At 73.8% G+C, this 57,671-nt stretch carries 50 protein-coding genes (1 of these 50 running past the window's edge); 8 read left to right on the forward strand and 42 right to left on the reverse strand.

From position 1 onward, the window contains the following. The 3 genes from JQT67_RS12410 to nusA all read right to left on the reverse strand — a co-directional run. On the reverse strand, nt 1-334 hold a 334-nt coding region (locus tag JQT67_RS12410), incomplete at its 3' end, for a translation initiation factor IF-2 N-terminal domain-containing protein (protein WP_208065078.1). A 110-nt stretch (nt 335-444) separates the two neighbouring features. Then, entirely contained in the window at nt 445-702 is a 258-nt protein-coding gene (locus JQT67_RS12415) for a YlxR family protein (RefSeq protein ID WP_031224055.1), read from the reverse strand. Between the two features lie 20 nt (nt 703-722). Next, a complete protein-coding gene (nusA, locus tag JQT67_RS12420) occupies nt 723-1,718 on the reverse strand; it encodes a transcription termination factor NusA (protein WP_021011196.1) in 996 nt (331 codons plus the stop codon). 99 nt (nt 1,719-1,817) lie between these two features. Between nusA and JQT67_RS12425 the strand changes: the two genes are divergently transcribed. Beyond that, a complete protein-coding gene (locus JQT67_RS12425; RefSeq protein WP_208065080.1) occupies nt 1,818-3,299 on the forward strand; it encodes a sodium:alanine symporter family protein in 1,482 nt (493 codons plus the stop codon). 22 nt (nt 3,300-3,321) lie between these two features. On the opposite strand, the gene JQT67_RS12430 is transcribed toward JQT67_RS12425, so the two are convergent. After that, nucleotides 3,322-4,407 (reverse strand): helix-turn-helix transcriptional regulator, encoded by a 1,086-nt coding sequence (locus JQT67_RS12430; protein ID WP_208065082.1) that lies wholly within the window; start codon nt 4,405-4,407, stop codon nt 3,322-3,324. Between the two features lie 168 nt (nt 4,408-4,575). On the opposite strand from JQT67_RS12430, the gene JQT67_RS12435 reads away from it, so the two are divergent. Next, complete coding sequence (locus JQT67_RS12435) at nt 4,576-4,983, forward strand: hypothetical protein (protein WP_208065084.1); 408 nt, start codon at nt 4,576-4,578, stop codon at nt 4,981-4,983. Here JQT67_RS12435 and JQT67_RS12440 read toward each other — a convergent pair. The 9 genes from JQT67_RS12440 to ispG form a co-directional block, all read right to left on the reverse strand. Continuing rightward, on the reverse strand, nt 4,980-6,743 hold the full coding sequence (locus JQT67_RS12440; protein WP_208065085.1) for a proline--tRNA ligase: 1,764 nt from the start codon (nt 6,741-6,743) through the stop codon (nt 4,980-4,982). The genes JQT67_RS12435 and JQT67_RS12440 overlap by 4 nt on opposite strands. Nucleotides 6,744-6,778: 35 nt before the next feature. Further along, entirely contained in the window at nt 6,779-7,555 is a 777-nt protein-coding gene (locus JQT67_RS12445) for a hypothetical protein (protein WP_208065086.1), read from the reverse strand. Next, complete coding sequence (locus JQT67_RS12450; protein WP_208065087.1) at nt 7,552-8,553, reverse strand: VWA domain-containing protein; 1,002 nt, start codon at nt 8,551-8,553, stop codon at nt 7,552-7,554. The genes JQT67_RS12445 and JQT67_RS12450 overlap by 4 nt, the downstream gene beginning before the upstream one ends. Further along, nucleotides 8,535-9,524, reverse strand: coding sequence for a VWA domain-containing protein (locus JQT67_RS12455; RefSeq protein WP_208065088.1), 990 nt, complete (start codon nt 9,522-9,524; stop codon nt 8,535-8,537). Before JQT67_RS12455 ends, JQT67_RS12450 begins: the two co-directional genes overlap by 19 nt. Beyond that, nucleotides 9,515-10,003 (reverse strand): hypothetical protein, encoded by a 489-nt coding sequence (locus JQT67_RS12460; protein WP_208065089.1) that lies wholly within the window; start codon nt 10,001-10,003, stop codon nt 9,515-9,517. The genes JQT67_RS12455 and JQT67_RS12460 overlap by 10 nt, the downstream gene beginning before the upstream one ends. Continuing rightward, nucleotides 9,990-10,877: a DUF58 domain-containing protein gene (locus tag JQT67_RS12465; protein ID WP_208065090.1), complete on the reverse strand. Its 888-nt coding sequence runs from the start codon at nt 10,875-10,877 to the stop codon at nt 9,990-9,992. Before JQT67_RS12465 ends, JQT67_RS12460 begins: the two co-directional genes overlap by 14 nt. An 8-nt stretch (nt 10,878-10,885) precedes the next feature. After that, nucleotides 10,886-11,893, reverse strand: a complete 1,008-nt coding sequence (locus JQT67_RS12470) for a MoxR family ATPase (RefSeq protein ID WP_208065091.1) — start codon at nt 11,891-11,893, stop codon at nt 10,886-10,888. 123 nt (nt 11,894-12,016) lie between these two features. Next, a complete protein-coding gene (locus tag JQT67_RS13805; RefSeq protein ID WP_307864333.1) occupies nt 12,017-13,261 on the reverse strand; it encodes an MFS transporter in 1,245 nt (414 codons plus the stop codon). A 1-nt stretch (nt 13,262) separates the two neighbouring features. Continuing rightward, the gene (ispG, locus tag JQT67_RS12480) at nt 13,263-14,405 is read right to left on the reverse strand and encodes a flavodoxin-dependent (E)-4-hydroxy-3-methylbut-2-enyl-diphosphate synthase (protein WP_021011186.1); all 1,143 of its coding nucleotides are present in this window, start codon (nt 14,403-14,405) and stop codon (nt 13,263-13,265) included. Between the two features lie 77 nt (nt 14,406-14,482). Here ispG and JQT67_RS12485 point away from each other — a divergent pair, with 77 nt between their 5' ends. Then, entirely contained in the window at nt 14,483-15,430 is a 948-nt protein-coding gene (locus JQT67_RS12485; protein ID WP_208065092.1) for a ribonuclease HI family protein, read from the forward strand. Between the two features lies 1 nt (nt 15,431). On the opposite strand, the gene JQT67_RS12490 is transcribed toward JQT67_RS12485, so the two are convergent. Next, entirely contained in the window at nt 15,432-16,760 is a 1,329-nt protein-coding gene (locus tag JQT67_RS12490) for an RIP metalloprotease (protein ID WP_208065093.1), read from the reverse strand. 86 nt (nt 16,761-16,846) lie between these two features. Between JQT67_RS12490 and JQT67_RS12495 the strand changes: the two genes are divergently transcribed. Beyond that, nucleotides 16,847-17,452, forward strand: coding sequence for a hypothetical protein (locus JQT67_RS12495; protein WP_208065094.1), 606 nt, complete (start codon nt 16,847-16,849; stop codon nt 17,450-17,452). 153 nt (nt 17,453-17,605) lie between these two features. Here JQT67_RS12495 and JQT67_RS12500 read toward each other — a convergent pair whose 3' ends face one another. From JQT67_RS12500 to JQT67_RS12510, 3 genes are read right to left on the reverse strand one after another with little or no spacing between them, the layout of a single operon-like run. After that, a complete protein-coding gene (locus tag JQT67_RS12500; RefSeq protein WP_307864334.1) occupies nt 17,606-18,070 on the reverse strand; it encodes a GNAT family N-acetyltransferase in 465 nt (154 codons plus the stop codon). Beyond that, entirely contained in the window at nt 18,067-19,149 is a 1,083-nt protein-coding gene (gene dxr / locus JQT67_RS12505) for a 1-deoxy-D-xylulose-5-phosphate reductoisomerase (RefSeq protein WP_208065095.1), read from the reverse strand. The genes JQT67_RS12500 and dxr overlap by 4 nt, the downstream gene beginning before the upstream one ends. Then, nucleotides 19,149-19,667 carry an OsmC family protein gene (locus tag JQT67_RS12510; RefSeq protein WP_208065096.1) on the reverse strand — a complete coding sequence of 173 codons (519 nt, stop codon included), beginning with the start codon at nt 19,665-19,667 and terminating at the stop codon, nt 19,149-19,151. The genes dxr and JQT67_RS12510 overlap by 1 nt, the downstream gene beginning before the upstream one ends. A gap of 67 nt (nt 19,668-19,734) precedes the next feature. Here JQT67_RS12510 and JQT67_RS12515 point away from each other — a divergent pair, with 67 nt between their 5' ends. Then, entirely contained in the window at nt 19,735-21,066 is a 1,332-nt protein-coding gene (locus tag JQT67_RS12515) for an aminotransferase class III-fold pyridoxal phosphate-dependent enzyme (protein WP_021011179.1), read from the forward strand. Further along, nucleotides 21,066-22,178: an alanine dehydrogenase gene (gene ald / locus JQT67_RS12520; RefSeq protein WP_021011178.1), complete on the forward strand. Its 1,113-nt coding sequence runs from the start codon at nt 21,066-21,068 to the stop codon at nt 22,176-22,178. Before JQT67_RS12515 ends, ald begins: the two co-directional genes overlap by 1 nt. Here the strand turns inward: ald and JQT67_RS12525 are convergent. The 9 genes from JQT67_RS12525 to JQT67_RS12565 all read right to left on the reverse strand — a co-directional run bounded on the left by JQT67_RS12525 (nt 22,145) and on the right by JQT67_RS12565 (nt 39,518). Further along, nucleotides 22,145-24,850, reverse strand: coding sequence for an FtsK/SpoIIIE domain-containing protein (locus tag JQT67_RS12525; RefSeq protein ID WP_208065097.1), 2,706 nt, complete (start codon nt 24,848-24,850; stop codon nt 22,145-22,147). The two genes, ald and JQT67_RS12525, sit on opposite strands and share 34 nt — an antisense overlap. A 70-nt stretch (nt 24,851-24,920) precedes the next feature. Then, on the reverse strand, nt 24,921-27,074 hold the full coding sequence (locus JQT67_RS12530; protein WP_208065098.1) for a transglutaminase family protein: 2,154 nt from the start codon (nt 27,072-27,074) through the stop codon (nt 24,921-24,923). Further along, nucleotides 27,071-28,249 (reverse strand): DUF58 domain-containing protein, encoded by a 1,179-nt coding sequence (locus JQT67_RS12535; protein ID WP_208065099.1) that lies wholly within the window; start codon nt 28,247-28,249, stop codon nt 27,071-27,073. Before JQT67_RS12535 ends, JQT67_RS12530 begins: the two co-directional genes overlap by 4 nt. A gap of 2 nt (nt 28,250-28,251) precedes the next feature. Beyond that, a complete protein-coding gene (locus JQT67_RS12540) occupies nt 28,252-29,238 on the reverse strand; it encodes an AAA family ATPase (RefSeq protein WP_374222137.1) in 987 nt (328 codons plus the stop codon). A 20-nt stretch (nt 29,239-29,258) separates the two neighbouring features. Next, nucleotides 29,259-34,952 (reverse strand): Ig-like domain-containing protein, encoded by a 5,694-nt coding sequence (locus tag JQT67_RS12545; protein ID WP_208065101.1) that lies wholly within the window; start codon nt 34,950-34,952, stop codon nt 29,259-29,261. A gap of 24 nt (nt 34,953-34,976) precedes the next feature. Further along, nucleotides 34,977-36,335, reverse strand: a complete 1,359-nt coding sequence (locus JQT67_RS12550) for a serine/threonine-protein kinase (RefSeq protein ID WP_208065102.1) — start codon at nt 36,333-36,335, stop codon at nt 34,977-34,979. Next, a complete protein-coding gene (locus JQT67_RS12555; RefSeq protein ID WP_021011171.1) occupies nt 36,335-37,177 on the reverse strand; it encodes a PP2C family serine/threonine-protein phosphatase in 843 nt (280 codons plus the stop codon). The genes JQT67_RS12550 and JQT67_RS12555 overlap by 1 nt, the downstream gene beginning before the upstream one ends. A 70-nt stretch (nt 37,178-37,247) precedes the next feature. Next, nucleotides 37,248-38,438, reverse strand: coding sequence for an FAD/NAD(P)-binding oxidoreductase (locus JQT67_RS12560; protein ID WP_208065103.1), 1,191 nt, complete (start codon nt 38,436-38,438; stop codon nt 37,248-37,250). Nucleotides 38,439-38,447: 9 nt separating this feature from the next. Beyond that, a complete protein-coding gene (locus JQT67_RS12565; RefSeq protein ID WP_208065104.1) occupies nt 38,448-39,518 on the reverse strand; it encodes a DUF4192 family protein in 1,071 nt (356 codons plus the stop codon). 112 nt (nt 39,519-39,630) lie between these two features. On the opposite strand from JQT67_RS12565, the gene JQT67_RS12570 reads away from it, so the two are divergent. Further along, nucleotides 39,631-41,838, forward strand: coding sequence for a heavy metal translocating P-type ATPase (locus JQT67_RS12570; RefSeq protein WP_208065105.1), 2,208 nt, complete (start codon nt 39,631-39,633; stop codon nt 41,836-41,838). Further along, nucleotides 41,835-43,565 (forward strand): gamma-glutamyltransferase family protein, encoded by a 1,731-nt coding sequence (locus tag JQT67_RS12575; protein ID WP_208065106.1) that lies wholly within the window; start codon nt 41,835-41,837, stop codon nt 43,563-43,565. Before JQT67_RS12570 ends, JQT67_RS12575 begins: the two co-directional genes overlap by 4 nt. Nucleotides 43,566-43,568: 3 nt before the next feature. Here the strand turns inward: JQT67_RS12575 and JQT67_RS12580 are convergent, their stop codons facing one another. From JQT67_RS12580 to JQT67_RS12655, 16 genes are all read right to left on the reverse strand, one after another. After that, nucleotides 43,569-44,522 carry an aldo/keto reductase gene (locus JQT67_RS12580; protein ID WP_208065107.1) on the reverse strand — a complete coding sequence of 318 codons (954 nt, stop codon included), beginning with the start codon at nt 44,520-44,522 and terminating at the stop codon, nt 43,569-43,571. Nucleotides 44,523-44,563: 41 nt separating this feature from the next. Further along, nucleotides 44,564-44,911 (reverse strand): TfoX/Sxy family protein, encoded by a 348-nt coding sequence (locus JQT67_RS12585; protein WP_208065108.1) that lies wholly within the window; start codon nt 44,909-44,911, stop codon nt 44,564-44,566. A 32-nt stretch (nt 44,912-44,943) separates the two neighbouring features. Beyond that, entirely contained in the window at nt 44,944-46,635 is a 1,692-nt protein-coding gene (locus JQT67_RS12590; RefSeq protein WP_208065109.1) for an ATP-dependent DNA helicase RecQ, read from the reverse strand. A gap of 41 nt (nt 46,636-46,676) precedes the next feature. After that, nucleotides 46,677-48,296 (reverse strand): HNH endonuclease signature motif containing protein, encoded by a 1,620-nt coding sequence (locus JQT67_RS12595; protein WP_208065110.1) that lies wholly within the window; start codon nt 48,294-48,296, stop codon nt 46,677-46,679. Nucleotides 48,297-48,355: 59 nt separating this feature from the next. After that, complete coding sequence (yaaA, locus tag JQT67_RS12600; RefSeq protein ID WP_208065111.1) at nt 48,356-49,075, reverse strand: peroxide stress protein YaaA; 720 nt, start codon at nt 49,073-49,075, stop codon at nt 48,356-48,358. Further along, nucleotides 49,072-49,329, reverse strand: coding sequence for a F0F1 ATP synthase subunit epsilon (locus tag JQT67_RS12605; RefSeq protein ID WP_021011161.1), 258 nt, complete (start codon nt 49,327-49,329; stop codon nt 49,072-49,074). The genes yaaA and JQT67_RS12605 overlap by 4 nt, the downstream gene beginning before the upstream one ends. Further along, the gene (atpD, locus tag JQT67_RS12610; RefSeq protein WP_021011160.1) at nt 49,329-50,789 is read right to left on the reverse strand and encodes a F0F1 ATP synthase subunit beta; all 1,461 of its coding nucleotides are present in this window, start codon (nt 50,787-50,789) and stop codon (nt 49,329-49,331) included. Before atpD ends, JQT67_RS12605 begins: the two co-directional genes overlap by 1 nt. A gap of 18 nt (nt 50,790-50,807) precedes the next feature. After that, the gene (locus JQT67_RS12615; RefSeq protein WP_021011159.1) at nt 50,808-51,692 is read right to left on the reverse strand and encodes a F0F1 ATP synthase subunit gamma; all 885 of its coding nucleotides are present in this window, start codon (nt 51,690-51,692) and stop codon (nt 50,808-50,810) included. A gap of 23 nt (nt 51,693-51,715) precedes the next feature. Beyond that, entirely contained in the window at nt 51,716-53,350 is a 1,635-nt protein-coding gene (gene atpA, locus JQT67_RS12620) for a F0F1 ATP synthase subunit alpha (protein ID WP_021011158.1), read from the reverse strand. Nucleotides 53,351-53,377: 27 nt separating this feature from the next. Then, nucleotides 53,378-54,160: a F0F1 ATP synthase subunit delta gene (locus tag JQT67_RS12625; protein WP_208065112.1), complete on the reverse strand. Its 783-nt coding sequence runs from the start codon at nt 54,158-54,160 to the stop codon at nt 53,378-53,380. Further along, on the reverse strand, nt 54,160-54,711 hold the full coding sequence (locus JQT67_RS12630; protein WP_208065113.1) for a F0F1 ATP synthase subunit B: 552 nt from the start codon (nt 54,709-54,711) through the stop codon (nt 54,160-54,162). The genes JQT67_RS12625 and JQT67_RS12630 overlap by 1 nt, the downstream gene beginning before the upstream one ends. A 7-nt stretch (nt 54,712-54,718) precedes the next feature. Then, the gene (gene atpE / locus JQT67_RS12635) at nt 54,719-54,955 is read right to left on the reverse strand and encodes an ATP synthase F0 subunit C (protein WP_092667153.1); all 237 of its coding nucleotides are present in this window, start codon (nt 54,953-54,955) and stop codon (nt 54,719-54,721) included. 34 nt (nt 54,956-54,989) lie between these two features. Beyond that, nucleotides 54,990-55,811, reverse strand: coding sequence for a F0F1 ATP synthase subunit A (gene atpB, locus JQT67_RS12640; RefSeq protein ID WP_200860973.1), 822 nt, complete (start codon nt 55,809-55,811; stop codon nt 54,990-54,992). 166 nt (nt 55,812-55,977) lie between these two features. Then, a complete protein-coding gene (locus JQT67_RS12645; protein WP_021011153.1) occupies nt 55,978-56,439 on the reverse strand; it encodes a hypothetical protein in 462 nt (153 codons plus the stop codon). After that, entirely contained in the window at nt 56,436-57,623 is a 1,188-nt protein-coding gene (locus tag JQT67_RS12650; protein ID WP_208065114.1) for an MraY family glycosyltransferase, read from the reverse strand. Before JQT67_RS12650 ends, JQT67_RS12645 begins: the two co-directional genes overlap by 4 nt. A 4-nt stretch (nt 57,624-57,627) precedes the next feature. Then, nucleotides 57,628-57,671, reverse strand: the end of a protein-coding gene (locus tag JQT67_RS12655; protein ID WP_208065115.1) for an L-threonylcarbamoyladenylate synthase. It continues 625 nt past the right edge of the window; the window shows 44 of its 669 coding nt (coding positions 626-669); its start codon lies off the right edge, out of view; the stop codon is at nt 57,628-57,630.

Here is a 57,671-nt window from a genome sequence, read left to right on the forward strand (position 1 = left end):
CGGCTGCCGGCGCGGCGGCGGGCGCAGCGGGGGTCGCCGACGGTGCGGCGGGTGCCGCGGGTGCCGCGGGGGTCGCCTTCGCGGCGGCCGGCTTCGCGGCGCCGGGCTTGGCGGCCGACTTCGCCGGGGCCTTCGCCGCCGGCTTCTCCTGCGCGGCCGCGGGTGCGGCGACGCCGTCCGCCTCGAGGGCGGCCTTGAGCTTGCGGGCGACCGGCGGTGCGATCGCCGAGGCGGGTCCCTTGACGAACTCGCCCATCTCCTTGAGCTTGGCCAGAGCGACCTTGCTCTCGACGCCGATCTCGGCGGCGATCTCGTGAACGCGTGGGTTTGCCACTTCTCTCCTGTCCTGGTCCGCCCAGGACAGGGCGGACGTCAATCGCTGACGGGTCTCATTTCGAGCCGCTCATCAGTTGTCCATGTGCCGTTCATTCCTTCGTTCAGGGCTCAGGCGAGCCCGTCCGCCCACCGTGCGATGGGCGAGGTATCGAGGTGCCGCTGGCGCAGTGCCCGCGGGAGCGAGCGGATCGCGCGCTCCGCGCACTGCTGCGTCGGATGCACCCACGCGCCCCGGCCCGGAAGCCGTCGACCCTCGTCGACGACCGCGGTGCCGCCCGGCGCAGCGATCCGCACGAGTTGTGCGGGTTCGGTGCGCGCGCGACAGCCGAGGCACGTTCGGATGGGTTCTACTCTACAGGACGACACGCCCGGGCGCTGGAGCGATCTCAGTCCTCGTCCATCACGGAATCGGGCTGGATGTCGATCTTCGCCCCGGTGAGCTTCGCGGCGAGCCGGGCGTTCTGCCCCTCGCGGCCGATCGCGAGCGAGAGCTGGAAGTCGGGCACGAGCGCCCGCACGGCCTTCGTCTTCGCGTCGAGCATGAACGCATCCGACACGCGTGCCGGGCTCAGCGCGCTCGCGACGAACGCCGGCAGGTCGTCGGAGTAGTCGACGATGTCGATCTTCTCGTCGCCGAGCTCGGCCTGGACGGCCCGCACGCGCGCGCCGAGCTCGCCGATGCACGCGCCCTTCGCGTTGATGCCCGGCTGCGTCGCGCGCACGGCGATCTTCGTGCGGTGGCCCGCCTCGCGCGCGATCGCGACGATCTCGACGGCGCCCGAGGCGATCTCGGGCACCTCGAGCGCGAACAGCCGGCGCACGAGCGACGGGTGGGTGCGGCTCACGGTCACCTGCGGGCCGCGCGGGCCGCGCTCGACCTTCGTGATGAACACGCGCAGGCGCTGGCCGTGCTTGTACTCGGCGCCCGGCACCTGCTCCTCGGGCGGCAGCAGCGCCTCCATGTCGTCGCCGAGCTTGACGTGCACCATGCGCGGGTTCGTGCCCTGCTGCACGACGCCGGCGATGATGTCGCCCTCGCGGTCCTTGTAGGCGCCGAGCACCGACTCGTCGCTCTTGTCGCGCAGGGCCTGGAAGATGACTTGCTTCGCGGCGGTCGCGGCGATGCGGCTGAAGTCGTCGGTCGTCGCGACCGACTCGCCGATGCGGTTGCCGTCCTCGTCGAGCTCCGGCTCGAAGAGCGTCACCTCGCCCGTGCGGCGGTCGACCTCGACGCGCGGCTGCGGCGCGCTCGGGTCGGGCTTGTGCTCACCCGAGCGGACGTGCGCCTGCAGGATGGCCTGCTCGATGATGCGGATCAGCTCGTCCGAGGAGATCTCCCGCTCGCGCTCGACGGTCTTCAGCACGGTCAGATCGATCTTCACTTGTGGGCTCCTTGGGTCACGACTCATCCGGCATGCGATGCCGACCCAGCAGTCTACCGCCCGGCCGGCTCGCAGGGCGGCCCTCCTATGCTCGGCGGCATGGCAGCTCTCGACGAGGCGATCCTCACGGCCGGCGACTTCTGGTGGACGTGGATCGTCCTGCCGGTGCTCGCCCTGCTCGGCGTCTACTTCACGATCCGCTCGGGCGTCGTGCAGCTGCGGCTCTTCCCGGCCATGCTCCGGGTGCTGACCGACCGGACGCCGCTCGCGCGGGACGGCAGCACCCAGTCCGTCTCGTCGTTCCAGGCGTTCACGATCTCGGCCGCGAGCCGCGTGGGCGTCGGCAACATCGCGGGCGTCGCGACCGCGATCGCGATCGGCGGCCCGGGCGCGGTGTTCTGGATGTGGACGATGGCCTTCGTCGGCGGCGCCTCCTCGTTCATCGAGTCGACGCTCGCCCAGCTCTACAAGCACCGCGACGCCGACGGGTTCCGCGGCGGGCCGGCGTACTACATGCAGCGCGGCCTCGGCGCGCGCTGGATGGGCATCCTCTTCGCGATCATCCTCATCGTCTGCTTCCCCTTCGCGTTCTCGTCGCTGCAGGCGAACACGATCGTCGCGACGGTCACCTCGACCGTCGGCACGGATGCGGCGTGGCTGCCCTGGGCGATCGGCGCGGTCGTCGCGGTGCTCACGGGCCTCATCGTCTTCGGCGGCGTGCGCCGCATCGCGAAGGTGACGCAGTCGCTCGTGCCGGCGATGGCGTTGCTCTACCTCGTGCTCGGGCTCGTCATCGTCGCGATGAACATCACCGAGGTGCCGCGCGTGCTCGGCGAGATCTACGCGGGAGCGTTCGGCTTCCAGCAGGTCGCGGGCGGCGCGATCGGCACGATCATCATGCAGGGCGTCAAGCGCGGCATGTTCTCGAACGAGGCGGGCCTCGGCTCGGCGCCGAACGCCGGCGCGTCCGCCGCCGTCACCCACCCCGCGAAGCAGGGCCTCGTGCAGACGCTCGGCGTCTACTTCGACACGTTCCTCGTCTGCTCCATCACCGCGTTCATCATCCTCGTCTCGACCCCCGACCTCGCGGGCGCTGAGGGCGGCATCGACCTGACGTTCCAAGCGGTCACGGGCGAGCTCGGCGCGTGGGCCGGCATCGCCCTCTCGGTCATCGTGTTCCTGCTCGCGTTCTCGTCGATCATCGGCAACTACTACTACGGCGAGTCGAACATCGAGTTCATCACCGAGAGCCGCGCCGTGCTCACGACCTACCGCGTGCTCGCGGTCGTCGCGGTGCTCGCGGGCTCGGTCGTCGCGACCGCGACGGTGTGGAACACCGCCGACCTGCTCATGGGCATCATGGCGATCGTCAACCTCGTCGCGATCGGCCTGCTCTCGGGCGTCGCCTTCAAGCTGCTCAAGAACTTCGACGAGCAGCGCCGCGCGGGCAAGGACCCCGTGTTCACGCGCGACATGCTGCCCGAGCTCCGCGGCGTCGAGGAGTGGCAGGACGTCGAGTCGGTCACGGGCCAGTGGACGACCGTCGCGCCGCCGCAGGAGGAGCGCCGCACCGGCCGCTGAGGAGGTGGCATCGAGGCGCCCATCAGCCGCCGGCGGCGCGATGCCACGCCGCCGCCGCAGCGACCCGCCGGTGCACGTCCGGCGACGGCTCGATGGCGAGCTTCGCGAACACCGCGCTCGTGTGCTTCTCGACCGCCGAGACCGACAGGTGCAGGTCGCGAGCGATCGAGGCGTTGGAGCGGCCCTGGGCGATGCGCTCGAGCACGTCGCGCTCCCGCTGGGTGAGTGAGTCCAATCCGGGGACGGCGGCGGCGGCCGTCGGCGCCGCCCGCTCGAGGCGGCCGCCGATGGCGGCGACGCGGGCGGCGATCTCCGCGAGCTCCCGGTGCATGCGCTCGGCATCCGGCTCGGTGCGGACGATTGCGCCCGCGACGAGCGCGACCGGCAGCAGCGGCGCAGTGACGAGGAAGAGGGCATCCGTGACGATGCGCGACTCCTCCGGGGTGACCGCCCCGAGGGCGACGACCGCGGCGAGGACGGCGAGCGCCGCGAGCGGCCAGCGCAGCCGCGAGCGCAGCTCCGCGTCACCTGCGAGCAGGCGGGCGAGGCCGACGGCGACCGCCGCGATCGGCAGCGCGAAGACGGCGGCGGCCCAGTCGGCGATCGCGGCGGGGAGGGTCTCCGCGAGCGGCTCGAGCGGGCGACCGCCGAGCACCGCGGGAGTGGGGCCGGAGAGCGCCGCGACGAGCGGCAGCACGAGGGGCGCGGCGGCGAGCCACGACCACCGCGGCGCGCGGGGGCCCGGGTAGCCGGCTGCGAGCGGCACGAGCGCCGCGAAGCTCGCGATGAAGAGCAGCTGGGAGAGCAGGTGCAGCACCGTCCCCGGCATCCCTGGCTGCAGCACGATCGCGCCCGCCGAGAGAGCGACCGCCGTGAGCTGCCCGACCCCGATCGCGATGAGCAGGGAGCACACGAACCCGGTGGCGCGCCAGCGGCTGCCGAGCGCGCCCGCGAGCAGGAGCATCCACGGCACGAGCATCACCGGAAGCGCCTCCATCGCCGGCACGGCGGGCAGCCCGAGGGTGGCGGCGCTCGCGACGATGGCGACGGCGAGCGCGCCGACGAGCACGCCGGTCACCGCCGGCCGCGCTGGAGGCGTCGCTGCCATGTCGGCATCCTGCCACCGCGCCGCCCGCGCGGCGAGCCCGCGCGAGACCGGGACGTCGATCGTGCGGCTGCCCGCAACGAGCTTGAGGGCAGCCGCATGCCGTTCGCCCGCGCGAGGCGCCTACCGTCGCGTCGAGCGGCCGAGGGTCGGCCGCGGAACGGATCCATCATGAGCGTGAACACCCGCGACCGCAGCACCGCGAGCGACGTCCGCCGCACTCGCCTCGTGCGAACCGGTCAGGGCACCCTCATCGTCCTGTGCGCCATGTGCGCCGTCATCGGGCTGAGCACGATCTTCGTCGACGATCCCTTCGCACCGGAGGCGACGATCATGACCGCGTCGTTCGCGTGCCTGGCCGCCGCGCTGGGCGTCGGCGCCGTGCTGGCCGCACCAACATCCCTCGCCGCTCGACTGTCGCTCGTGGCGATGCCGCTCTTCTTCGCGTGGCACGTCGCGGCGCTCGGCACGTGGATCCCGGACGCGGTGCTCGCCGCCGTGAGCGTCGCTGCGGTGCTCATGGTCATCCTCGGCGCGCGCCGGCACCGCGGCGCCGAGGGCGCGGCGCTCGACGCCTAGCGCCCGAGCGCCGCCTCGAGCTCATCGATGCGCGCCTGCTGCCGCTCCCCGGTCGCGCGGTCCCACACCTCGACGAGGCCCTCGGGCGCGTCGCGGCCGACGACCACGATCTGCGGCACGCCGATGATCTCGGCGTCGCCGAACTTCACACCGGGCGAGACCTTCGGCCGGTCGTCGTAGAGCACCTCGAGGCCGCGCGACTCGAGGCTCGCGACGACGCCCTCCGCGATCTCGAACACGCCCGCGTCCTTGCCGGTCGCGACGACGTGCACGTCGAACGGCGCGACCTCGCGCGGCCAGATGATGCCGCGCTCGTCGCGCGACTTCTCGACGATCGCGGCGAGGTTGCGCGTGACGCCGATGCCGTACGAGCCCATCGTGACGGTGACGAGCTTGCCGTTGTGGTCGAGCACCTTGAGGCCGAGCGCCTCGGCGTACTTGCGGCCGAGCTGGAAGACGTGGCCGATCTCCATGCCGCGCTCGAGCGTGACGGGACCCGACCCATCCGGTGCCGGGTCGCCCTCGCGCACGTCAGCCGCCTCGACCCATCCGTCGCCGACGAAGTCGCGCCCGGCGACGAGGCCGAAGACGTGCTTGCCGGGCTCGTTCGCGCCGGTGATCCAGCTCGACCCGTCGACGACGCGCTTGTCGAGGAGGTAGCGGATGCTCGTGGCGCCCTCCTCCCCCAGCACGGCGCCCGACGGCGACCACGGGCCGATGTAGCCCTTCACGAGCCGCGGGTTGGCCGTGAAGTCGTCCTCGTCGGCCGCCGAGACCTCTGCGGGCTGGAAGGCGACCTCGACGCGCTTCTCGTCGACGTCGCGGTCGCCCGGGATGCCGACGACCACGAGCTCCTTCGAGCCGTCGAGGTGCGTCAGGCGCAGCACGACGTTCTTGAGCGTGTCGGCGGCGGTCCACTCGCGACCGTCCTCGCGCGGGAAGCGCGCGTTGGCGTCGGCGACGAGCGTCTCGATCGTCGGGGTGTCGGGGGTGTCGCGCACGACGGCGGCGGGGAGCCCCTCGATCGGCTGCGGCTCGGGCGCGAGCGTCTCGAACGCCTCGACGTTCGCGGCGTAGCCGCCCGCCGAGCGCACGATCGTGTCCTCGCCGACGGGCGTCGGGTGCAGGAACTCCTCCGACTTCGAGCCGCCCATCGCGCCGGCGTCGGCCGAGACGATGACGTACTCGAGCCCGAGGCGCGCGAAGATCCGCTCGTAGGCGGCGCGCTGGCGCTGGTAGCTCTCCTCGAGCCCCGCGTCGTCGATGTCGAACGAGTAGGCGTCCTTCATGGTGAACTCGCGAGCGCGCAGCAGGCCCGCGCGCGGCCGTGCCTCGTCGCGGTACTTGTCCTGGATCTGGAAGATCGTGAGCGGCAGCGACTTGTAGCTCGAGACGAGGTCCTGCACGAGCAGCGTGAAGACCTCCTCGTGCGTCGGCGCGAGCAGGTGGTCGGCGCCCTTGCGATCCTGGAGCCGGAAGATGTTGTCGCCGTACTCGGTCCAGCGTCCGGTGCGCTCGTAGGGCTCGCGCGGCAGGAGCCCGGGGAAGAGCACCTCCTGCGCGCCCGCCGCGGTCATCTCCTCCCGGATGATGCGCTCGATGTTGCGCCGCACCCGCAGGCCGAGCGGCAGCCACGAGTACAGCCCGGCGCCGGCGCGGCGGATGTAGCCCGCGCGCAGCAGCAGTCGGTGGCTCGCGACCTCGGCCTCGGCCGGGTCCTCGCGAAGCGTGGTGAAGAAGAGCTCGGAGAGGCGGATCACCCAGCGATCCTACGCGGGATCGTCGGCGGGCTGACTCACCAGGGCCGCTCGACGCCCGAGCCGCCGCCCTGACCGTCGCCGCCCTGGTCGTACTGGTCCTGCTGCTGCTGCTCGGTCTGGGCGCCCTGGTTCTGCTCCTCGAGCTGCTCCTCGGGCGACTGCGGCTCGTTCCCCTCGCCGTCGCCGTCGCCCTCGCCGTCGCCCTCGCCCTGCTCGGACGACGACTCCTCGAGCTTCTCCTCGATGCGCGGCACGGCGGCCTCGAGCTGCGCGGCAGTGTCGGCCTCGCGCTCGCGCGGCTCGTCGTGGCAGCCCTCCGGGGCGGAGCCGATGAGCGCGAGCGCCTCGGTGTAGAACGCGTTCGCGCCCTCGCGGTCGTCGCCCTCGCGGGCGGCGTCGCCCTGCTTCTCGATCGTCGTCGCGAGCGACGCGACGATGATGCAGTGCTCGTGCACCTGGCCCGCGGTGACGGGCTCGCCATGCAGCCGCAGCGACTCCTCGAGCTTCGCCCTGCCCTCCTCGAGCTCGCCGCTCATCGTGAGCGAGACGCCGAGGTCGAAGGGCGCCTTCCACGGCTCGACCCAGTTCCACAGCTCGAGCCCGCGCGCCGCCTCCGCGGCCTGCCCGTAGGCGCGGCCCTCGAAGCGGTCGATCGCGGTCTCGGAGAGCGCGCTGACGCTGATGAGCTTCGTCGACACGACGAGCACGGCGAGCGCGACCGGGATGAGCCCGAGCATGAGCCACCAGCGCAAGCGGCGGCGCTGCGGGTCGGTGAGCACGCGACGCGGGCGCGGCGGGATGGGGACGGTCACGGTGCCTCCGTCCGAAGGATGCCGCGGGTCGAGCGGAGCGAGCGCGCGAGGCTCAGCCCCTCCCACGCGAGCAGGAGCGCGATCGGCAGGCCCAGCACCCACGCGACCTCGAGCCGCGCCTCCTCGGTGCGGTCGAGGTTCGCGGCGCCGTCGAGCGCGGCCATGGGCCCGAGCGCGTCCGAGAGCGGGAGCCCCGGCTGCCGGTGCAGGTAGCTGACGCCGAGCTCGCTCGCGATCGACCGCAGCTGCCCCTCGTCGATGCGGCTCACCGCGTCGCCGCCGGCGGGATCCTGCAGGTAGCGGTCCTCGTTCGGGTTGAAGCTCGAGATGCGCATGCGCCCGCCCTGCTCCGTGCCGTAGCCGAGCACGAGCCCGCGGTCGACGAGCGCGCCGACGTCGGCGAACGACTGCGGCGGCTCCTCGGCGGTGTGCTCGCCGTCGCCGAGGTAGAAGACGATGGCGGGCGAGCCCGGGTCGGCCGCGGCCGAGCGCTCGAGCTCGGTGCGCAGCAGGTCGCGCCCGGCCGCGACCGACGTGCCCCGGGACTGCTGCGCGATCTCGGGCCGCAGCGCGCGCACCATCTCGATCACGGCGGAGCCGTCGTCCGTGAGGGGCACGCGCAGCAGCGCTTGGGAGTCGAACGAGATGACCGAGATGTCGGCACCGGCGAACGATCGCGCGATCTCGACGACGTCCTCCTGCATGCCGGCGAGCCGCGGCTCGCTCCCCCAGTCCTCGGCCGCGACGGATTGCGAGGTGTCGACGACGACGAAGACGCGGGCGGAGATGGATGCCGTGGGCACCTCGCCGCCGGGCAGCGCCGGGCGGAAGGCCATGGCGACCGCGAGCGCGACGAGCAGGGAGCGGCGCAGCCACGCGATCCTCCGGCCGCGCACCGCGATGAGCTGCCACACGCACAGCGCGAGCGCGAGCGCGCCGACGATCGCGACGACGACGGGCAGCGTGGGGTGGAACGTGATCACAGCCTCGCCCTCCACGCCATCGCCACGACCCCCGCGACGAGCAGCAGCACGACGAGCGGGAGCGCGCCAGGTCGGTCGACGACCTGGATCTGCGGCGGCGTCTCGATGTAGCCGGCCTCGATCGCGTTCACGCGGTCGACGATCTGCGGCACCGTCTGCGCGAAGTCGAGCGAGAAGTAGGCGCCGCCGGTGCCCTCGGCGATCTCGCGCAGCTCTTGCGAGGCCATGTCGCCGCCCCAGTCGAAGGGGTTGATCGCGTACACGCGCACCTCGTTGTCGACCGCGAGCTGGCCCGCTTGCGGCAGCGTGAAGATCTGCTGCCCGTTCACGACGTTGTCGGTCGCGAGGATGATCGAGCGCGGCCGCTCGCTCGCCTCGAGGTCGGCGAAGTCGAGCACGCACGAGGCGAGCCCGTCGCCGACGAGGGAGGCGCCGAGGCCGCTCGCGGTGCCCGCGAGGTAGTTGAACTGCTCGTCGGGGCCGAGGGTGCCGGTGAGCGCGCGCACGTAGCGGCCGAGCTGCTCCTGGATGTAGTCGTAGTCGCTCGTGAGCGGGAACGCCATGACGCTCGAGGCGTCGAAGATGCGCATGCCGATGCGCTCGCCGTCGAGCGATGCGGCGATGTCCTGGTAGACGCCGAGGATCTCGGCGTCGACGTCGACCATCGAGCCGGAGACGTCGAGGCACAGCACGATGTCGCGCTTGTAGTCGTCCTCCTGGTTGGCGTGCACGCCGGAGGGCCGGGCTGCGACGGCGCCCGCGACCGCGACTCCCGCGAGCGCCGCGACGAGCGCCGCACCGATCCAGAGCCGGTAACGGGCGAGCGCGCCGCGGAAGGCGGGCAGCGCCGTCATCCGGTCGACGTGCGCGACCGGCAGGCCGCGGTCGCGGCGGCGCTTCGGCAGCAGCAGCCCCACGATCGCGAGCGCGAGCCCCGCGACCACGACGATCGGCAGCAGCCACGGCCAGAGCAGGCTCACATCCACGTCGCCACCACCTGCCGCGCGGCGCCGATCGCCGCATCCGGGTCGTGCTTCGCCGCCCGCCGGAACGACGACGGGTAGTACTGCGCGACCGCGCCCTCGACCGCCGGCAGGTCGGCGTCCCGCAGGTCGCGGAGCGTCATGACCTCGGCGACGACGCCCGTCGACTCGTGCGCGAAGAAGCGCAGCACGAGGCTCAACCGCTGCGCGAGCTCCCTGGGCCCGATCTCGCCCGCCTCGTGCTCCACGGCGACCTCGTCGATCATCCGCAAGTACTTCTCCTTGACGCTGCGCACGTCGATCGGCACGGCGGGCGGCGGCGGGGGCTCGAGGATGCCGCGCGGGCGGGTCCAGAGCCACGCGAACGCGTAGGCGGCGACGACCGCGGCGAGCGCGAGCGCGCCGAGCAGCCACCACGGCCCGTAGCCGAACGGACCGTAGGTGTCGGGCGCGGGCAGCCCGCCGAGCTCAGCGACGCGCACGCCGGTGCCTCTCGAGCAGGCGGAAGAGCCCACCGATCGCGGTCGCGCTCGAGCCGATGCGCACCGAGGCGATGCCGAGCGAGCGCAGCCCCGCCTCGAGCCGCTCGCGCCGCAGCGCCGACTGCTCGTCGAACGCCCGGCGGAGCCCCTTGTCGCGGCGCAGGAACGACGGCAGCCCGAGGCCCGTGTCGACGCCGACGAGCTCGCGGTGGTCGCCCGCGCGCGCCATGAGGTCAGCGTCGCCGATCGAGACCCACAGCACCTCGTGGCGCGTGTGGAGGCGGCCGAGGTGCACGTCGAGGTCGTGCGTGTAGGCGAGGTCGTCGGCGATCACGACGATGAGCGAGCGGCGGCGCATGCGCCGCACCGCGTGCTCGAGCACCCCCTCGAGCCGCGAGAGCGGCCCGTCGATCGAGACCGCCTCGTCGATGCGCCGCAGCATGCGCTCGAGGTGCGCCTCCGAGCCGCCCTCCGGCATGCTCTCGGTGCGCTCCTCGTCGCCCATGAGCAGCGCGACGCGATCGCCGTGGCGCGTCGCGAGGTAGCCGAGCACGCCCGCGACGAGGATCGCGAGCTCGCGCTTCGACTCCCCCGACTCCGCGATCGCCGCCATGTTGCGGCCCGAGTCGACGACGAGCAGCACGTTGTGCTGGCGGGAGGCGATGTAGCGCTTGATGAGCGGCACGTGGCTGCGCGCCGTCGCCTTCCAGTCGATGTCCTTGACGTCATCGCCCGGCTGGTACTCGCGCAGGTCGTCGAAGTCGTGGCTGCGGCCGTGGTGGATCGACTGGTACTCGCCCTCGAGCAGCTCGAGGGTACGACGGTGCGCGTGGATCGACATGGTCGTCTTCACCTTGCGCAGCCGTCGTTCCATGACCGGTCCTACGGCGTCCGCACGGCGCCGAAGATGGCGTCGATGATCTGCTCGGTCGTCACGCCGTCGGCCTCGGCCTCGTAGCCGAGGATGAGGCGGTGCCGCAGCACGGCGTGCCGCAGGTCCTTGACGTCCTCCGGGATCACCCAGTCGCGACCCTGCACGAGCGCGAGCGCCCGCGCAGCTTGCGAGAACGACAGCGAGCCGCGCGGGCTCGCGCCGTACTCGATGTAGCCGGCGAGCTGCGCGCCGATGTAGTCGGTCGCGTGGCGCGTCACGTACATGAGCTGCACGACGTAGTTCGTGATCGCCTGGTCGACGTAGACGCGCTTCGCGAGCCCCTGCAGGAACCGCACGTCGTCGAGCGTCGCGACCGGCTCGCCGTGCCCCTGCTCGAACACGCCCGACTCGGCGCGCCGCACGATCTCGGCCTCCTCGGTCGGCGAGGGGTAGGTGAGCACCTCCTTGAGCAGGAAGCGGTCGAGCTGCGCCTCGGGCAGCGTGTAGGTGCCCTCCTGCTCGATGGGGTTCTGGGTCGCGAGCACGAGGAACGGCTGCGGCAGCGGGTGCGTCTCGCCGCCGATCGACGTCTGCCGCTCCTGCATCGCCTCGAGCATCGCCGACTGCGTCTTCGCGCTCGAGCGGTTGATCTCGTCCAGCAGCACGAAGTTCGCGTGCACCGGACCGAGCTGGGTGCGGAACTCGCCCGTGTGCTGGTCGTAGATCTGGGTGCCGACGATGTCGCTCGGCAGCAGGTCGGGAGTGCACTGGATGCGGTGGAACGACGCCGAGACCGAGCGCGCGAGGGTCGCGGCCGCGGTCGTCTTCGCGAGCCCGGGCACCGACTCCATCAGCACGTGGCCGCCCGTGAGGAGCGCGACGAGCAGCGAGCGCAGCAGCTGGTGCTGCCCGACGACCGTCGACTGGAACGACTGCTCGACCGAGCGGATGATCGCCTTCGCGCGCTCGAGCTCCTCAGGCGTGATGGGGTCCCGTCCGGGGACTGCTGCGGACACGCGCGCTCCTATCGGTGGCGGTCGGTGGGTGGGCCGTCGTCGGGCGGGCCGTCGGTCGTCGACGGCACCGCCTCGGTCACGCTACCGGCTCGAGCCATGCGCGGCCGGTGACGCCGCCGTGCCTCACGCGGGCTGCGGCTCGCGCCGTCGTGTCGCGGCGATCGCGGCGATCGCGATCGCGGCGATGAGCGGCAGCATCGCGAGGTTGAGGCCCGCGTAGCCGACGAGCCCGAGGATGGGGCCGGCCGTGGCGCCGGCGGCGGCGCCCGCGAGCCCCATCACGAGGTCGGAGCGGCCCTGGAGCGCGGGGCGCAGCGGCGGCTCGACCGCGGCGGCGACGAGCGTCGAGCCGGCGACGGTCGCGGCGCTCCAGCCGAGGCCGAGCAGCGCGAGCCCGACCGGGGCGAGGTCGACGGGCAGCGCGAGGTTCGAGGCGATCGAGAGCAGCAGGATGCCGGCGCCGACGAGCACGGTCGAGCGAGCGCCGACGCGGTCGGTGAGCCAGCCGAAGACGGGCGAGAGCGCGTACATCCCCGCCGTGTGCGCACTCATCGTGAAGCCGATGACGCCGAGGTGCTGCCCGGCGTGGTCGAGGTGCACGGGGGTGAGCGCCATGACCCCGACCATCGTCGCGTGCGCGGCCGCGACCGCGATCACGGCGGCGAGGGCCCGCGGGTGCTCCGCGAGGCGCAAACGCGGCGGCGTCGTCGGCGCGGGCGCCCCGATGCGGCTCTCGAGCAGCGGGTCGGGCCGCAGCAGCGTCCACAGCACGATCGCGACGACCGCCATCGCGACGGCGCTGATGAGGTACGCGCCCACGAGCGGCGGGAGGCCGAGCCCGACGCCGAGCGCATCGCCGGGGCCGATGAGGTTCGGGCCGACGACGACGCCGATCGTCGTCATCCAGACGACGAGCGAGAGGTCGCGGCCGCGATGCCTCGGGGTCGAGAGGTCGGTCGCGGCGAAGCGCGACTGGAGGTTGACCGCCATCGCGCCGCCGAGCACGAGGAAGCCGGGCAGCACTATCGCGGCGGCGCCGATCGTGCCGCCGATCGCGAGCGTGAGAGCACCCGCGAGGGCGAGCAGCGCGCCGCTCGTGAGCGCCACGCGGCGGCCGCGGCGCTGCGCGAGCCGCGCGAGCGGCACCGCGAGCGCAGCGCCGCCGAGCGTCAGGAGCGTCGCGGCGAGTCCCGCGAGCTCATCACGGCCTGTCACCTGCGCGACGAGCAGCGAGCCGACGCCGAGCGCGACGCCGTTCGAGAGCCCGCCGAGCGCTTGCGCGAGCGAGAGGACGGCGAGCGTGCGGCGCTGCGCCGGGTGCTGCCGCACTGGCTGCCCCGGCTCGTCGACCGCTGGGGTCGCGCTCACCTCAGGCGGTGACGACCTGGGCCTCGCCCGCGGGCAGGCCCTGCTCGTCGGCGATGCGGCGAGCCTCCTCGATGAGCGTCGCCACGATCTCCGCCTCGGGCACCGTCTTGACGACCTCGCCCTTGATGAAGATCTGCCCCTTGCCGTTGCCCGACGCGACCCCGAGGTCGGCCTCGCGCGCCTCGCCCGGGCCGTTCACGACGCATCCCATGACCGCGACGCGCAGCGGCACCTGCACGTCCTTGAGGCCCTCGGTCACCGAGTCGGCGAGGGAGTAGACGTCGACCTGGGCGCGGCCGCACGAGGGGCACGAGACGATCTCGAGCTTGCGCTCGCGGAGGTTGAGCGACTGCAGGATCTGCATGCCGACCTTGATCTCCTCGACCGGCGGCGCCGAGAGCGAGACGCGGATCGTGTCGCCGATGCCCTCGGAGAGCAGGATGCCGAACGCGGTCGCCGACTTGATCGTGCCCTGGAACGCGGGGCCGGCCTCGGTGACGCCGAGGTGCAGCGGCCAGTCGCCGCGCTCGGCGAGCAGGCGGTAGGCCTTGACCATCACGACCGGGTCGTTGTGCTTGACCGAGATCTTGAAGTCGTGGAAGTCGTGCTCCTCGAACAGGCTCGCCTCCCACACGGCCGACTCGACGAGCGCCTCGGGCGTCGCCTTGCCGTACTTCTCGAGCAGGCGCGGGTCGAGCGAGCCGGCGTTGACGCCGATGCGGAGGCTCACGCCCGCGGCCTTCGCGCGCTTGGCGATCTCGCCGACCTGGTCGTCGAACTTGCGGATGTTGCCGGGGTTGACGCGCACGGCGGCGCAGCCGGCGTCGATCGCCTGGTAGACGTACTTCGGCTGGAAGTGGATGTCGGCGATGACCGGGATCTGGCTCTTCTTCGCGATGATGTGCAGCACATCGGCGTCGTCCTGGCTCGGCACGGCGACGCGCACGATGTCGCAGCCGGTCGCGGTGAGCTCGGCGATCTGCTGGAGCGTCGCGTTGATGTCGGTCGTCTTCGTCGTGGTCATCGACTGCACCGAGACGGGCGCGTCGCCGCCGACGAGCACCTTGCCGACCTTGATCTGCCGGGTCTTGCGTCGGGGCGCGAGCGTGAGCGGCGCGGGGCTCCCGAGGTTGATGGCTGCCATGGGCGACAGCCTACGCGGCGGTGCTATGACGAAGCCCCGCGGCGTGCGGCCGGCCGGCCGGCTGGCAGGATCGTCGGGTGATCACGGCAGCGGCAGACGGCTCCTCCCTCGGCAACCCCGGCCCGACCGGCTGGGGCTGGTACATCGACGACGCGCGATGGGCGGCGGGCGGGCAGCGCACGGGCACGAACAACATCGGCGAGCTCTCGGCGGTCGTCGACCTGCTGCGGCAGACGCGCGGCGTCGACGAGCTGCTCATCCTGTGCGACAGCCAGTACGTCATCAACTCGGTGACGAAGTGGATGGCCGGCTGGAAGCGGAAGGGCTGGCGGAAGGCCGACGGCAAGCCGGTCATGAACCGCGAGCTGCTCGAGGAGCTCGACCGGCTCATGGCGGAGCGGAAGGCCGAGGGCGGCACGGTGCGCTTCGAGTGGGTCAAGGGCCACGCGGGCCACCCGCTCAACGAGGCGGCCGACCGGCTCGCGAACGGCGCGGCCGCGGCGTACCAGCGCGGGGCCGTGCCGGATGCGGGACCGGGGTTCGGGGGCGTGACCCCGACGGCGGCGCCCACGGCCCCCGCCGCCGAGGCGACTGGCGCGCGGGACGCGGCCGACGCATCCGCCATGACCGCCGCCGAGGCCCCTGCCTCGCCCGACCTCTTCGACGGCTTCGACTTCCTCACCGACACGGCCGTCGAGGCCGAGGTCGTGCGGCTCGAGCGCTCGCTGCTGAGCGACGAGGTGCGCGCCGACCCGGCGAGCGTCGCGGCGCTGCTGCACCCCGAGTGGGAGGAGATCGGCGCCTCCGGCCGCCGCTGGAGCCGCGACGAGCTGCTCGCCGAGATCGCGCCGCTCGCGGAGCCGACCGAGCTCGAGGTGCTCGCGACGCACGAGCTCGGCGACGACGCGCTGCTGCTCGTGTGGCGCTCGGTGAGCGCTCGAGGGAGCGTGCTGCGCAGCTCGCTGTGGGTGCGGGCGGGCGGGCGCTGGCGCCAGCGATTCCACCAGGGCACGCCGGAGGCGTGAGCTACCCCCCGAACAGCGCGATCGGCTTGACGATGTCGGCGTAGACGAGCAGCGCGCTCATGATGCCGAGCAGCCCCGTGACGACGAGCGTCACCGGCACCCACTTCGCGGTGTCGAGGGGCGTCGCGACCGTGCCGCGCAGCCTCGCCCACCCGCGGCGCACCGCGTCGACGAGCGCGCCGAGGATGTGGCCGCCGTCGAGCGGCATGAGCGGGATCAGGTTGAAGACGAACAGCGCGACGTTGAGGCTCGCGAGCAGCTGCACCATCGCGCTGATGCGCTCGAGCACCGGCACCTGGTCGAGCGCCGCGATCTCGCCCGCCATGCGGCCGACGCCGACGACCGACATCGGTCCGTTCGGGTCGCGCTCCCCCGGCCCGAACGCCGCCGCGGCGACGTCGACGAGCCGCTGCGGCAGGTTGACGATGAGCTGGCCGACGCGCCAGACGTTGTCGCCGACCGCCGGCAGCACCGCCGAGGCGGGCTGCTGCGCGATCTCGTACTGCGGGCCGACCCCCGCGAAGCCGACCGTCTCGGTCAGCTGCCGGCCGTCGACCTCGACGGGATCGCCGCGGTCGTCGAAGACGTAGCGCTCGGTCGCGAGCGGCGTGAGCTGCAGCGCCTGCTCGGCGCCGTCGCGCTCGACGACGAGCTCGACGCGCTGCCCCGCGAGCTCGCGGATCGCGGCCTGCACGTCCTCCCAGCCCGCCGCGGGCCGGCCGTCGATCGAGACGATCGTGTCGCCCGGCTGCACGCCGGCCTCGGCGGCGGGCGCGAGCGGATCGCCCGGCTCGCACTCCGCGCGCTCCTCCGAGGCGGCGATGACGCACTCCGAGACGCTCGCGACGGTCGTCGAGGGCACCGCGATGCCGAAGCCGCACAGCACGATCGCGTAGAGCACGACCGCGAGCACGAGGTTCATGAGCGGGCCGCCGAGCATGATCGCGATGCGCTTCCAGGTCGCGAGGCGCCAGAACGCCCGCTCCTCCTCGCCCTCGTGGATCGTCTCGGCGCTCGAGTCGCGGGCATCCTGCACGAGGGTGTCGAAGAAGCCCGTCGACGCATCCCTCGACTCCCCGCCGACCTTGAGCGGCGGGAACATGCCCGACATCGAGATGTAGCCGCCGAGCGGGATCGCCTTCACGCCGTACTCGGTCTCGCCGAAGCGCCGCGAGAAGAGCGTCGGGCCGAAGCCGATCATCCACTGCCCGACGCGCACGCCGAAGAGCTTCGCGGGCACGAGGTGGCCGATCTCGTGCAGGCCGATCGAGACGGCCAGGCCGATCACGACGACGAGCACGCCGACGGCGTAGAGCAGCACGGCTTCCATGTCGCCCGCCAGGCTACTGCCGGCACCTATCAGCCGTGCACGCGGATGCGGTGGCGTCCATAGGCGGCGCGGCTAGCGTCACTCGCATGCCCGCTCCCGCCAGCCGCGCCGTCGCCGAGCGCGTCGCGCCCGGCGGGAGCGCCCTCGGCCTCATCGCGGGGCTCGTCGGCGTCGCGCTCGTCGTGTTGCTCGTCTTCGTCGCGTCGAGGCCTCCCGCCGAGCCCGTGCCGGTGCCGCAGTCGGCGCGCGTCGAGGGCGAGCTGCCCGCGCGGGTCGGCGACTGGCGCGGCGCGCAGCTCGAGCACGCGGCGATCATCATGCGCGCGGGCCGCGACCTGGGCCTCTCGGAGCGCGACGTGCGGCTCGCGGTCATGACGGCGATGGGCGAGTCGAGCCTGCGGGTGCTCGATCGGGGCGACGAGGCGGGGCCCGACTCGCGCGGCCTCTTCCAGCAGCGCCACGGCTGGGGCCCGTACGAGGTGCGCATGGATGCGTACGGCTCGGCCGTGCTCTTCTACCGCGCGCTCGCGAGGGTCGAGGGCCGCGACGCGATGGCGCCGACGCGCGTCGCGCACGCGGTGCAGATCAACCGCGACCCCGACCACTACGCGCGCTGGTGGGACGACGCGGGCGAGGTCGTCGCGGCGATCGACGCCGCCGACGTGCGCGTCGAGCTCGACCGCTCGGGCTGACGCCCGCCTCGTGCGCCGCGCGCAACCCCTCCCGCTCGATCCTCCTTGACTCGACACAGGCGCATACCTGGACCCCATCTCCCGAACGGGACCCGAGATCTCGGGTCCGCATGCCGAGATGGGGTCCGTTGCGCGCGGCGCGGCAGCGCCGCGTCAGCCTCGCAGCCGCTTCCGCATGTGCACGTCCGTCTCCGTCGCGGTGCGGCGCACGCCGTCGCGGTCGACGTACTCGTACGTCGTCGTCGAGCGCTCTCCCGTCTCGGCGTAGCCGAGGCGGCGGTAGAGCGCCGCCGCTCTCGGGTTGTCGACGCCCACGCCGAGCTCGATGAGCGTCGCCCCCATCGCCGCCACCTCCCGCTCGGCAGCGCCGATGAGCGAGGCGCCGATGCCACGGCCGCGCGCGGCCTCGGCGACGAAGAGGTGGCGCAGCTCGGGCACGTCACCCGGCACGAGCACGCCAGAGCCGAGCGGCTCGCCGTCCTCGAGCGCGACGAGGAAGAGCACCTCGCCCGCCTCCTGCCGGCGCAGGTGCGACGCAGCCACAGCGGCGCCGGGAGGCTCCGACGCCGCGAGCCTCCACGCATCCGCCGCCGTCGCTCGTCGGACCTCGACCGTCACCGCCCGACGCCGCAGATCTCGTCGGCGGCGCGACGCGCCCAGCGCTCGGCCTGCAGCACGTGCTCGACCGTGAGCTCGCCCGGCTCGTGCTGCTCGAGCACGCGCTCGACCGCCGGCAGGATGTCGAGGAAGCCGATCTCGCCGAGGTGGAAGGCCTGCACCGCTTGCTCGTTCGCGGCGTTGAAGACCGCGGGGAACGTCGAGCCCGCCCGCCCGACGCGCTTCGCGAGCGCGACCGACGGGAACGCATCCTCGTCGAGCGGCTCGAACGTCCAGGTCGACGCGCGCGTCCAGTCGAGCGGCACGCCGACGCCCGCGACGCGGTGCGGCCAGTCGAGGCCGAGCGAGATCGGCAGCCGCATGTCGGGCGGCGAGGCCTGCGCGATCGTCGAGCCGTCGACGAACTCGACCATCGAGTGCACGATCGACTGCGGGTGCACGGTCACGTCGATGCGGTCGAAGGGCACGTCGAACAGCAAGTGTGCCTCGATGACCTCGAGTCCCTTGTTCACGAGCGTCGCGGAGTTCGTCGTCACCATCGGACCCATGTCCCACGTGGGGTGCGCGAGCGCATCCGCGGGGCTCACGGCCGCCATCCGCTCGCGAGACCAGCCTCGGAACGGACCCCCGGATGCCGTGAGCACGAGCCTGCGGACCTCGCGCGCGTCGCCCGCGAGCAGGCACTGCGCGATCGCCGAGTGCTCGGAGTCGACCGGCACGAGCTGCCCGGGCCGCGCGCGCTGCATGACGAGGTCGCCGCCCGCGATGAGCGACTCCTTGTTGGCGAGCGCGAGCACGCGGCCGGCGTCGAGCGCCGCGAGCGTCGGCGCGAGGCCGACGGAGCCCGTGATGCCGTTGACGACGACGTCGCTCTCGACCGACTCGATCATCGTCACGGCGGCGTCGGCGCCGAGCGCGGCCTCGCCGCCGAACTCGGCCTGCTGCGCCTCGAGGCCCGCGCGGTCGCTGCCGGCGACGAGCCCGGCGACCTCGAAGCGGTCGGGGTTCGCGCGGATGACGTCGAGGGTCTGCGTGCCGATCGAGCCGGTCGAGCCGAGCACGATCACACGGCGGCGCATCAGCGGGCTCCCTCGGCCTCAGCGGGCCGGTCGTGCTGCGCGACGACCTCGCCGTCCGCGACGATCGTCGGCTCGTGCAGCACCGGGAACGCGACGGAGGATGCGATGAAGCAGTCGCGACCGGCCTGCCCGTGCGCGTCGAGCGCATCCGCCGCCTGCGTCGCGTCGGCGATCGTGACGACGGGGTGCAGCACCGCGCGCGTGAAGCGGCCGCCGGTGCCGCTCGTCTCCATCTCGCCCGTCGCCGCGTCGCGGTAGGCGGTCACGACGATGCCGCGGCTCGCGGCCTGGTGGAGGTAGCTGAGCATGTGGCACTGCGCGAGCGCCGCGAGCAGCAGCTGCTCGGGGTTGTGGCGACAGCGGTCGCCGCGGAACGTCGGATCGGCGGAGCCGAGGATGTCGGGGAGGCCCTCGACGCGCACGACGTGCTCGCGCGTGTAGGAGCGGTAGGTCGCGGTGCCCTCGGAGCCCGCTCCCGTCCACTCGACCTCGACGGCATAGGCGTGGCGCATCGGCATGGCTCCAGCGTAGGCGCGGCCCGTCGGGAGCGCCCGCTCGCGCGCGCTCAGGCGTAGGATCGGCGGCATGACTGACACCGTCGCCACCGCGCCCTCCCGCTCGATCGTCACGGAGATCCCCGGCCCGAACAGCCGCGCGCTCCTCGAGCGGAAGGCGGCCGCCGTCCCCCAGGGCATCCCCCACCAGCTGCCCGTGTTCATCGCTGAGGCGCATGACGCGATCATCACCGACGTCGACGGCAACCGCTTCATCGACCTCGGCTGCGGCATCGGCGTGACGACGATCGGCCACACGAACGACGCGGTCGTCGCCGCGGTGCGCGAGCAGGTCGGCAAGCTCACCCACTCGCTCTTCGGCACGACGCCCTACGAGCCCTACGTGCGCGTCGCCGAGTACCTCGCGAAGCACACCCCCGGCGACTTCGCGAAGAAGACCTTCTTCGTCAACTCCGGCTCGGAGGCCGTCGAGAACGGCGTGAAGATCGCGCGCAAGTTCACCGGCCGCCGCGCGGTCGCCGTCGTGGAGCACGGCTATCACGGCCGCACGAACCTCACGATGACGATGAACTTCAAGCCCGCGCCGTACGCGACGGGCATGGGTCCGCTCGCCTCCGACATCTTCCACGCCCCGGGCTCCTACCCGCTGCACGACGGGCTCGACGGCGCCGAGGCGGCCGAGCGCACGCAGTACTACCTCGAGAAGCACGTCGGCGTCTCCGACCTCGCGTGCCTCGTGATCGAGCCCATCCAGGGCGAGGGCGGCTTCATCGTGCCCGCCGACGGCTACCTGCCCGCGATGCAGGAGTGGTGCACCGCGAACGGCGTCGTCATGATCGCCGACGAGGTGCAGTCGGGCATCTCGCGCACCGGCGCGACCTTCGCGTCGTCGCTGTTCGGCTGGGAGCCCGACATGGTGCTCTCCGCCAAGGGCATCGCGGGCGGCATGCCGCTCGCGGGCGTCACCGGCCGCGCCGAGATCATGGACTCCGTGCACACCGGCGGCATCGGCGGCACCTTCGGCGGCAATCCCGTCTCGTGCGCCGCGGCGGTCGCCGTCTTCGAGCAGATCGAGGAGCACGACCTCAACGCGCAGGCCCAGCGGGTCGAGCGCGTGCTGCGCCCGCTGCTCGACGAGCTCGCCGAGCGCCACGAGGAGATCATCGAGGTGCGCGGCCGCGGCGCGATGCTCGCGATCGAGCTCGTCGACCCCGCGACGGGCGCCCCCGTGCCCGCCGCGCCCATCTCGAAGGCGTGCGGCGAGGACGGCGTGCTCGTGCTCACCGCCGGCACCGACTACAACGTGCTGCGGTTCCTGCCGAGCCTCGCGATCACCGACGACCAGCTGCGCGAGGCGGTCGACGTCATCGATCGCGCGATCGCGAGCACGAAGGCCGCCTGATGCTCATCGGCGTCCCGCGCGAGATCAAGACCGACGAGGCGCGGGTCGCGCTCACCGCCACCGGCGCGACGGAGCTCGTCGCGCGCGGCCACGAGGTGCTCGTCGAGTCGGGCGCGGGCGTCGGCAGCGGCATCGCGGACGAGGCGTTCGAGGCGGCCGGCGCGCGCATCGTCGCGACGGCCGAGGAGGCCTGGAGCGCGCAGCTCGTGCTCAAGGTCAAGGAGCCCGTCGGGCCGGAGCTCGACCTCCTGCGCGACGACCTGACGCTCTTCGCCTACCTCCACCTCGCGGCGGCGCCCGAGCTCGCGCAGGCGCTGCTCGATCGCGGCACGACCGCGATCGCCTACGAGACGGTGCGCGGACCCGACGGCTCGCTGCCGATGCTCGCCCCGATGAGCGAGGTCGCCGGCCGGCTCTCGGTCGTGCAGGGCGCCTCGCTGCTCACCGCGCCGCAGGGCGGCGCCGGGCTGCTGCTCGGCGGCGTGCCCGGCACGCGCTCGGGGCACACGGTCGTGCTCGGCGGCGGCGTCGCCGGCACCGCGGCGGTCGAGATGGCCGTCGGGCTCGGCTCGCGCGTCACGGTGCTCGACGTCTCGCTCCCGCGACTGCGCCAGTTCGACGCGATCTACGGCGGGCGCGTGCAGACGCTGCACTCCAACCGCGTGACGGTCGAGCAGGCCGTCGTCGACGCCGACCTCGTGATCGGCTCGGTGCTCATCCCGGGCGCGAAGGCGCCGAAGCTCGTCTCGAGCGAGCTCGTCGAGCGGATGCGTCCCGGCTCGGTGCTCGTCGACATCGCGATCGACCAGGGCGGGTGCTTCGCCGACTCCCGGCCGACGACGCACGGCGACCCGACGTTCGACGTGCACGGCACCGTGTTCGCGTGCGTCGCGAACCTGCCCGGTGCCGTGCCGCGCACGTCGACGGAGGCGCTCACGAACGCGACGCTCGCGGCGACGCTGCGGCTCGCCGACCTCGGCTGGCGCGACGCCCTGCAGGCGGACGCCGGTCTCGCGGCGGGCCTCAACACCACGGGCGGACGGGTGGCGCACGAGGGCGTCGCCTCGGCCCTCGGCCTTCAGGCAGCATCGGTGGCGTCGCTGCTCGGATAGCGCAGCCTCGCGAAGCGCCCGCCCTGGAGCAGCCAGGCGGGCGCTTCGCGCATCGGCGGCGCGGGCGGCGCGTGCCGCAGCACCTGCCGGAGCGCCCGCTCCTCGACGCCGAGCACGACCACGGGACGCTCGGCGCGGAGCCGGTCGAGCTCGCCCCACGCCGCCTCCCACTCGGCGACCGAGCCGACGACCGCGGTCGCGGTCGCGCCGACGGCAGGTCGCGCGGCGCCCGCGAGCGAGGCCGGCAGCGCGGCTCCCGCTCCCAGCACGACGGCGAGCGGCCCCTGCGGCATCGGCACGGTCGCGGGCGCTCGCCGCGGCGCCGGCGCGTCGGGCAGCGCGAGCTGGATGCGCTCGTCGGCGAGCCAGCCCGCGCCGGGCGGCAGCCCGGCGTCGTGCAGCGCGCCGGCGCCGCCCGCGACGACGTGCTCCTGCCGGCTCGCGATCCGCAGCAGCACCAGCCACTCGGCGAGCGCGGCGACCTGGCTCATCGCGCTCGAGACGCGCCGCGCGGTGAGCGCGACGGCGGCGCCCTCGCGCATGCGGCGCAGCAGCAGCTGCACCGCGACCGCTTGCTGCGCCTCGCCGAGCCGAGCGAGCTGCAGGTCGAGGTCGTCGACGACGAGCGCGCTGTGCGCTCCGGGTGCCCCGGCCTCCTCGAGCGCGTCCCACAGCGCGTCCTCCCGATCGATGACCGCGACGCCGAGCTGGCCCGCGATGAGGTCGGCGAGGCTCGAGCGGCCGCTGCCCGCACCCCCGATCGCGAGCAGCGGACCGTCCACCGCCGGCCGCCACCGCACGGGCTCGACCGCCTGCCGCGCCGGCCGGTCGACGAGGCCGAGCCGCACCGTGCGATCGCCGGCGCCCTCGCCGCCGCCGGCCGCGCTCGCGAGCGGCACGTCGGTGAGCCGCACGCGGGCCGGGAGCGGCTCGCGCCACGGCCGCGGCGGCCTCGGCATCGCCGCGGCCGCCGACACGAGCCGCTGCAGGAGCGCGGGCGACGCGAGCGCGGCTTGCGCGAGCCGGGTGGCGCCGCCGCTCACGCGCACGACGCATCGCCCGCGCGCCTCGAGCGGGATCGCCGCCGCCTCCGGACTCCCGGTCACCGCGACGGCGTCGGCCTCGGAGGTGACGCGCAGCGAGATGCGGATGCCGCAGTTCGCGAGCAGCGCGTCGCGCACCGCGTCGGCCGGTCGCTGCGTGCACAGCACGAGGTGCACGCCGAGCGAGCGTCCCCGCGCCGCGAGGTCGACGAAGAGCCGGTGCAGGTCGGGCAGCTCGTCGAGCATCGCGGCGAACTCGTCGACGACGATCACGAGGCGCGGCAGCCCGGTCGCCTCCTCGATCGAGCGCGCGCCCCGCTCGGCGAGCGCGCGCTCGCGCCGCCGCAGCTCGGCGCGGAGGCTCTCGATCGCCCGTCGCGCGCCCGCCTCGTCGAGATCGGTCATGACGCCGACGACGTGCGCGAGCGCCTGCAGCGCCGTGAAGGACGCGCCGCCCTTGAAGTCGACGAGCAGGAACGACACCTCCTCGGTCGAGCGGCCTGCCGCCATCGCCGCGACCCACGCGACGAGCAGCTCGCTCTTGCCTGCGCCGGTCGTGCCGCCGACGACCGCGTGCGGCCCGTCGCGCACGAGGTCGAGCACCACCGGGGCGCCGGCGACGAGGAAGACCGCCTCGAGGCCGCGCTCCCCCGTCGGCAGCGCGTCGAGGTCGACGCGGGCGGGGAGCCCGCCGGCGCGCCGGAGCCCCGCGTGCTCGGCGGCGAGCGCGAGCGAGCGGGCGGCGCTCGCCGCCTCCCGCTCGCTGAGCGCCGTCGGCGCGAGCTCGCGGCCCGCGAGCCGAGCGGCGTCGAGCGCGGCCCGCACCACGACGCGGCACTCGCGCGGCAGGAGCGCCGGCGCGAGCGCGGTCGCGATCGTGACGTCGACGTCGTCGCCGACGACCCGCACGTGCCCGCCCGGCTCCCGGTGCACGGGGTGCGGGAGGGGCGCGAGCCAGTCCCACGCCTCGCCGTCGGGCGCGATGACCTCCGCCTCGTCGGGCGCGACGACGTCGAGCACCTGCACGAGCGCGGCGCGCGCGAGCGCGACCGCGATCGCGGGCGGGCCGACGAAGCCGATCCCGTCGCGCGCGTCGACCGTCACCGGCCCCTCGACGACCGCCGCGGCCGAGCGCAGCCGAGTCACCTCCTCGGCAGCGCCGAGCCGCAGCACCGCGGGGTCGCGCGTGGGGACCGCGCCCTCGACGACGATCCCCGAGGGCAGCGCACCGATGCCGAGCACGACGTCGAGCGGCGCCCCGCGCGAGCGGCGCCAGCGGTGCGGGTCGTGCGGCGGCCGCGCCGCGACCCGTCGCGCGTCGGGGTGCGCGGCCTCGAGCTCGCGCCGCCGCTCCCCGACCGCCCGGTCGATGCGCTCCGCGGCATCCGCGATCTCCGCGCGCCAGCGCGCCTCCTCGCGGCGCGACCGCGCGCGCCGCACGCGCCTGCCGTCGCCGAGGCTCGCGAGCGCGATCACCGGGCCGAGCAGCGCGAGCACGAGCACGGTGGGCGTCTGCAGCAGCAGCCACATGGCCACGGCCCCGAGCACCGGAGCGAGGCTCGCGAGCAGCGGGAACGACGCGGGCTCCGGCTCGGCGGGCGGGCGCGGGAGGTCGATGCGCGACTCCATGGCGGCAGGGTGCCGCGCGGGGCCGCGACCGCGCACCGCCGCGCGGGGCGGCTGTGGAGACCGCTCCGCGCTAGCGCCGCACGAGCGATGCCGGGTTGAGCCGCGCGAGCAGCGGCCGCAGCCGCCCCTCCCCCTCATCGCGGCGCTCGAGCACCGCATCGCTCAGCGCCCACGCGGCGTCGACCTCGGGCTCGCTCGGCGGCCTCGGTGCGAACACCGCGCGGTCCACGCGGTGCGCGAGCTCGCGCATCCGGTCGTCGTCCCCCGCTTGCTCGAGCCGTGTGCCGCCCTCGGGCGCCGCATCGCCGCGATCGCGGAGTCCGTCGACGACCTCCGCCCACGCGCCCTCGGCGCGATCGCGCGGCTCGTCGGCGCGGCGGCGGCGCCGTCGGCGCACGACCTTCGCGACCACGAGCCCGACGGGCAGCGCGGCGACGAGCGCGAGGAGCCCGAGCACGGCGGCCGCGGCGCCGAGCGCGGCGAGCAGCCGCGAGGCGCCGTCCTCGCTCCGCTCGGGCGCGTTCGGCGCGGCGGGGTCGGCGCCCTGCCGCTGCCCGCCCGGCGCGGGCGCGGGCGCCTGCTGGGCGGGCGGCTGCTCGACGATCGCCGGCGCGCCCTGCTCCTGCTCGGGGATCGGCCGCGGGGCGGGCGAGACGTCGATGGCGACCCAGCCGGCCGGCGTGCGCACCTCCATCCACGCATCCGCGTCGGCGCCGACGACGGGCGTCGGCTGCCCGGGCTGCACGGCATCGGGCGTGAAGCCCACGACGACGCGCGCGTCGAAGCCGAGCTGGCGCGCGAGGAGCATCGCCGCGGTCGAGTACTGCTCGGCATCGCCGATCATCGGCTCGGTGAAGAGCTCCGCGAGCCGCTCGAGGGAGTGGCCCGGCCGCGATGGCGCCTCGTCCTCGAGCACGCCGTGGCTGATGTAACCGCTCGCGCGCATGCCCTCGACCATCGCGTGCAGGCGCGCACCCGGGGTCTCGGCGTCGCCCGTCCACGCGGCGAGCGCGGTGAGCATCTCCTCCGGCAGCTCGATCGCGGCGCGCGCGGGATCGGCAGGGACGAGCTCGGCCACCTGCTCGGGCGGCACGACCGGGGCACCCTGCTCGACCTGCATCTGGAAGCCGTCGCCCGGTCGCAGCCCGGCCTCGACGATGAGCGTGCGCAGGTCGCGATCGCGGTGGAGCGTCGAGCCGAGCCGCTCGGCGCGCTCGCCGACGAAGCGCACGCCCGTGGGCACGCCGACGGTCGGCAGCCAGGGCGTCGAGAGCTCGCCGACCGTGATGCCGACGAGCCGGCCGCTGCCCTCCTCGGCGCTCGCGACGCGCTCGAAGCCGGCGCGCTCGACGGAGAGCACCTCGCCGTCGTAGCCGTCGAGGGCGGCGATGCGGATGCGGTCCCCCGGCACGAGGCCCGTGGCGGTGAGCTGGCGGGCACCGCGCCGATCCTCGGCCCAGAACGAGCGGTAGGCGGCCATCGGCGATGCCCCGGGCAGCTCGACGGACGACGTGCTCCCGCCGCGCAGCACGACGCGCTCGGGCAGCTCCACGAGCGCGCCCGCCGTGCCCGCCGCGAGCGCGGCGACGAGCGCGACCGCGACGCCCGCGCCGACGCGCCGAGCGAGCGACGAGAGCGCGCGCGGCGCGCGGCTGCGGCGCCGCGCTTGCCGCACGACGGTGATGTACGCCCCGATCGGCACGAGCGCGATCATGCCGAGCAGCCACGGGACGGGCATCGCGAGCGGTCCCCAGAGGATCGCCCACACGCCGATCACCGCGGGCACGAGCGCGGCCGACTCGGCCGAGCGCGAGCGCAGCGCGATCCACACGCCGATGAGGGTGCCGAAGAGCACGAGCAGCACGGGCGCCATGAGGAGGGCGTCGCTCGTGCCGACGGGGAGCCCGATCGTCAGCAGGCGGCGCCACGAGAGCACCGTCGCCGCCGCGGCGTCGATGAGCCCCTCGCCCCACTCGCCTCGCCCGATGCGCTGCGGGGCGGTGAGCGGCACGGCGAGCACGGCGAGCGCGACGAGCGCGACGAGCAGCATCGACAGCGATCCCCAGCGGCGCACCGCGCCGAGGACGCCGATGCCGGCGCCGACGAGCAGCGCGACCGAGACCGCGACGACGAGCTGCAGGGTGCCGAAGATCCACCACATCGGCACGCACGCGGCCGCGATCGCGAGCATGAGCAGGCCGACGCTCGGCGCGCGGCGGATCATGCTCGCCCCGCGTCGCCGATGCCGCGCGAGAGATCCTCGATCGCGCCGACGGTCGCGACGTCGGCGTCGCCGAGCCGCGCCCGCGTCGGCACCGCGCCGACCGCCGCGCGCACGACGACCGAGACGACGCCCTCGGGCATGCCGTTCGCGGCGGTGCGGAGCTCGCGCGGCGGCACGGTCGACCCGGTCACGAGCCACGCGACGCTGCCGCGCGCGGTGCTGCGCGACGCGCGCGCCGCGGCGGCGATGCCGACGCCGCCGCGCGGCTCGAGCACCGCGAGCGCGTCGAGCAGCCGGTCGCGCGTCGCGGCGTCGATCGGCCGCACGGCGCTCCGCTCGGCGCGCGGGCTCTCGACGACGCGGAGCGAGCGGCGGTCGGCGATCGCGGCGAGGCCGAGGGTGCCGACGATCGAGAGCGCGAGCTCGAAGTCGTCGCCGTCGTACTCGCGCGGGTCCGTCGAGAGCACGATGAGCGTGTCGGCGCGGCGCGAGGGCTCGAACTGCCGCACGAGCAGCGAGCCGTGGCGCGCGCTCGAGCGCCAGTGCACGAGCCGTCGGTCGTCGCCCGGCGCGTACTCGCGCAGGCTGTGGAACGACACGTCGTCGGCGGTGCGCTCGGCGGCGGCCTCGCCCTCAAGGTCGCGCACGATGCCGCCCGCGCCGCCCGGCAGCCGCACGACGCGCGGGTGCACGACGAGCGTGCGCGTCTCGGTGAGCCGGTGGCGGCGCTCGAGCACGCCGAAGGGGTCGGTGCGCATGATCGTCGCGGGCCCGATCGTGCGCAGCCCGCGGCGGCTCGTGTCGAGCGGCACCGAGCGCAGCACCTTGCCGCCGACGCCGAGCGAGGGGATCTCGAGCACAGCCTCCTCGTCGCCGATGTCGAGGTCGATCTGGCGCGGCGTCGCGGCGCGGGTCGGGCGCGACACCTCGACGAGCGCGAGCGCGTCGGCGCCGACCGGCACGCGCTCGGCGCTCAAGCCGATGCGGGCGCGCGCCCAGCGCTCGCCGACGATCCACGGGATCGCGCCGACGAGCAGCGTCGCCGCCGCGACGGCGGAGACGAGCGCCTCCGCCCAGCCGAGCGAGCGCGCGAGGAAGACGCCGAGCGCGACGACCGCGAGCAGCGCCCAGCCCCACGGGGTGATGGCGCGCAGGGCGGCGTCGAGCCAGCGCATCGTCAGCGCCTGGGCGGCGCCACGGTGAGCATGAGCTGCTGCACGATGCTCTCGGGCCGGACGTCGTCGAACTCCGCCTCCGGCTGCAGCACGAGGCGGTGCGCGAGCGCCGGCACGGCGAGCGCCTTGACGTCGTCGGGGGTCACGTAGTCGCGGCCGTGGATCGCCGCCCACGCGCGCGCCGTCCGCATGAGCGCGAGCGCGCCGCGCACCGAGACGCCCAGGCGCACCTCGTCGGCCTCGCGCGTCGCGTCGACGAGCCGCGCGACGTAGTCGACGATCGACGCCTCGACGTGGACGCCGCGCACCTGGCGCGCGAGCGCCTGCACGAGGTGCACGTCGGCGACGGGCTCGATCTCCTCGGGCGAGAGCTCGTCGCCCGAGTCGGCGAGGATCCGCAGGGTCGACGCGTGGTCGGGGTAGCCGATCGACGCCTTGAGCGCGAAGCGGTCGAGCTGCGCCTCCGGCAGCTGGTAGGTGCCGGCGTGCTCGACCGGGTTCTGCGTCGCGATGACCATGAACGGCTGCGGCACGGCGTGCGCGGTCCCGTCGACCGTGACCTGCCCCTCCTGCATCACCTCGAGCAGCGCCGACTGCGTCTTCGGGCTCGCGCGGTTGATCTCGTCGGCGAGCACGACGTTGGCGAACACGGGGCCGCGCCGGTACTCGAACTCCCCCGAGCGCTGGTTCCACACGCTCACGCCCGTGATGTCGCCCGGCAGCAGGTCGGGGGTGAACTGGATGCGGTTCGACGTCCCCGAGATCGCCGTCGCGAGCGCGCGGGCGAGCGACGTCTTGCCGGTGCCGGGGTTGTCCTCGATCAGCAGGTGCCCGTTGCTCAGCATCGCGGTGAGCGAGAGCTGCACGACGTGCGGCTTGCCGACGAGCACGCGCTCGACCTGCTCGACGACGCGCTCGGCGAGCTCCTGGATGGTCGAGACGTCGACGCCCGCGTCGACCGCGCTCGCGTCCGTCCTCGCGTCCAACACCGTGGGCTCCTCCCTGTCGGTCACAGCCCGCATCCCGCCTCGGTCGGCGACGGATCCCTGTGGGGCCCGGACTCCGGATAGGTTACTTGGCCCCACGCGCGCACTCGCGTCGCCCCCGCGGGCACCGGCTCGCTCGCAGGGACCCGATCGTCCTCGTCCATCCAGACGCCCCGCACCATGTACACCGCGAAGACCTCGTCCTGCGCGAGCGGCGACGCGTTGCCCTCGACGCTCGCCTCGAGCGGCACGAGCGGGCGGCAGGCCTCGATCGTCGCGCTCAGCCGCAGCGGCACGACCTGGCCGACGGTCGTCGCCGCGGAGCACACGCCCTGGGTCGCGCCCGGCGCGCACGCGCGCACGTCGACGCCGACCTGCTCGCCGTACTGGAACGCGGCGCTCGAGGGCGTGAGCCACGTGCCCGCTTGCGCCCGCTGCCACGGGCCGCCCGCGACGCGCGCCTCGAGCCACGTGCCGCTCGCGAGCGTCGGTGCCCGCTCGAGCCTCGCGTCGAGGGCGTCCTCGCGCACCTCGGTGGCGACGGCGACGGCGGATGCGTCGACGGGCGCGGGCGTGCCGAAGACGGGATCCGAGACGGAGACCGAGCAGTGCCAGCCGTTGTCGGCGGTGACGGCGACGACCGAGCGGGACCCGGCCGCGACCGGGAGCGTCGCCGAGAGGGCCGTGGAGCCGGCGGGGCTGCCGCCGCCCGCGCTCGAGCACGAGGGCCGCTCCCCGACGGGCACGACGCGAGCGGCGTAGCGCACGGCGGCCGCGCCCGCGGGGTCGACCGCCGCCCACCGCACGGTGACGCTCCCGCCGTCGTGGCCCGTCACGAGCACGGGCGTCGTGCCCGGCAGGCCGACGGCCGTGAACGGCACCGGCGCTGCTGGCCAGCGCCAGGCGGTGTCGGGCACGCCCGCGCGGTTCGCGGCCGCCACCTCGATCGAGTACGCGCGGCCGGGCGTGAGCCCCGAGATGACGCTCTGCCGCTCGGCGGGGCCGACGCGCACGAGCTGGTCGAGTCCCGATCCCGAGACGCGCACGAGGTACGCCTCGATGGGGGTGCCGCCCGGCGGCTGCGGCACGCCCTGCCAGACGACTCGCACCGAGCCCGGTGCGCTCGCGGGCGTCGCCTGGACGCCCGGCACGACCGCGGGCAGCCGATCGGCGTGCACGGGCTCCGACGGGTCGGAGGGGAGGCTGTCGCCGAGCGCGTTCGTCGCGATCGCCTGCAGCCGCAGGTCGACGCCCGCCGGGAGGCCCTCGAGGCGGCAGCGGGGCGTCGGTCCGCACGCGACGTCGACGCCGCTGCCGACGATGCGGTAGCCCGTGATGGGGCTGCCGTTGCTCGCGGGCGGGTCGATCGCCATCGTCACGACCCCGTCGACGTGCTCGTCGAACGCCTGCACGGGCGGCGCGGGCGCATCCGGCACGTCCTGCACCGTCACCGCGATGGGGCTCCACACGCCGCGCTCCGGCACGCCCGCGGCGTCGAGCACGAGCACCTGCACGATCGTCGTGCCGATCGCCGCGGTCGCCGAGGCCGAGACGCGCACCGTCGAGCCGTCGACGACCGCGGTGATGCCGCGCTCCTCGGCGCCCGTGACGCGCAGGCCGCCGATCCGCAGCGGCGTCGAGGGGAACGGGTTCGACGCCTCGTCGTTCACGAGCGGCTGCACCTCGGCGCTCGAGCGGCGCTGCACCGTGACGGCGTCGGGCTCGGGCGCGACGAGCGGCGCGGTCGTGGAGATGACGGCGAGCGAGACGGTGCCGGGCACGCCCTCGCCCGCGGCGTCGCGCACGCCGATGCGGAGGTCGGCGCGCGTGCCGCGGTCGGTGCGGTCGAGCGCTCGCACCGTGAGGGTCGAGCCGTCGATCACGGCTTGGAAGCCCGCGGGCACGTCGTCGAGGATCGACCACGAGGCGCTCGCGATCCGGGCGGGATCCGGCGCGCGCGTGATGCGGGCGAGGTCGATCGAGCGCTCGGTGCCGGGCTCGAGCTGCACGAAGGAGCCGAGCACCGTGAGCGGCACGCGATCGCCCGGCAGCACCTCGATCGGCAGCACGATCGTGCCGACCCTGCCGTCGGGGTCGGTGGGGCTCTCACCGTCGGTGACCTCGAACGTGATGCTCGCCGGGCCGAAGTAGCCAGGCTGGGGCACGAACCGCAGCGTCTTCTCGTCGATCACGGGGTTCGAGCCGTCGGTCGGCGCGGCGCGCACGGCGCTCGCGTCGGTGAGCATCGCGCCGTCGCCGTCCACCGTGTCGACGACGTCGTCGATCGCGATCTCGAGCGTCTCCCCCGCGCGCGCCTCGAGCGGCGCGACGCCGGGCTTGAGCTGCGGGAGCGCGTCGTCCCGCCCGGGCACCGCGATGACGGCCGTCGCGCTCGCGCCCTCGGCGTCGTCGCGCTCGACCGTGAACGGCACGAAGCGCGTGCGGTCGGCGATCGCGATCTCGATCGAGCCGTCGTCGCGCAGCGCCACGCCCTCGGCGGGCAGCGGGAGGCTCGCGCGCAGCGCGTCGGCGCGGCCGTCGCGCACCGTCGCCTGCGCGAGCGGGTCGATGCGCACCGCCTGGGCCGAGGCGATCGATTGGATGGGCACCTGCACGTCGGTGACGTCGGGCGCGGGCGGCGGCGCGTCCGGGTCGACGTCGATGCGCAGCCAGCTCGCCGCGGCGGTGCCGGCGGAGTTCTCGACCGTGACGACGATGCCGATGTCGGATGCGTCGGGCGCGGCCGAGACGAGCACGGCGCCGTCGCGGATCGACGCGGTCGCGCCCGGGGAGGCGGTCTCGACGTCGACGATCTCGAGCGGGAGCCCCGCGGGGTCGCGGTCGTTGTCGAGCACGGGCACGACGAGCGTGGAGTCGGGGCGCATCGCGGCCGAGTCGGCGCCGAGGACGGGCGGCAACGCGGGCCCCGGCTCGACGACGATGACCCGCACGACGCCCTCCCCGGTCGCGCCGAGGTCGTCGGTGACGCGGTAGCGGAACTCGTCGGTGCCGCGCGAGTAGTCCCCCGCCTGGTAGCGCAGGGTCGAGCGCCCGAGCTGCGTGACGAAGCCGAGCGTCGGCGCGGTCGAGGGGCCGAGCAGCTGCACGGGATCGCCGTTCGGGTCGGCGTTCGAGAGCGGCAGCGCGAGGTCGACGGTCGCGCCGGCGACGACCCGCGCCTCGATCGGCGGCGCGGCGGGCGCCGCGTTCGTCGTGCGCGCCGCCTCGGCGACCTGCATCGTGATGCCGGCCGTCGACGACTGGCCGTCCGGTCCGCGCACGGCGTAGTCGGCCGTGAAGGTGCCGGGCTCGTCGGGGGCGACGAACCGCATCCGGTCGCCGTCGACGAACAGCAGGCCGGCCTCGGGCGGCGCGACGATCGCGGGATCGAGCTCGAGCGGGAGCCCGTCGGGCTGCTCGTCGTTGACGAGCACCGGGATCTCGACGAGCCCGCCGGGGCGCACGGTCACCTCGTCGTCGCGAGCGATGGGCGCCTGCAGCGCGGCCGAGCCGCTCGCGGAGACGCGCAGCTCGCCCTCGGCGCTCTGCACGCCGTTCGTGACGGTGTAGCGCACGGTCGCCTCGCCGACGAGCTCGTCGGTGAGCGCGAGCCGCAGCTGCTCGGCGTCGACGAGCTCCGCGCGCACAGCGGTGTCGTCGCTCGCGACCGCGGTGAGCGCGACCACACCGCCCGAGGGGTCGAGCGCGAGGTCGTCGACGTCGAGCTCGACGGTGCCGGCCGCCGGGAGTGCCGCGCGCGCGGGCAGCGTGGTGGGCGGGCTCGACGCGTCGGCCGCCTCGAGCACCCGCACGACGACGCGCCCCTCCTGCGTCGCGGTGCCGTCGGTGACGACGTAGGAGAAGCGCATGAGGCCCGCGTCGGTCGGGCGCACGAGGATCGTGCCGTCGGCGAAGCTCGGCTCGACCGGGTAGTTCGGCGCGACGACGTTGTGGAGGCTCAGCTCGCCCGCGCCGCCCTGCGCGGCGAGGAGGGGCTCGAGCACGAGCTGCTGGCCGACGCGCGTGACGGCGGTGACGGGCTGCGCCGAGATCGGCACGGCGCCGGCGTGCACGGTCAGCACGATCTCCTCGGTCGCCTCCGCCTGGCCGTCGGTGACCGTCACGAGCACCCGGCGCTCGGTGCCCGAGCCGCCGTCGGTGAACTCGAGCCGCCCGTCGGCGCGCACGCTCACGCGGTCGGGGGCGGCTGCCTCGGCGCGGACGACCGCGAGCGCGTCGCCCTCGGGATCGACCCAGCCGTCGAGCGCGTCGAGGGCGATCGTCGAGCCCGCCTCGAGCGTCGCGCGCACGGGTCGCTCGAGCACGGGCGGCTCGTTGCCCTCCCGCAGCGTCACCGTCGCGACCGCGCGATCGCTCTCGGCGCCGTCCGAGATGCGGTAGTCGACGCGCGTCACGCCCGCCGCGGGCGCCTCGAAGCGGATGCCGCGCCCGTCGGGGGTGATGGTGGCGGATGCGTCGTCCCGGTCGAGCGCGACGTCGGTGATGAGGATGGGGTCGCCGTTCGCATCGCTGTCGTTGAGCAGCACCGGCAGCACCGTCACCGCGCCTGCGCGCGCCCCGAGCTCGTCGTCCACCGCGACGGGCGGCTCGGGCGCGGCCTCGACGGTCTCCTCGACGGCCTCGCCGTCGACCGGCGCCTCGGGTGCGGGCTCGTCGTCCTCGAGCTGCCAGCCCGTGATGCGGCGCCCGTCGCGGTCGATCGCCCACGCGTCGCCCGAACCGACGTCCGTCACCGCGGTCGCGCTCCCGCGCTGCAGGATCCGCAGGCTCGCGTCGAGCGGCACGCCCTGCAGCGCGAGGACGACGGGCTCCTCGCCCTCGCACGATCGCCAGCCGGTGCCGCCCTGCCACGCCGCGAAGGCGCATCCGTCGCCCACGACCGGCCTCGCGGGCTCGCCGCTCGCGCCCGAGGCGAGCGTCGTCGCGGCGGGCACGCCGAGCTGCTGGCGCACGAGCGCGGAGTCGGTCGCGTAGAGCACGGCGGATGCGGCTGGCCCCGGTTCCTGGAGCCGCACGCCCGTCTCGTCGACGGAGCGCTGCCACGAGCTCGTCGAGAGCACGCCGGAGCCCGCGTCGTAGAGCACCCACTCGTCGCCGAGCGCGGTGAGCTGCAGGTCGGGCGCGGCGGGCGAGACGGGGGCGCGCTCGCTCGCGACCGTCTCGCCCTCGTCGTCGACGCGCAGCACGCGGCCGAGGCCCGGGGAGGCGGCGAGCAGGCTCTCCTCGCCGAGCACGGCGACGCCGCCGCGGCCGAGCGCGACGACCGGCTCGTCGAGGGGCGTGCCCTCGGCGATCGCACCCGTCGTCGTGCGCCACACGTCGCCCGTCGCGGGCGAGGTGATGACGACGCGGTCGTCGCGCGCGGCGACGACCGCGCCCGCGACGATCGGCACGGCGGGGCCGGCCTGCGCCGCGCCCTCGCGCACGACGCGCACGGTCGACGCGCTGCGGTCGACGACGACGGTGCCCGACGGCGTCTGCAGCACCTCGTCGACCCCGCCGACCTGCACCGTGCGCTCGATCGTGCTGTTGGCGGTGTTCGCGAGGCCGATCGCGCCGGCGCTCGCGTTCGCGATCCACACGCTCGAGCCGTCGAGCTCGGGCTCGAGCGCCTGGTAGCCCGGCGCGAGCACGGCGCCCGCGACGATCCCGGCGGTGAGCAGCCCGCCGAGGACGAGGCCGGCCCGCGCCTTCACGCCGGCTCCGTCATCGTCGCGCCCTCACGGCAGCGGCTCCCCGCACGCCTCGCTCGGCTCGCCCGTCGACCCGTCGCGGTTCACGGCGACCCAGATGCAGAGCCGCTCGCCCGCGGCGCCCGTGAGCGTGAACTCGCGGCCGCCCTGGATGACGGCATCGCCCGTCGAGGTGCGCACGTGGTACGTGTCGGTGTCGACGAGGCCGGGGTCCTCCCACGCGAACGCGACCCGGCCCTGCTCGGGGCTCACCGCGATGTCCTGCACGATCGGGATCTGCGACGAGACGCTCGAGAGCGCGAACGCCGCGACGGTGATGATGCCGAGCACGACGGCGCTCGCGGCGGCGATGCCGAGCCCGATCACGAAGCGCTTGGGCTTCGGCGGCTGGCGTCGGCCGGTCGACTGCGAGATGTCGACGCGGCTGCCCGTGATGCCGGGAGCGCGACGCGAGCGTCGCTGCCGCAGCCGCAGCGCATCCGAGTCCTCCTCGACGTCATCGTCGACGATCGGCTCGGCGGCCCACGCGTCGACCTCGACCTCGATCGGCGTCACCTCGAAGCCGAGCTCGCGCTGCACGCGCTGCAGCTCGCCCAGCAGCTCCTCGACGCTCGCGTGGCGGTCGCCCGGCCGGGCGGCGAGCGCCTTGTCGAGCACGGGTCGGAGCGCCGCGGGGATCGCGCGCGAGGGCAGCAGGTCGTGGGCGATGATGCGCTCCGAGAGCGCGGCGTGGTCGTTGGCGCGGCCGGGCTGCTCGGCGGGGCTGCGGCCGGCGATGAGCGAGAAGAGGGTCGCGGCGAGCGACCACACCTCGGTCGCGATCGTGCCGCCCGTCTCGCCGCGCAGCACCTCGGGCGCCGCCCACGGCACCGAGACGCCCGCGGCCTCGCTCGCGTCGTGCTGGAGGCCGGCGATGCCGAAGTCGCTCAGCACGGGGTGCCCGAACGAGGTCGTGAGGATGTTCGCGGGCTTGATGTCGCGGTGCAGCACCCCCGCGCGATGCGCGGTCTCGACCGCGGCCCCGATGCGGATCGCGACCCGCAGCGCGGCCTCGGGCGCGAGCGGCTCGGTGCGGAACCGCTCGCCGAGCTCGGGGTTCGCGAGCTCCATCACGAGGTAGGGGCGGCCGTCGCTCGCGACCGAGGCGCCGTAGACGGTGAGGATGCTCGGGTGCGACGAGAGTCGCCCCATGAGGTTGACCTCGGTGCGGAAGGAGCGGCGCACGTCCTCGTCGACGAGCTCCGCGAGGAGCACCTTGACCGCGACGGGTCGCCGAGGCAGCGCTTGCTCGTAGAGGAAGACGTCGGCGTACCCGCCCGTGCCGAGCACGTGGAGGTGCGAGTAGCCGGGCAGCACCGGCGGCGCGGAGGGGAGCCGCCTGGCCATCAGGACCGCCGCGGCTCCTCGTCGCGGAGCGTCGTGCGCGGCACGGTCCGGTCGACGTCGTCGACGCTCGGCGCGCGCGTCACGTCGATGACGATCACCGAGACGTTGTCGCGCCCGCCCGAGTCGAGGGCGGCGGCGACGAGGGCCTGGGCGGCGGCCGCCGGGTCGTCGTGCTCCCACAGCAAGCGCTCGATGTCGACGTCGTGCACTTCCTTCGTGAGGCCGTCGGAGCACACCAGGAGGCGGAGCTGCGGCATGATCGGCAGCAGGAAGTAGTCGGGCACGGGGTCGATGCCGGCGCCGACGCCGCGAGTGACGACGTTCGCCTCGGGGTGCGTCTCGGCCTCCTCCTCGGTGAGCAGGCCCGCGTCGATGAGCTCCTGCACGACGGAGTGGTCGACCGTGATGCGCGTGAGGCGCTCGCCGAGCATCGCGTAGGTGCGCGAGTCGCCGACGTTGAAGACCGCGAAGTGCGGCGCGCCCTCGTGCAGCGCGAACGCGCAGCCGGTGACGGTCGTGCCCGCGGAGCCCTCGCCGACGCCGAGGAGCTCGATCTCGTCGGTCGCGCGGCGGAGCGCGTCGACGACATCGATCGGCTCGACGGCCGCGAGCTCGTGCAGGTCGGCGAGCCGCTCGACGACCGCCTTGCTCGCGAGGTCGCCGTGCGAGTGGCCGCCCATCCCGTCGGCGACCGCGAAGACCGGCGGCTGCGTGATGAGCGAGTCCTCGTTGTGCTGGCGGCGGAAGCCGGTGTCGGTCATGCCTGCCCAGCGCACCGCGAACTGCTGGGCCTCCGGGCCCTGTGTCGCGTGCTCGCCGCTCGCCGCTCCGATGTGGGTCACGTCCTCCAGTCTCCCACGCCGCGCGCCCGCTCCTCGCACCCGGCGCTCAGCGGCTCGGGGCCCGGTGCCGTCACAAGCGGCCCTTGAGGATGCGGTTCCAGTAGATCTGCGGGAGCGCGTGCCGGTCGAGCGCGTACCAGAGCGGGCTCGAGCGGATCTGGCCGCGCGCCGGCAGGGGCAGCGAGTGGCGCGGGCGCAGCTCGCGGTCGTACTCCCCGAACGAGAGGCTCCGCCGCGACGTGGCGATCGGCGCGACGGTGTAGCCGTCGTAGCGCTCGAGCGGCTCGCCGGCTCGCGAGCGGCGGATGTTCTCGACCGCGATCTTCACCTGCTCGCGGAGGGCGCCGCCCGTGCGGGCGTCGCCGAGGTCGCCCGCGTCGCCGACGACCCACACGCGCGGATGCGTCGGGTGGCGGAGCGTCTCGGGGTCGACGGCGGCGAACCCTCCGGTGCCGTCGGCGTCGAGGCCCGACTCCCGGATGACCTCCGGCGCGCGGTAGGGCGGGTGGAGGTGGACGAGGTCGGCCCGCTCGGGGATCGTGCCGCGCGGCCCCGCGAGGTCGACCTCGTCACCGCGCAGCGCGACGACGTGGGTGGAGGGCCGCGCCTCGATGCCGTAGCGGTCGAGGTGGCGGCGGATCTCGGCCGCGATCGCGTCGACGGGGTGCAGGCGGTCGCCGTCGTGCACGAGGATGACCTCGATCGCGTCGAGCACGCCGTTCGCGCGCCACGTGTCGCACGCGATGAAGAGCGGCTTGAGGGCGGTCTCCCGCCCCGAGACGGGCTGCCCACGCAGCTCGAAGATCGCGCGGCCGGAGGTGAAGCCCGCGATGCGCTCGCGAGTGCGGGCGAGCTCGGTGTCGACGTAGGTCGTGACGGCGAGGCCGCTCGCGAGCGCCTCCGTCGCGCCGGGCAGCAGGCTCCAGTCGATGACCGCGCCGGTCGCGACGATGAGGTCGCGGCCGCGGACGACGGAGCCGTCGGCGCAGCGCACCTCGCGCCGCTCGGGGTCGATCGCGACCGCCGCGGTGCGAAGCCACTCGACGCCATCGGGGATGAGCGACGCCTGGGGCCTCGACAGCTCGTCGTCGCTCGCGAGGCCCGTGCCGACGTAGTTCTGCAGCGGCTTGTAGACGTGCCGCTCGGAGGGCTCGATGAGCCCGACGTCGGGGCATCCCCGGCGACGCAGGTGGGCCGCTGCCGAGAGACCGCCGTTGCCCCCGCCGACCACCAGCACGTCGTGCACTCGCTCTGCCGCCATGGCCAGACGCTACTCCTCGGTCGCTGGGCGTGCGCCGACCTCGGTGCCGGTCCCGAGCACCCAGTCCGGCGCCCCCTTCGCGTCGACGATGTCGCGCAGCAGCGGGGCCATGGTGAGCGCGGGGTCGATCGCCATCGCGAGCTCCGCGCACCGCCCCGCGGATCGGCCACGGCCGAGGAAGAAGTGCAGGAAGCCGACGATGACGAGCAGCGGTGCGCGCAGCTCGAGCGGGGTCGACTCGGCGATCGCCGTCCATCGGCGCAGCCGGTCGCGGAGCCGCTCGGCGTCGGGCGCCGGCCCCACGCCGAGGAAGCGATTGGCGGCCGCCTCGGTCGCGGCGTCGCCCTCGATGGCGTCGAGCGTGCGCTCGGCGGCGGCCCTGCCGTCGATCGCGAGCTCGATCGCGAGGTCGCGCTGCGCGGGGCTCGCCACGAGCGCGATCGCGAGCGCCACCGCCTTCGCCGGGTCGACGCCGAGCACGCCCGGCCCATCGTCGAGCCGATCGGCGAGCGAGACGGCGAGCTCGAGCGCCGCGATCGGGTCGTCGCGCGCCGCGGCGACGTCGCCGCCCTGCAGCTCGCCGAGCCACGCGGCGACCTCGAGCGCCGCGGCGCTCCCCCGGCCCTCCGGCACGGCAGGGATGGGCGGCGGCTCGGGCACGCCGGGCGCGGGATCGTCGAGCAGCTCGAGCTCCGCGAGCGGGCCGCGCGCGCCACCGGGCGACGCGTAGTCGCCCCACGCGTCAGGCGCGAGCGCGAGCAGCTCGAGCACGCGCATGCCGCTCCGCTCGAGCCGGCGGGCGACGCGGACGAGGTCGTCGGCGTGCGGGAGCGGGCCCGCACCGAGCGGTTGCTCGAGGCACGCGACGAGCACGACGGCCTCGGCCCCGCGAGCCCCGCGGCGGACCGCCTGGGCGATCGGCGAGGCCGAGCGGCGATCGGGCAGGTCGAGCGCCATCGGCATGCCGGATCGGCCGCGCGAGAAGGGCAGCGCGACGAGCGACGGCGCCTCGATGCGCCCGACGAGGCGAGGCAGCATGCGCAGGAGCGACTGCGGCGTTCGGATCTTGACGGTCTCCATGCGCGCAGGGTGCGGCATCGCGCGGGTCGACGGGGCGGCTCCGACGTGCGCCTGTGGAGAGGCGTCCGATCGCGGCCTTGCCGCATACCCCCAGGGGGTATATGTTGCTGGCATGAGCACGACAAGTCGAGACGGACGCGGGGCCGAGCACGAGCCCTCGCCGCTCGCGCACGACCACCGGCAGCACGAGCACCACGCTGAGCACGGGCAGCACGCGCAGCACCACCCGGATCACGCGGCCCATGGGGATCACGAAGCGGGCGCGGATCACGGAGGCCACGCCGGCCACGGCGGGCACGGCGACCACGTCGCCCTGTACCGCCGCCTCTTCTGGTGGATGCTCGCGCTCGCGATCCCCACGGTGCTGCTGAGCGGCATGTTCGCGTCGATCGTCGGGTACGAGCTGCCCGACGCGCCGTGGCTGCGCTGGGTCTCCCCCGTGCTCGGCACGGCCATGTTCCTGGTCGGCGGTCGCCCGTTCCTCACCGGCGCCGTCGGCGAGCTCCGCAGCCGCCGGCCCGGCATGATGCTCCTCATCGCGCTCGCCATCACGACCGCGTTCGTCGCCTCCTGGGCGGCGTCGCTCGGCTTCGCCGACCACCACCTCGACTTCTGGTGGGAGCTCGCGCTGCTCGTCGTCATCATGCTGCTCGGCCACTGGCTCGAGATGCGCTCGCTCGCCCAGACCTCCTCGGCGCTCGACTCGCTCGCGGCGCTCCTCCCCGACGAGGCGGAGCGGGAGACGCCGGCCGGCGTCGAGCGCGTCTCGCCCGCGGCGCTGCGCGTTGGCGACGTCGTGGTCGTGCGCCCCGGCGCCCGAGTGCCGGCCGACGGCGCGATCGTCGAGGGCAGCGCGAGCTTCGACGAGTCGATGATCACCGGCGAGTCGCGCGCCGTCGCGCGCGGCGCGGGCGAGCGCGTCGTCGCGGGCACGGTCGCGACCGACTCCGGTGTGCGCCTGCGGGTCGACGCGGTCGGCGATGCGACGGCGCTCGCGGGCATCCGCCGGCTCGTCGCCGACGCGCAGGCGTCGACCTCGAGGGCGCAGCGGCTCGCCGACCGCGCGGCGGGCTGGCTCTTCTGGTTCGCGCTCGGCGCCGCCGCCGTCACCGCGGTCGCGTGGACCGCGCTCGGCGCCCCCGACGACGCGATCGTCCGCACCGTGACGGTGCTCGTCATCGCGTGCCCGCACGCCCTCGGCCTCGCGATCCCGCTCGTCGTCTCGATCGCGACCGAGCGCGCGGCCCGCGGCGGCGTGCTCGTCGCCGACCGGCTCGCGCTCGAGTCGATGCGCCGCGTCGACGTCGTGCTCTTCGACAAGACCGGCACCCTCACGGCGGGCGAGCCGACCGTGCTCGACGTGCTCGCCGTCGACGGCGACGCCGATCGCGTGCTCGCGCTCGCCGCGGCGGCGGAGCGCTCGAGCGAGCACCCGCTCGCCCGAGCGATCGTGCGCGCGGCCGAGCGCGCCGCGCTCGCCGTGCCCGACGCATCCGGCTTCTCCTCCTCCCCCGCGGTCGGCGTCACCGCCGTCGTCGACGGCGCGCGCGTGCGCGTCGGCGGACCGCACCTGCTCACTGAAGAGGGGCTCCCCGAGCTCCGCGCCGTCGAGGGATGGCGTGCCGAGGGCGCGATCATCCTGCACGTCGTGGTCGACGGCGAGGTGGTCGGGGCGCTGCGGCTCGCGGACGAGATCCGGCCCGAGTCGCGCGAGGCGGTGGATGCGCTCCACCGGCTCGGCATCGAGGTCGCGATGGTCACGGGCGACGCCGAGGCGGTCGCGCGGTCGGTCGCCCGCGAGCTCGGCATCGACCGGGTCGCCGCGGGCGTGCGCCCCGAGCACAAGGAGCGCGAGGTCGCGCGGCTGCAGGAGGAGGGGCGCACGATCGCGTTCGTCGGCGACGGCGTCAACGACGCGCCCGCGCTCGCTCGCGCCGACGTGGGCCTCGCGATCGGCGCCGGCACCGACGTCGCGATCGCCTCCGCCGACGTCGTGCTCGCGAGCTCCGACCCGCGGAGCGTGCTCTCGGTCGTCGAGCTCTCGCGCGAGAGCGCGCGGAAGATGGTGCAGAACCTGTGGTGGGCGGCGGGCTACAACCTGCTCTCGGTGCCGCTCGCAGCCGGCGTGCTCGCACCGGTCGGCTTCGTGCTGCCGATGTCGGTCGGCGCGCTGCTCATGTCGCTCTCGACGATCGTCGTCGCGCTCAACGCACAGCTGCTCCGCCGCCTCGACCTCGATCCGGCCGCGAGCGCCGCGCGGGTGCGCGCCGCTCGCCCCTCGGCGCCCGCTCGGCCGGAGGTCGATACCGTGTCGGCATGATGCGCACCCGACCGCCGCTGCAGGGATCGTTCGGAGCCGTCGCCTCGACGCACTGGCTCGCCTCCTCGAGCGGCATGTCGGTGCTCGAGCGGGGCGGCAACGCGGCCGATGCCGCCGCGACGGCGGGCTTCGTGCTGCACGTCGTCGAGCCGCACCTCAACGGCCCCGGCGGCGACCTGCCAGCGATCGTGCGCGTGCCGGGCGAGGCGCCGCGCGTGCTCGCCGGCCAGGGCCCCACCCCCGCGGCGGCGACGATCGAGCGGATGCGCGAGGAGGGCATCGAGCACATCCCCGGCACCGGGCTCCTCGCGGCCGTCGTGCCTGGCGCGGTGCCCGCGTGGCTCACGCTCCTGCGCGATCACGGCACGTGGTCGCCCGCCGAGGTGCTCGAGTACGCGATCCAGCTCGCCGACCGCGGCCACCGCGTGCTCCCGCGCGTCGCCCGCACGATCGCGGGCCGCACCGAGTTCTTCCGCGAGCACTGGCCCGCCTCGGCCGAGCTGTGGGCCGAGCCGACGCCCGAGCCGTGGGACGCCATCCGCAATCCCGTGCTCGCGAGCACCTACCGCCGGCTCGCCGACGCGGGCCGAGGGCTCTCCCGGGAGGCCGCGTGCGACGCCGCGATCGCGGCGTGGAGCGAGGGCTTCGTCGCCGAGGCGATCGACCGGCACTCGCGACACGCGGCGATGGACTCCTCCGGCGCCGCGCACGCGGGGCTCCTCACCGGCGACGACCTCGCCGCGTGGCGCCCGTCGTGGGAGCCGACGACGTCGATGCCGTGGCGCGGCACGACGGTGCACAAGGCCGGCGCGTGGTCGCAGGGCCCCGCGATGCTCGAGGCGCTCGGCATCGTCGAGCCGCTCCTGCCCGAGCGGGCGGATGCCTTCACCGCCGACATCGTGCACGTCGCGGCCGAGGCGATGAAGCTCGCGCTCGCCGATCGCGACGCGTGGTTCGGCGACGGCGCCGACCTCGACGGGCTGCTCGATCCCGCCTACCTCGCCGAGCGCCGAGCCCTCATCGGCGACCGGGCCTCGCTCGAGCTGCGGCCCGGAGCGCTCCGCGGCGAGCCGCGCCTCGCGGCCGTGCGCGTCGCCGAGGAGGTGCCTCGCACGCCCCGCTCGGGCACGGGCGAGCCCACGCGCGGCGACACGTGCCACATCGACGTCGTCGACAGGGACGGCATGGTCATCTCGGCGACCCCGTCGGGCGGCTGGCTGCAGTCGAGCCCGACGATCGCCGAGCTCGGCTTCTGCCTCGGCACGCGCGCCCAGATGCTCTGGCTCGAGGAGGGCCTGCCCACGAGCCTCGCCCCGCGCATCCGCCCCCGCACGACCCTCTCCCCCACGATGCTCGTCGACGACGACGGCGCGGTCGCCGCGCTCGGCACGCCGGGCGGCGACCAGCAGGATCAGTGGCAGTTCGCGATGCTGCTCGGCATGCGCGTGCTCGGCCTCGACCCGCAAGCGGCGATCGATGCGCCCTCGTGGCACCTGACGCACCTGGTCTCGTCGTTCGAGCCGCGCGTGTGGGAGCCGGGCGGCCTGCACGTCGAGTCACGGCTCGGCGAGGCGGTCATCGACGACCTGCGCTCGCGCGGGCACGCGGTGACGGATGCGGGGCCCTGGTCGCTCGGTCGCCTCTCGTTCGCGTCGCACGAGCCGGACGGCACGATCCGCGCCGCCTCGAACGCGCGCGACGAGCAGGGCTACGCCGCGCTGCGCTGAGCGCTAGGCGAAGATCTCGGAGATCGCCTCGACCGTCGCGGCGTCGAGCCGGACCTCGCCGGCCGCCGCGTTCTGCGCGACCTGCTCGGGCTTCGTGGCGCCGGCGATGACGCTCGTGACGGCCTGCTGCGCGAGCAGCCACTGGAAGGTCACCTCGAGCATCGAGCGACCGGTGCCGCGCACGACCTCCTCGTAGCGCTCGAGGCGGGCCCAGTCGGCCTGCTCGAGCAGCTGGGGCTTGAGGCGCGTGAGGCGCGCGTCGGCGGGCGACGACTCCTGCGAGTACTTGCCCGTCAGGAGTCCGTTGGCGAGCGGGAAGTAGGGCAGGAAGCCGAGGCCGGCCTCGAGCACCGCGGGCAGCACGTCGCGCTCGACACCGCGCTCGACGAGCGAGTACTCGTCCTGCGCCGTCGAGAAGCCGTTGGGGGTCTCGACCGCGGCCGCCTCGCGGATCTGCTCGGCCGAGAGGTTGGAGTGGCCGTAGGCGCGGATCTTGCCCTCGGCGACGAGCTCGTCGAGCGCCTCGACCGTCTGCTCGATCGGCGTCACCGGGTCGGGCGTGTGCAGCTGGTAGAGGTCGATGTGCTCGACCTGCAGGCGGCGCAGCGATGCCTCGACGGCCTTGCGGATGTAGCCGCGCGCGCCCTTCGCGCCCCACTCCTCGGTGCCCTCGATCGCGAAGTCCTGGTGGCCCCACTTCGTCGCGAGCACGATCTTGTCGCGCGCGGCGCTGCCCGCCTTCGAGAGGGCGACGCCCATGAGCGACTCGGAGGTCGTGGCCGGGTTGCCGTAGATGTCGGCGGTGTCGAAGAGCGTAATGCCGTGGTCGATCGCGGCGTGGATGACGGCGTCGGTGCCCGCTTGGTCCTCGGTGCGGGTGCCCTTGCGGCCGAAGTTGTTGCAGCCGAGCCCGATGGGCGAGACCTCGATGCCGGAGTTGCCGAGAGTGCGCGTCATGCGCTCAAGCCTAGATCGCGCGCTCGGGCGATCCTGCACGGCTACCGAGCGGGCTTCGCCTTCCGCGCACCGGAGGCCTTCCGCGGCTTCGGCACCTGCGTGGCCGCGATCGTCTGCACCGTCTCGTGCAGCCAGTCGACGTCGTCGAGCCGATCGACCTCGACGATCCCGTAGGGCTTCGAGCCCGGGTACGCCTCGCCGCGCGCGAGCGGCTCGGTGAGCTCGGCCGCTTCCGGCACGAGCTTGAGCAGCAGCGTGTCGTCGCACACGAAGGCGAAGATGCGGTCGTCGCAGTAGAGGGCATGCTCGCCGAACATCGGCTGCAGGCGGATCGGCAGCGGGTCGAGGGCGGCGAGGATGCGCTCGAGCGTCTCTGGCCGGTTCGGCATGCGTCGATCATGGCACCAGCACGGCCGTCGCGTCAGAGCGGCTGCAGCACTCCGGAGCGCTCGATGACCTCGAGGGCGAGCGTCTTGTAGCCCTCCTCGTCGAAGAGCACGGTGATGCGGTCGCCGTCGTCGCTCACGACGCCGCCCTCGCCCCACGACTCGTGCCGCACGCGCTGGCCCACGGCCCAGTCCCCCGCCGTGTCGGACGACGCATCCGCCGACTCGCGCGCCTCCTCGATGCGCTCGGCCGAGCCCGAGCGGCACGTGTCGCACGCGCCGCACAGCTCGGGCAGCTCCTCGCCGAAGTAGCCGAGCAGGAACCGCCGCCGGCAGCCGCCCGTCTCGGCGTAGCCGCGCATCATCTCGACGCGCGAGCGGTCGACGCGGCGCCGCGCCTCGGCGATGCGAGCCGCCTCCTCGACCGCGGGCTTGACCGTGCCCTCCCGCCACACGAGGTCGCCGTCGTCGGTCGTCTCGACCGCCCCCGCTTGCTCGAGGAGGTTGACCGCCGAGGTGAGCCGGCTCGCGCCGACGTCGAGCCGCTCGCGCAGCCGCTCGGGCGGGACGGGCTGCTTCGCGCGCCGGACGCGCGAGGCGACCGCCGAGAGCATGTCGACATCGGCTCCGCCGCCCGTCCGGAAGCGGTGGACTCCGAAGTCCTCCTGCCGGTGGAAGAGCGCCGCGAGCGCGGGCTCGCCGTCGCGGCCGCCGCGGCCGATCTCCTGGTAGTACGAGTCGAGCGAGTCGGGCGGCGCGGCGTGCAGCACGAAGCGCACGTCGGCCTTGTCGATGCCCATGCCGAAGGCCGACGTCGCCGCCACGACCTCGGCGCTGCCGTCGCTGAAGGCGTCGTGCACGCGCTCGCGCTCGGCGCGCGACATCCCGGCGTGGTACGCCTCGGCGCGCACGCCGGCCTCGGCGAGCGCCTCCGCGTAGCGCTCGGCGTCCTTGCGCGTCGCGACGTAGATGAGCCCTGGCTTCGCCTCGGCGATCGCTCGCTCGACGATCGCGTCGCGCTTGGCGTCGTCGTCGCTGTGCCGCTGCACCTCGAGGAAGATGTTCGGGCGGTCGAAGCCGCGCACGACCTCGCGCGGGTCGCGCATGCGCAGCCGCTCGACGATCTCCTCGCGCACGGGCGGCGCGGCGGTCGCGGTGAGCGCGACGGTCGTCGGGTGCCCGAGCGCCTCGACGACGTGGCCGAGCCGGAGGTACTCGGGCCGGAAGTCATGGCCCCACGCCGAGACGCAGTGCGCCTCGTCGACGACGAGCAGTGACGGCCGCAGTTCGCGCAGCCGCTCGAGCACCTCGTCGCGCGCGAGCTGCTCGGGGGCGAGGAAGACGAACTCGGCGTCGCCCGCCTCGAGCTCCTCCCACGCCTCGCGATTCTCGCCGACGCGCTGCGAGGAGTTGACCGCGACCGCCGGATCGGCGCCCAGCTCCTCGAGCTGCTCGACCTGGTCGCGCTGCAGCGCGATGAGCGGCGAGACGACGACCGTGAGCCCGTCGAGGAGCTTCGCGGCGAGCTGGTAGATCGCCGACTTCCCGTGCCCCGTCGGCATCACGGCGAGCACGTCGTGCCCCTCGACCGCCGCTTCGACCGCTTCGCGCTGCCCGGGACGGAGCTCCTCCCAGCCGTACTCTCGGGCGGCGGCGAGGATGCGGTCGCCCACGCTCCCCCGGTCGGTACCGGCGGCTTGATCGGCGCGCGAGGAGCGGGGAGGCATGCGGTGATGCTAGATCGCGCGGCTGACCGCGCTCCTCAGCGTCAGAACGGCGGCGGCTCGGCGTCGGGCGCGGGCGACGGCCCCGGCGGACCGCGCCGCGGCAGCGGCTCGCCCCATCGCGCTCGCGGCGGCGGCAGCGCGGGCTCGAGCTCGTCGAACGTCGGCCCGACCGGTCGCGGCTCGTCGACGATCACCTCGCCGAGCGGGCTCGTCCACTCGACGACGCCGTGGTCGAGCTGCCGCATGCTCCAGCGCGAGGCGTGCTTGAGCATGTGGTCGCTGCGGCACAGCGCCGCGAGGTTGTCGATCGAGGTCGGGCCGCCCTGCGCCCACGCGATCGTGTGGTCGAGGTCGGCGCGACGCCCGCTGCACGCGCAGCCCGGCGCGCGGCACCCGCCGTCGCGAGCGCGGAGCCAGCGGACCTGCTCGGCGCTCGGCCGCCGCGAGTCGACCGTGACGGCGACGCCCGAGACCGGGTCGGTGAAGAGCCGCTCCCACACCGCGGCGCCGAGCGCGAGCCGCCTCGCGGTCTCGGGGTCGACGAGCACCCGGCCGTCGAGCGCCGCGGGGAACCGCAGCGCGGTCGGGTCGAGTGCCGGGTTGTCGTCGGGGCCGCCGGCGGCGACGAGCGTCGTCGCCGGGACGAGCACCGAGACGTGCGCCGTGAGGTTGTCGAGCCCGTGCACGCCGTCGGGCACGACGCCGCCCATGACCACCTCGCACAGCGCGTCGGCGCAGAACTGGTCGAACGTGCGCGGATCGTCCTTCGGCTTGCTCCGAGCGGCCTGCGAGAGCCGGTCGAGCATCGCCATGCCGCGCACGACCGGCACGCGCGCGATGAGGTCGCCCATGCCGTCGCCGACGTCGACGAACCGGACGCCGCGCTGCTCCCTCGCCGTGTCGTGGCGCTGCTGCAGCGGCTCGGTGAGCGCCGAGTCGACGATGCGCTTCGAGCGATCGCGCAGCCGGCCGGGCGAGGTGGTCTCGGCGAGCGCGACGAGCTGCCGCTCGACCCGACGCCGGTCGTCCTCGGGGGTGTCGCCGCTCGCGCGGAGGCCGCGCGTCTCGTCCTCGATCACGCGCAGGTGGGCGAGCGACATGCGGCCGGCGGCCGCGGACTCGTGGGCGACGGGCAGCTCGGTGACGGTGTGCCACGCGGCCTGCATGCGGGTCTCGACGCTCCGCCGCGAAAGGTGCAGGGCGACAGCGGCGATCGACGCGAGCTCGCGCACGGCCATCGCGGTGTCGCCCGGGCCGTCGAGGGCCCGTTGGACGTGCCGCGCCATGAGCGCTCGCCGCTCGCCCTCGATGCGAGCCGAGCGCAGCTCGATCGTGCGCATGCGGTGCGCGAACTCGTCGTCGTCGGCGAGGCGCGCGAGCTCCGGCGGCAGCGGCTCGTCGATGTGCGACAGCTCCCACGCGAGCATCGCGACGAGCTTGCCGCTGCGCACGAGCCCGAACGAGGCGCGCATCACGCGGAAGCCGCGGGCCTCCGCGTCGAGGTCCCTCAGCTCGAGCGCGAGCTCCTCGGCCGAGCGCCCGAGCGGATCGAGCACGACACCGGCCCGGATGAGAGCGATCACCGCGCGCGCATCGACGCCGGCGGCGGCGAGCGCGGCGGCATTGAAGACGCCCTCCTCGTGCTCCCTGCCCTCGTGCATGCGCGCATCCCATCACGGGCCACTGACATCGCCGCGCGCCTGTGGAGAACTCCTCCGGTTCAGCCAGCCCCGACGAGCCGCGGATCCTGCACGACGAGCCGCAGCCCGCGCTCGGCCCGCGTGAGCGGCACGGAGGCCGACGCCGCCCACTCGAGCAGCGCATCCGCCGTCTCCGCCTGCACGCCGGCGAGCGCGAGCGAGCGCACGAGCGCGCCCTTGCCCGCCTTGTTCCAGTGGTTGAGCGCCTTGCCCTCGGGCGAGACGATCTCGACGGGCTCGGCGCCCGGCACCGGCGCGAGCGCCGCGTACGCCTTCGAGCGCAGGTCGAGCGCGAAGCCCTCGATCGCATGGCCCGCGCCCGACCACAGGTCGCGCATCCGCTCGCCGGGTAGCTTCGAGTGCTCCGAGACCTTGTAGGCGGGGATGGGGTCGGATGCGCGCACGAAGCCGAGCAGGGCCGACTGGATGACGACGTGGTCGTCGACCCACGCGCGGGCGGCGGCGGGCAGCTCGGCGGCGCCGAGCGCGTCGTAGAGCACGCCCGTGTAGCGCTCGATCGCGGGCATCGTCGGCGCGCTGCGGACGGCCGCGTTGTCGGCCGCGGCGCGGGCCTTCGCAGGCGTCGAGGTGTCCTGCCCCTCGGCGACGAGGCGGTCGAGCGCGGCGAGCGCCCGGGAACGGCCGACGGCCAGCCCGGGGAATCCCAGACTGGCCGTCGAGAGCGGCGCTCCCGTCCCGCCTGCCGCCTTCGTCTCGCTGGGCGGCAGCAGGACGATCACGCGAGCTTGGCGTTCCGCGCGACGATCTCGACCCGGTCGTGGTCGACCGAGAGGAAGCCGTCCTCAGCGTCGACCGCGTGCACCGTGCCGGAGGCGTCGGTGACGCGCACCTGGCCCTCGGCGAGCACGGCGAGCACCGGCTCGTGACCCCGCAGGATGCCGATCTCGCCCTCGGTGGTGCGGGCGATGACCTGCGTGGCCTCGCCCGTCCACACCTCGGCCGCGGCCGACACGATGCTGACGGTCAGAGCCATCAGCCGTTCTCCTTCTGGATCTGCGCCCACTTGGCCTCGACGTCCGAGATCGCGCCGACGTTGAAGAACGCCTGCTCGGCCACGTGGTCGAACTCGCCCTTGGCGATCGCGTCGAACGACTCGATCGTCTCCTTGAGCGGCACCGTGGAGCCCTCGACACCGGTGAACTTCTTCGCCATGTAGGTGTTCTGCGAGAGGAACTGCTGGATGCGGCGCGCGCGGTTGACGACGATCTTGTCCTCTTCCGAGAGCTCGTCGACACCGAGGATCGCGATGATCTCCTGCAGCTCCTTGTTCTTCTGGAGGATCTGCTTGACCGTCGTCGCGACGCGGTAGTGGTCCTCGCCGAGGTAGCGGGGGTCGAGGATGCGGCTCGTCGACGTGAGCGGGTCGACGGCCGGGTAGAGGCCCTTCGACGCGATCTCGCGGCTGAGCTCCGTCGTCGCGTCGAGGTGCGCGAACGTCGTGGCCGGGGCCGGGTCGGTGTAGTCGTCGGCCGGCACGTAGATCGCCTGCAGCGAGGTGATCGAGTGACCGCGCGTCGAGGTGATGCGCTCCTGCAGGATGCCCATCTCGTCGGCGAGGTTCGGCTGGTAGCCGACGGCGCTCGGCATGCGGCCGAGCAGCGTCGAGACCTCGGAGCCGGCCTGCGTGAACCGGAAGATGTTGTCGATGAAGAGCAGCACGTCCTGGCCCTGCACGTCGCGGAAGTACTCCGCCATCGTGAGCGCCGAGAGGGCGACGCGGAGGCGCGTGCCCGGCGGCTCGTCCATCTGGCCGAAGACGAGGGCGGTCTTGTCGAAGACGCCCGCCTCCTCCATCTCGTGGATGAGGTCGTTGCCCTCACGGGTGCGCTCGCCGACGCCGGCGAACACCGAGACACCGCCGTGGTCCTGCGCGACGCGCTGGATCATCTCCTGGATGAGGACCGTCTTGCCGACGCCCGCGCCGCCGAAGAGGCCGATCTTGCCGCCCTGCACGTACGGGGTGAGGAGGTCGATGACCTTGATGCCGGTCTCGAACAGCTGCGTCTTCGACTCGAGCTGGTCGAACGAGGGCGCCTTGCGGTGGATCGACCAGCGCTCGGTGACCTCGAGCGTCTCGCCCTCGCCGAGGTTGAGCGGCTCGCCGATGACGTTGAAGACCTTGCCCTTCGTGACGTCGCCGACGGGCACGGTGATCGACTCGCCGGTGTCGCGCACCTCCTGGCCGCGGACGAGGCCGTCCGTCGGCTTGAGGGCGATGGCGCGCACGAGGTCCTCGCCGAGGTGCTGGGCGACCTCGAGCGTGATCTCCTGCGGCTCCGAGCCGTCCTGGAAGTCGACCGTCGTCTTGAGCGCGTTGTAGACCTCGGGGAGCGAGTCGTGCGGGAACTCGATGTCGACGACGGGCCCGGTCACTCGCGCGACGCGGCCGACGGCAGCCTGGCGCTGCTCGACGGGGGTGTCAGTGATGGTCATTGTGCTTGCCTTTCGTGGCTACTTCGCCGAGGCGAGGGCGTCCGCGCCGCCCACGATCTCGGAGATCTGCGTCGTGATCTCGGCCTGGCGCGCGTTGTTGCGCAGGCGGGTGTAGTCGATGATGAGCTTGTCGGCGTTGTCGGATGCCGACTTCATCGCCTTCTGCGTCGCGGCCTGCTTGGCGGCGGCCGATTGAAGCAGCGCGTTGAAGATGCGGCTCTCGACGTAGACGGGCAGGAGCGCGTCGAGCACGAGCGCGGGCTCGGGCTCGAACTGGTAGAGCGGGAAGTGCTCGGCCTTGTCGGCGCTCTCGGCCTCGACGATCTCGAGCGGCAGCAGCCGCACCGTCGTCGGGTCCTGCGTCATCATGCTGACGAAGCGGTTGTAGACGACGTGGATCTCGTCGACCTGCTCGGAGACGTAGGCCTCGAGCACCGCCTCGGCGATCTCCTGCGCGAGCTCGGGCGTGGGCACGTCCGACTCCCCCGTCCACTCCCGGATGTACGGGCGCTGGCGGAACTTGAAGTAGCCGACGGCCTTGCTGCCGACCAGGTAGTGGTCGACCTCCTTGCCCTCCGCCTCGAGCTTCGCCCGCAGCTCACCCGCCTCCTTGAGGATCTGCGAGTTGAACGCGCCGGCGAGGCCGCGGTCCGACGTGACGACGACGATCGCCGCGCGCTTGAGCTGCGCGCGCTCCACCGTGAGCGGGTGCGGCTCGTTCGAGAACGTGGCCACCGCGCTCACGGCGCGCGTCAGCGCCCGTGCGTACGGGTTCGACGCCTGCACGCGGGCGAGCGCCTTCTGGATCCGCGATGCAGCGATGAGCTCCATCGCCTTCGTGATCTTCTTGGTCGACTGCGCAGACTTGATCTTCTGCGTGTAGACCCGGAGCTGGGCTCCCATTCCGCCTCCTCAGCGAGCTCGCGTCAGCGACGGCCCTTGACGATCTGCTCCTGGTTGACGTCCTCGACCATCGGGTTGTTCGCCTCGGTGCCGGGGTCGGTGATGCTCGCGGCATCCTTGCCCTGCCAGTTGCGCGCGAACTCGTCGACCTCGGACTCGAGCGTCGCCAGCGTGGCGTCGTCGAGCACGTTCGTCTCGCGCAGCGTCGTGAGCGCCGTGCTCGTGCCGCGCAGGTGCTCGAGGAGCTCCGCCTCGAACTGCAGCACCTGGTTGACGGGCACCGCGTCGAACTTGCCGTTCGTGCCGGCCCAGATCGAGACGACCTGCTCCTCGACGGGGTACGGCGAGTACTGCGGCTGCTTCAGCAGCTCGGTCAGGCGCGCGCCGCGCTCGAGCTGACGGCGCGAGGCCGCGTCGAGGTCGGAGGCGAACATCGCGAACGCCTCGAGCGAGCGGTACTGGGCGAGCTCGAGCTTGAGCGTGCCGGAGACCTTCTTGATCGACTTGACCTGCGCGTCGCCGCCGACTCGCGAGACCGAGATGCCGACGTCGACCGCGGGACGCTGGTTGGCGTTGAACAGGTCGGACTGCAGGAAGATCTGGCCGTCGGTGATCGAGATCACGTTGGTCGGGATGTACGCCGAGACGTCGTTGGCCTTGGTCTCGATGATCGGGAGGCCCGTCATCGAACCGGCACCCAGCTCGTCCGAGAGCTTCGCGCAGCGCTCGAGGAGGCGCGAGTGCAGGTAGAAGACGTCACCGGGGTACGCCTCGCGGCCCGGCGGGCGGCGCAGGAGGAGCGACACGGCGCGGTAGGCCTCTGCCTGCTTCGACAGGTCGTCGAAGACGATCAGGACGTGCTTGCCCTCGTACATCCAGTGCTGGCCGATGGCCGAGCCCGAGTACGGCGCGAGGTACTTGAAGCCGGCCGGGTCGGAGGCCGGCGAGGCGACGATCGTCGTGTACTCCATCGCGCCGGCGTCCTCGAGGGCGCCGCGCACGGATGCGATGGTCGAGCCCTTCTGGCCGATCGCGACGTAGATGCAGCGGACCTGCTTGTTGACGTCGCCCGAGTCCCAGTTGGCCTTCTGGTTGATGATCGCGTCGATCGCCAGCGCCGTCTTGCCGGTCTGGCGGTCGCCGATGATGAGCTGGCGCTGGCCGCGGCCGATCGGGATCATGGCGTCGATCGCCTTGATGCCCGTCTGGAGCGGCTCGTGCACCGACTTGCGCTGCATGACACCGGGCGCCTGCAGCTCGAGGGCGCGGCGGCCGCTCGAGGCGATCTCGCCGAGGCCGTCGATCGGGTTGCCGAGCGGGTCGACGACGCGGCCGAGGTAGCCCTCGCCGACGGGGACGGAGAGGACCTCACCCGTGCGGGTGACCTCCATGCCCTCCTCGATGCCGTCGAACTCACCGAGGACGACGACGCCGATCTCGGTCTCGTCGAGGTTCTGGGCGAGGCCGAGCGTGCCGTCCGCGAAGCGGACGAGCTCGTTCGCCATGACGCCGGGGAGGCCCTCGACGTGCGCGATGCCGTCGGCCGCGTCGACGACGTGCCCGACCTCGGCGGTCGTCGAGGTCGACGCCTCGTAGGACGAGACGAAGTCGGCGAGGGCGCCCTTGATCTCGTCGGGGCTGATGGTGAGCTCTGACATGTGTCTTCCTGTTCGGGTTTCTTCGACCTAGCCGAGCGACAGGCGCAGGTCGGTGAGCTTGGAACGGACGGTGCCGTCGATGACGTCGTCGCCGATCGAGACGCGCAGGCCGCCGAGCACGGCCGGGTCGACCACTTGCTGCAGCTGCAGCGTGCGGCCGTACTGGCGCTCGAGACCGGCGCGGAGCCGGTCGAGCTGGGCGGGGTTGATCTCGCGAGCCGTGGTGACCGTCGCGAGCGAGCGGCCGGCCGCGGCGGCGACCTGCTTGGCGGCCGAGCGCAGGCGCTGGCCGATCCGGCGGCCGCGCGGAGCGCGCACGAGGTGGTCGAGGATCGCGAGCGTCGTCTCGCTCGCGCGGCCCGACAGCAGTCGGTGCACGAGCGCCGCCTTCTCGTCGGCCGAGCCCTGCAGGCCGCCGAGCGCGAGCTCGAGCTGCGCGTCGGAGGCGACGATGCGCTCGAAGGAGGCGATCTCGCCGACGACGTCGTCGCCGGTCGAGCGCACGGCGATCCGGACGGCCGCCTCGTCGATCGCGGCGAGCAGGTCGTCCGTCTCGGACCAGCGCTGGCGAGCGAGGTGCGCGACGATCGAGACCGCCGCTCCACCCAGCTGCCCGAGCACGCGCTGCGCGAGAGCGGCGCGCGAGTCGGGCGACGAGACCGCGTCGCCGAGCGAGGAGAGCACCTGCGGGCTGCGCTCGAGTGCGCGCGATGCCCGGAAGAGGTCTCGCGCGTCCTCGAGCCCCGCCTGCGGCTGGGCCAGGACGGCCTCGTCGATGCCGGCTCGCGCCTGGCTGGTCGCGCTGCCCACTAGCGGTTCGCTCCCTCGCGCTCGAGGTCGGCCAGGAAGCGCTCGACGATCGCCGCGGAGCGCGCGTCGTCCATCGACTCGCCGACGACCTTCTCGGACAGGTCGAGGGCGAGCGAGCCGACCTCGGTCTTGAGCGACGAGAACGCGGCCTGGCGCTCCGCCTCGATGCGCTGGTGCGCCTGGGCGGTGATGCGCTCGGCCTCCTCGTTGGCGCGAGCCTTGAGGTCGGCCTCGATGCGCGCGGCGTCGGCGCGAGCCTGGTCCTTGATGCGAGCGGCCTCGGCGCGAGCCTCGGCGAGCTGGGTGTTGTACGACTCGAGCGCCGCAGCCGCCTCGGCCTGCGCCTCCTCGGCCTTCTTGATGCCGCCCTCGATCGCCGCGGCGCGCTCGTCGAGCAGCGCCTGCACGCGAGGCAGGACGACCTTCCAGAAGACCAGCAGGAGGACGACGAAGATGACCGCCGACCAGATGATGTCGTACGGGGCCGGAAGCAGCGGGTTCTGAGCGGTCTCCCCCGCTTCTTCCGCGAGGAAGAGAGGAGTGGTGAGCATCAGGGCGTCAGACCATGAAGAAGAACGTGGCGATGCCGATGAACGCCAGTGCCTCGGTGAAGGCGATGCCGATGAACATGAGGACCGTCAGGCGGCCCTGGAGCTCGGGCTGGCGGGCGACGCCCTCGATCGTCTTGCCGACGACGATGCCGACGCCGATGGCGGGGCCGATGGCCGCGAGGCCGTAGCCGACGGTGCCGATGTTGCCGTTGATCTCGGCGAGGATGGTCGTGGCGTTGTCCACGGTCGTTCCTTTCGGTTGTCCGGAGGGTCCGGGGTCAGTGCTCTTCAGCCAGCGCGAGCTGGATGTAGACGGTGGTCAGGATGGCGAAGACGTAGGCCTGCAGCACCGCGACGAGGATCTCGAAGACGGTGAAGGCGAAGCCGAAGGCGAGGGTGCCCACGCCGAAGAGCGTGAAGAAGCCGCCGGCCGAGAAGAAGAAGAAGTGCGTCGCGGCGAAGAACAGCACGAGCAGCAGGTGGCCGACGAACAGGTTCATCATGAGTCGCAGCGTCAGCGTGACGGGGCGCAGGACGAAGGTCGAGACGAACTCGATCGGCGTCACGATGATGTAGAGCGGCCACGGCACGCCGGACGGGAAGAGCGAGTTCTTGAAGAACGCGCCGGGGTGCTTCTTGACGCCCGCGTAGATGAACGCGATGTACGAGACGATCGCGAGCACGAGGGGCACGCCGATCACCGAGGTGCCCGCGATGTTGAGGAACGGGATGATGCCCGTGATGTTCATCGCCAGGACCATGAAGAAGATCGTGGTGATGATCGGCAGGAAGCGCCGGCCGTCCTTCTCGCCGAGGAGGTCGTAGACGATGCCGTCGCGGACGAAGCCGAGGCCGAGCTCGATGATGCTCTGGCCGCGCGTCGGGATGAGCTTCATCTTCCGCGTGCCCAGCACGAAGATCAGGATGATCGCGAGCGCCGCCAGGATGCGGATGAGCATGATGCGGTTGATGCCGAAGATCGGCTCTTCGCTCCCGAGCCACGAGACCGTCGGCTCCATGAACAGGAAGACCTGCGGGAAGAACTCCGCGATCGACGGCGGGTGGAACGGCTCTGGCTCGTTGGCAGCGGAGGCCAGCATCGACAACACGGCGTTCAGCGTCTCTTCCTCAAGCTCGTGGCGCCTGGCGCCTTCTTGACGTCGGTGCGCCCCCTCGCGCAGACGCGCTCGATGACGAGCGGCGCAGTTGGGGGAACGTCAACGACTCTATCAGAGGGGATCGTGATGGCTCGACGTCCTGCGGCGCTCACGCGCGGGCGCCGGAGGCCGGTCGGCCCTGCGTCTCGTCGTCCGCAGCGCTGTCGATCACGGGCTGCCGGCTCGTCGCGATCACGACGCAGTCGATGACGAGCGATCCGATGACGGCGGCGACGAGCGCGCCGAAGGCGACGCCGCGGTGCAGCCAGTCCTGGTCGCCGAGCACGAAGACGAGCACGATGAACAGCACGAACTTCAGCAGCCAGCCGCCGAGCACGATCCCGAAGAAGGCCCCGGAGACCATCTGGCCCCTCGACGCCTTGAGCGCGAGCAGGATGCTGCCGGCGGTGAGCATGCAGAAGACGATCGCGAGCGCGGTGCCGACGAGCGCAGAGGCGAGGCCCGCGCCCTCGGCGAGCATCCAGCCGATGACGCCGCCGACGACGGCGACCGCGGCGGCGAGGATCGCGCCCCACACGAGGATGCGCTGCATGATCTGGGTGGTGGTCACCGGGAGTCCCCCTGGGAGTCGATGCTGGCGCTGGTCGGCTGGAGTCCGGTGCGGCGAGCGCGACGCTCGCGCATCACTCGCAGGAACGTGCGCCAGACCCTGCGACCGACGGGCGCGGCCGTGGCCAGGGCGCACACGATGAACCCGAGCACCATGATACCGACCGCCACCCACCACTGGACGATGAGGAAGAGCAGGCAGCCGATCGAGACGACGGCGGTCCACGAGTAGAAGATGAGCACCGCGCCGAGGTGCGAGTGGCCCATGTCGAGCAGGCGGTGGTGCAGGTGGCGCCGGTCGGCGGCGAACGGGCTGTTGCCGTTCGCGACCCGGCGGATGACCGCGAGGGCGAAGTCGGTCAGCGGCAGGAGCAGGATCGCGAGCGGCAGCAGCACGGGGATGAAGGCGGGCAGGATCTGGCTCCGGCCGCCCATCGTGCCGACGTCGATCTGGCCCGTGACGGCGATCGCGCTCGCCGCGGTCAGCAGGCCCAGCATGAGCGCGCCGCCGTCCCCCATGAACATCCGCGCCGGGTGCCAGTTGACGGGCAGGAACCCGACGCACACGCCGACGATGATCGAGGTGATGAGGCTCGCGAGCGAGAAGTACGCGTTCTGCTGCGCGAAGTTCTGGCTGATCATCCAGATGTAGCCGAAGAAGGCGGTCGAGCCGATGATCGTCGTGCCGGCGACGAGCCCGTCGAGGCCGTCGATGAAGTTCACGGCGTTCATGACGAGCACGATGATGAGCACGGTGAGCGAGATCGCCATCGTCGCCGAGGGCACGACGATGCCCGCGATCGGCAGGCTCACGATCTGCACGCCGAAGAGCGCGACGCTCGTCGCGACGAGGATCTGCGCGCCGAGCTTGAGCATCCAGTCGAGGTCGACGAGGTCGTCGAGCACGCCGATCGCGCAGATGGCGATCGCGCCGCCGAGGAGCGTCCACACCCGCACGGGTTCGTCGAACACCCCTGCGAACTCCGGCACGAGCGAGGCGACCGCGAGCGCGGCGATCACCCCGATGCACATCGCCGCGCCGCCGAGCCGCGGCGTCGGCCGCGAGTGCACGTCGCGCTCGCGCACCGGCGGGTGGATGCCGTGCTTGAGCGCGAGCCGCAGCACGATGCGGCTCGCGATGAACGTCACGACGGCCGCGACGGCGGCGATGAGCAGGAAGATCACGGCGTCACCCCGAGGCGAGCAGCTCGCCGATCGCGGCGGCGATCGTCG

The sequence above is a fragment of the Agrococcus sp. TF02-05 genome (genome assembly GCF_017565345.1).
In the GTDB taxonomy this organism is placed as follows: domain Bacteria; phylum Actinomycetota; class Actinomycetes; order Actinomycetales; family Microbacteriaceae; genus Agrococcus; species Agrococcus pavilionensis.

Coding starts and splice junctions, on each gene's coding strand:
- ald (WP_021011178.1), top strand. CDS start 21,066: ATGCTCATCGGCGTCCCGCGCGAGATCAAGACCGACGAGGCGCGGGTC.
- JQT67_RS12565 (WP_208065104.1), bottom strand. CDS start 39,518: ATGGAGACCGTCAAGATCCGAACGCCGCAGTCGCTCCTGCGCATGCTG.
- atpA (WP_021011158.1), bottom strand. CDS start 53,350: ATGTCAGAGCTCACCATCAGCCCCGACGAGATCAAGGGCGCCCTCGCC.
- JQT67_RS12585 (WP_208065108.1), bottom strand. CDS start 44,911: ATGCCGAACCGGCCAGAGACGCTCGAGCGCATCCTCGCCGCCCTCGAC.
- JQT67_RS12515 (WP_021011179.1), top strand. CDS start 19,735: ATGACTGACACCGTCGCCACCGCGCCCTCCCGCTCGATCGTCACGGAG.
- JQT67_RS12595 (WP_208065110.1), bottom strand. CDS start 48,296: ATGCACGAGGGCAGGGAGCACGAGGAGGGCGTCTTCAATGCCGCCGCG.
- JQT67_RS12570 (WP_208065105.1), top strand. CDS start 39,631: ATGAGCACGACAAGTCGAGACGGACGCGGGGCCGAGCACGAGCCCTCG.
- JQT67_RS12580 (WP_208065107.1), bottom strand. CDS start 44,522: ATGACGCGCACTCTCGGCAACTCCGGCATCGAGGTCTCGCCCATCGGG.
- JQT67_RS12550 (WP_208065102.1), bottom strand. CDS start 36,335: ATGGCCAGGCGGCTCCCCTCCGCGCCGCCGGTGCTGCCCGGCTACTCG.
- JQT67_RS12560 (WP_208065103.1), bottom strand. CDS start 38,438: ATGGCGGCAGAGCGAGTGCACGACGTGCTGGTGGTCGGCGGGGGCAAC.
- JQT67_RS12575 (WP_208065106.1), top strand. CDS start 41,835: ATGATGCGCACCCGACCGCCGCTGCAGGGATCGTTCGGAGCCGTCGCC.
- dxr (WP_208065095.1), bottom strand. CDS start 19,149: ATGCGCCGCCGTGTGATCGTGCTCGGCTCGACCGGCTCGATCGGCACG.
- JQT67_RS12430 (WP_208065082.1), bottom strand. CDS start 4,407: ATGGCAGCGACGCCTCCAGCGCGGCCGGCGGTGACCGGCGTGCTCGTC.
- JQT67_RS12535 (WP_208065099.1), bottom strand. CDS start 28,249: ATGCGCTGGCTCGACGCCGCCCTGCGCGCCATCACCCCGTGGGGCTGG.
- JQT67_RS12435 (WP_208065084.1), top strand. CDS start 4,576: ATGAGCGTGAACACCCGCGACCGCAGCACCGCGAGCGACGTCCGCCGC.
- JQT67_RS12495 (WP_208065094.1), top strand. CDS start 16,847: ATGCCCGCTCCCGCCAGCCGCGCCGTCGCCGAGCGCGTCGCGCCCGGC.
- JQT67_RS12530 (WP_208065098.1), bottom strand. CDS start 27,074: ATGATCCGCCGCGCGCCGAGCGTCGGCCTGCTCATGCTCGCGATCGCG.
- JQT67_RS12525 (WP_208065097.1), bottom strand. CDS start 24,850: ATGGAGTCGCGCATCGACCTCCCGCGCCCGCCCGCCGAGCCGGAGCCC.
- atpD (WP_021011160.1), bottom strand. CDS start 50,789: ATGACCATCACTGACACCCCCGTCGAGCAGCGCCAGGCTGCCGTCGGC.
- JQT67_RS12490 (WP_208065093.1), bottom strand. CDS start 16,760: ATGGAAGCCGTGCTGCTCTACGCCGTCGGCGTGCTCGTCGTCGTGATC.
- ispG (WP_021011186.1), bottom strand. CDS start 14,405: ATGGCAGCCATCAACCTCGGGAGCCCCGCGCCGCTCACGCTCGCGCCC.
- JQT67_RS12465 (WP_208065090.1), bottom strand. CDS start 10,877: ATGGAACGACGGCTGCGCAAGGTGAAGACGACCATGTCGATCCACGCG.
- JQT67_RS12615 (WP_021011159.1), bottom strand. CDS start 51,692: ATGGGAGCCCAGCTCCGGGTCTACACGCAGAAGATCAAGTCTGCGCAG.
- JQT67_RS12590 (WP_208065109.1), bottom strand. CDS start 46,635: ATGCCTCCCCGCTCCTCGCGCGCCGATCAAGCCGCCGGTACCGACCGG.
- JQT67_RS12510 (WP_208065096.1), bottom strand. CDS start 19,667: ATGCCGATGCGCCACGCCTATGCCGTCGAGGTCGAGTGGACGGGAGCG.
- JQT67_RS12605 (WP_021011161.1), bottom strand. CDS start 49,329: ATGGCTCTGACCGTCAGCATCGTGTCGGCCGCGGCCGAGGTGTGGACG.
- atpB (WP_200860973.1), bottom strand. CDS start 55,811: ATGCTGGCCTCCGCTGCCAACGAGCCAGAGCCGTTCCACCCGCCGTCG.
- JQT67_RS12630 (WP_208065113.1), bottom strand. CDS start 54,711: ATGCTCACCACTCCTCTCTTCCTCGCGGAAGAAGCGGGGGAGACCGCT.
- JQT67_RS12425 (WP_208065080.1), top strand. CDS start 1,818: ATGGCAGCTCTCGACGAGGCGATCCTCACGGCCGGCGACTTCTGGTGG.